Source organism: Paractinoplanes atraurantiacus (assembly GCF_900215205.1).
GTDB lineage: Bacteria > Actinomycetota > Actinomycetes > Mycobacteriales > Micromonosporaceae > Actinoplanes > Actinoplanes atraurantiacus.
This window is the reverse complement of sequence record NZ_OBDY01000007.1, coordinates 333,817-377,383: the sequence shown is the minus strand read 5'-3', so window position 1 is coordinate 377,383 and position 43,567 is coordinate 333,817. Positions and strand designations below refer to the sequence as shown.

Annotated in this window: 39 protein-coding genes and 1 pseudogene (1 of these 40 cut by a window edge); 25 read left to right on the top strand and 15 right to left on the bottom strand. The window is 70.8% G+C overall.

The features are described 5' to 3' along the window. Positions 1 to 124 precede the first annotated feature (124 nt). Both CRP55_RS19590 and CRP55_RS19585 read right to left on the bottom strand, forming a co-directional pair. Complete coding sequence (locus CRP55_RS19590; RefSeq protein WP_097321522.1) at positions 125 to 955, bottom strand: P1 family peptidase; 831 nt, start codon at positions 953 to 955, stop codon at positions 125 to 127. 6 nt (positions 956 to 961) lie between these two features. Then, entirely contained in the window at positions 962 to 2,554 is a 1,593-nt protein-coding gene (locus CRP55_RS19585) for a methyl-accepting chemotaxis protein (RefSeq protein WP_245923174.1), read from the bottom strand. A 128-nt stretch (positions 2,555 to 2,682) separates the two neighbouring features. Between CRP55_RS19585 and CRP55_RS19580 the strand changes: the two genes are divergently transcribed. From CRP55_RS19580 to CRP55_RS19565, 4 genes are read left to right on the top strand one after another with little or no spacing between them, the layout of a single operon-like run. Next, positions 2,683 to 4,776: an alpha-galactosidase gene (locus CRP55_RS19580; protein ID WP_218854627.1), complete on the top strand. Its 2,094-nt coding sequence runs from the start codon at positions 2,683 to 2,685 to the stop codon at positions 4,774 to 4,776. Between the two features lie 18 nt (positions 4,777 to 4,794). Then, positions 4,795 to 5,691, top strand: a complete 897-nt coding sequence (locus CRP55_RS19575; protein ID WP_097321521.1) for a carbohydrate ABC transporter permease — start codon at positions 4,795 to 4,797, stop codon at positions 5,689 to 5,691. Between the two features lie 11 nt (positions 5,692 to 5,702). Continuing rightward, complete coding sequence (locus tag CRP55_RS19570; RefSeq protein ID WP_245923172.1) at positions 5,703 to 6,638, top strand: carbohydrate ABC transporter permease; 936 nt, start codon at positions 5,703 to 5,705, stop codon at positions 6,636 to 6,638. Then, positions 6,635 to 8,011, top strand: coding sequence for an ABC transporter substrate-binding protein (locus CRP55_RS19565; RefSeq protein WP_097321519.1), 1,377 nt, complete (start codon positions 6,635 to 6,637; stop codon positions 8,009 to 8,011). The genes CRP55_RS19570 and CRP55_RS19565 overlap by 4 nt, the downstream gene beginning before the upstream one ends. Positions 8,012 to 8,017: 6 nt before the next feature. On the opposite strand, the gene CRP55_RS19560 is transcribed toward CRP55_RS19565, so the two are convergent. The 3 genes and pseudogenes from CRP55_RS19560 to CRP55_RS19550 all read right to left on the bottom strand — a co-directional run bounded on the left by CRP55_RS19560 (position 8,018) and on the right by CRP55_RS19550 (position 10,265). Further along, a complete protein-coding gene (locus tag CRP55_RS19560; protein WP_097321518.1) occupies positions 8,018 to 8,587 on the bottom strand; it encodes an NADPH-dependent FMN reductase in 570 nt (189 codons plus the stop codon). Between the two features lie 105 nt (positions 8,588 to 8,692). Next, positions 8,693 to 8,898, bottom strand: a pseudogene (locus CRP55_RS19555) (leucine zipper domain-containing protein); the annotation flags it as partial. Then, complete coding sequence (locus CRP55_RS19550; RefSeq protein WP_097321517.1) at positions 8,895 to 10,265, bottom strand: HNH endonuclease signature motif containing protein; 1,371 nt, start codon at positions 10,263 to 10,265, stop codon at positions 8,895 to 8,897. The pseudogene CRP55_RS19555 and the gene CRP55_RS19550, both read right to left, overlap by 4 nt. 146 nt (positions 10,266 to 10,411) lie before the next feature. Between CRP55_RS19550 and CRP55_RS19545 the strand changes: the two genes are divergently transcribed. Then, a complete protein-coding gene (locus tag CRP55_RS19545; protein ID WP_097321516.1) occupies positions 10,412 to 10,834 on the top strand; it encodes a GNAT family N-acetyltransferase in 423 nt (140 codons plus the stop codon). A 40-nt stretch (positions 10,835 to 10,874) separates the two neighbouring features. Here the strand turns inward: CRP55_RS19545 and ileS are convergent, their stop codons facing one another. Continuing rightward, positions 10,875 to 13,979, bottom strand: coding sequence for an isoleucine--tRNA ligase (gene ileS, locus CRP55_RS19540; RefSeq protein WP_097321515.1), 3,105 nt, complete (start codon positions 13,977 to 13,979; stop codon positions 10,875 to 10,877). Between the two features lie 265 nt (positions 13,980 to 14,244). Beyond that, positions 14,245 to 14,520, bottom strand: coding sequence for a hypothetical protein (locus CRP55_RS19535; protein WP_097321514.1), 276 nt, complete (start codon positions 14,518 to 14,520; stop codon positions 14,245 to 14,247). 142 nt (positions 14,521 to 14,662) lie between these two features. On the opposite strand from CRP55_RS19535, the gene CRP55_RS19530 reads away from it, so the two are divergent. Both CRP55_RS19530 and CRP55_RS19525 read left to right on the top strand, forming a co-directional pair. Then, positions 14,663 to 15,226, top strand: coding sequence for a GNAT family N-acetyltransferase (locus tag CRP55_RS19530; protein ID WP_097321513.1), 564 nt, complete (start codon positions 14,663 to 14,665; stop codon positions 15,224 to 15,226). A gap of 97 nt (positions 15,227 to 15,323) precedes the next feature. Next, on the top strand, positions 15,324 to 16,421 hold the full coding sequence (locus tag CRP55_RS19525) for an epoxide hydrolase family protein (protein ID WP_097321557.1): 1,098 nt from the start codon (positions 15,324 to 15,326) through the stop codon (positions 16,419 to 16,421). Here CRP55_RS19525 and CRP55_RS19520 read toward each other — a convergent pair. Next, positions 16,390 to 17,223, bottom strand: a complete 834-nt coding sequence (locus CRP55_RS19520; protein WP_097321556.1) for an alpha/beta fold hydrolase — start codon at positions 17,221 to 17,223, stop codon at positions 16,390 to 16,392. The two genes, CRP55_RS19525 and CRP55_RS19520, sit on opposite strands and share 32 nt — an antisense overlap. 117 nt (positions 17,224 to 17,340) lie before the next feature. Between CRP55_RS19520 and CRP55_RS19515 the strand changes: the two genes are divergently transcribed. Together CRP55_RS19515 and CRP55_RS19510 are read left to right on the top strand one after the other, a co-directional pair. Next, complete coding sequence (locus CRP55_RS19515; RefSeq protein ID WP_097321512.1) at positions 17,341 to 17,766, top strand: ArsR/SmtB family transcription factor; 426 nt, start codon at positions 17,341 to 17,343, stop codon at positions 17,764 to 17,766. After that, entirely contained in the window at positions 17,699 to 18,331 is a 633-nt protein-coding gene (locus CRP55_RS19510; protein ID WP_245923170.1) for an SRPBCC family protein, read from the top strand. The genes CRP55_RS19515 and CRP55_RS19510 overlap by 68 nt, the downstream gene beginning before the upstream one ends. Here CRP55_RS19510 and CRP55_RS19505 read toward each other — a convergent pair. Then, positions 18,310 to 20,253: an AfsR/SARP family transcriptional regulator gene (locus CRP55_RS19505; RefSeq protein ID WP_097321511.1), complete on the bottom strand. Its 1,944-nt coding sequence runs from the start codon at positions 20,251 to 20,253 to the stop codon at positions 18,310 to 18,312. The two genes, CRP55_RS19510 and CRP55_RS19505, sit on opposite strands and share 22 nt — an antisense overlap. Positions 20,254 to 20,299: 46 nt before the next feature. On the opposite strand from CRP55_RS19505, the gene CRP55_RS19500 reads away from it, so the two are divergent. From CRP55_RS19500 to CRP55_RS19490, 3 genes are all read left to right on the top strand, one after another. Then, positions 20,300 to 20,824 (top strand): RICIN domain-containing protein, encoded by a 525-nt coding sequence (locus CRP55_RS19500; protein ID WP_097321510.1) that lies wholly within the window; start codon positions 20,300 to 20,302, stop codon positions 20,822 to 20,824. A 484-nt stretch (positions 20,825 to 21,308) separates the two neighbouring features. Beyond that, positions 21,309 to 22,580, top strand: coding sequence for a hypothetical protein (locus CRP55_RS19495; protein WP_097321509.1), 1,272 nt, complete (start codon positions 21,309 to 21,311; stop codon positions 22,578 to 22,580). 7 nt (positions 22,581 to 22,587) lie between these two features. Beyond that, positions 22,588 to 23,571 (top strand): TIGR03617 family F420-dependent LLM class oxidoreductase, encoded by a 984-nt coding sequence (locus tag CRP55_RS19490; RefSeq protein ID WP_097321508.1) that lies wholly within the window; start codon positions 22,588 to 22,590, stop codon positions 23,569 to 23,571. Here the strand turns inward: CRP55_RS19490 and CRP55_RS19485 are convergent. After that, positions 23,529 to 24,419, bottom strand: a complete 891-nt coding sequence (locus CRP55_RS19485) for an alpha/beta hydrolase family protein (protein ID WP_097321507.1) — start codon at positions 24,417 to 24,419, stop codon at positions 23,529 to 23,531. The genes CRP55_RS19490 and CRP55_RS19485 overlap by 43 nt on opposite strands. A gap of 195 nt (positions 24,420 to 24,614) precedes the next feature. Between CRP55_RS19485 and CRP55_RS19480 the strand changes: the two genes are divergently transcribed. Then, positions 24,615 to 25,631, top strand: coding sequence for a sulfotransferase family protein (locus CRP55_RS19480; protein ID WP_097321506.1), 1,017 nt, complete (start codon positions 24,615 to 24,617; stop codon positions 25,629 to 25,631). A 140-nt stretch (positions 25,632 to 25,771) separates the two neighbouring features. Here CRP55_RS19480 and CRP55_RS19475 read toward each other — a convergent pair whose 3' ends face one another. After that, a complete protein-coding gene (locus CRP55_RS19475) occupies positions 25,772 to 26,149 on the bottom strand; it encodes a DUF427 domain-containing protein (protein WP_097321505.1) in 378 nt (125 codons plus the stop codon). Between the two features lie 189 nt (positions 26,150 to 26,338). On the opposite strand from CRP55_RS19475, the gene CRP55_RS19470 reads away from it, so the two are divergent. The 5 genes from CRP55_RS19470 (at position 26,339) to CRP55_RS19450 (ending at position 30,499) form a co-directional block, all read left to right on the top strand. Further along, positions 26,339 to 26,701 (top strand): hypothetical protein, encoded by a 363-nt coding sequence (locus CRP55_RS19470; RefSeq protein ID WP_097321504.1) that lies wholly within the window; start codon positions 26,339 to 26,341, stop codon positions 26,699 to 26,701. A gap of 63 nt (positions 26,702 to 26,764) precedes the next feature. After that, positions 26,765 to 27,229: an aminoacyl-tRNA deacylase gene (locus CRP55_RS19465; RefSeq protein WP_097321503.1), complete on the top strand. Its 465-nt coding sequence runs from the start codon at positions 26,765 to 26,767 to the stop codon at positions 27,227 to 27,229. Positions 27,230 to 27,259: 30 nt separating this feature from the next. Continuing rightward, positions 27,260 to 27,622: a UBP-type zinc finger domain-containing protein gene (locus CRP55_RS19460; RefSeq protein WP_245923169.1), complete on the top strand. Its 363-nt coding sequence runs from the start codon at positions 27,260 to 27,262 to the stop codon at positions 27,620 to 27,622. Positions 27,623 to 27,678: 56 nt separating this feature from the next. Then, entirely contained in the window at positions 27,679 to 29,877 is a 2,199-nt protein-coding gene (locus tag CRP55_RS19455; RefSeq protein WP_097321502.1) for a glycoside hydrolase family 9 protein, read from the top strand. A 52-nt stretch (positions 29,878 to 29,929) separates the two neighbouring features. After that, on the top strand, positions 29,930 to 30,499 hold the full coding sequence (locus tag CRP55_RS19450) for a DUF2087 domain-containing protein (RefSeq protein WP_097321553.1): 570 nt from the start codon (positions 29,930 to 29,932) through the stop codon (positions 30,497 to 30,499). Positions 30,500 to 30,929: 430 nt separating this feature from the next. Here the strand turns inward: CRP55_RS19450 and CRP55_RS19445 are convergent, their stop codons facing one another. Beyond that, on the bottom strand, positions 30,930 to 31,427 hold the full coding sequence (locus CRP55_RS19445; RefSeq protein WP_097321501.1) for a hemerythrin domain-containing protein: 498 nt from the start codon (positions 31,425 to 31,427) through the stop codon (positions 30,930 to 30,932). On the opposite strand from CRP55_RS19445, the gene CRP55_RS19440 reads away from it, so the two are divergent. From CRP55_RS19440 to CRP55_RS19430, 3 genes are all read left to right on the top strand, one after another. Further along, complete coding sequence (locus CRP55_RS19440; RefSeq protein ID WP_245923168.1) at positions 31,426 to 31,950, top strand: GNAT family N-acetyltransferase; 525 nt, start codon at positions 31,426 to 31,428, stop codon at positions 31,948 to 31,950. The two genes, CRP55_RS19445 and CRP55_RS19440, sit on opposite strands and share 2 nt — an antisense overlap. 305 nt (positions 31,951 to 32,255) lie before the next feature. Further along, a complete protein-coding gene (locus tag CRP55_RS19435) occupies positions 32,256 to 32,465 on the top strand; it encodes a hypothetical protein (protein ID WP_097321499.1) in 210 nt (69 codons plus the stop codon). A gap of 27 nt (positions 32,466 to 32,492) precedes the next feature. Further along, positions 32,493 to 33,770 (top strand): hypothetical protein, encoded by a 1,278-nt coding sequence (locus CRP55_RS19430; protein ID WP_097321498.1) that lies wholly within the window; start codon positions 32,493 to 32,495, stop codon positions 33,768 to 33,770. Between the two features lie 40 nt (positions 33,771 to 33,810). Here the strand turns inward: CRP55_RS19430 and CRP55_RS19425 are convergent, their stop codons facing one another. Beyond that, a complete protein-coding gene (locus CRP55_RS19425; protein WP_143234735.1) occupies positions 33,811 to 35,097 on the bottom strand; it encodes a NucA/NucB deoxyribonuclease domain-containing protein in 1,287 nt (428 codons plus the stop codon). Positions 35,098 to 35,576: 479 nt separating this feature from the next. Then, on the bottom strand, positions 35,577 to 35,882 hold the full coding sequence (locus tag CRP55_RS19420) for a putative quinol monooxygenase (RefSeq protein WP_097321496.1): 306 nt from the start codon (positions 35,880 to 35,882) through the stop codon (positions 35,577 to 35,579). A 71-nt stretch (positions 35,883 to 35,953) separates the two neighbouring features. Here CRP55_RS19420 and CRP55_RS19415 point away from each other — a divergent pair, with 71 nt between their 5' ends. Then, complete coding sequence (locus CRP55_RS19415) at positions 35,954 to 38,797, top strand: helix-turn-helix transcriptional regulator (protein ID WP_097321495.1); 2,844 nt, start codon at positions 35,954 to 35,956, stop codon at positions 38,795 to 38,797. Here CRP55_RS19415 and CRP55_RS19410 read toward each other — a convergent pair. Beyond that, complete coding sequence (locus CRP55_RS19410) at positions 38,760 to 40,580, bottom strand: glycoside hydrolase family 15 protein (RefSeq protein ID WP_097321494.1); 1,821 nt, start codon at positions 40,578 to 40,580, stop codon at positions 38,760 to 38,762. The genes CRP55_RS19415 and CRP55_RS19410 overlap by 38 nt on opposite strands. Before the next feature lie 77 nt (positions 40,581 to 40,657). Between CRP55_RS19410 and murJ the strand changes: the two genes are divergently transcribed. The 3 genes in view from murJ to CRP55_RS19395 are tightly spaced (at most 46 nt apart) and all read left to right on the top strand, a layout consistent with a single transcriptional unit that may run on beyond the window. Continuing rightward, positions 40,658 to 42,124, top strand: a complete 1,467-nt coding sequence (gene murJ / locus CRP55_RS19405; protein WP_097321493.1) for a murein biosynthesis integral membrane protein MurJ — start codon at positions 40,658 to 40,660, stop codon at positions 42,122 to 42,124. Positions 42,125 to 42,169: 45 nt separating this feature from the next. After that, positions 42,170 to 43,393, top strand: a complete 1,224-nt coding sequence (locus CRP55_RS19400; RefSeq protein ID WP_097321492.1) for an MFS transporter — start codon at positions 42,170 to 42,172, stop codon at positions 43,391 to 43,393. A gap of 46 nt (positions 43,394 to 43,439) precedes the next feature. Continuing rightward, positions 43,440 to 43,567, top strand: the 5' portion of a protein-coding gene (locus CRP55_RS19395) for a P-loop NTPase family protein (RefSeq protein ID WP_097321491.1). It continues 1,192 nt past the right edge of the window; the window shows 128 of its 1,320 coding nt (coding positions 1–128); the start codon lies at positions 43,440 to 43,442; its stop codon lies off the right edge, out of view.

Below are 43,567 nucleotides of genomic sequence, written 5' to 3'. Positions count from 1 at the left end.
GGGCGGCGCGAGGCAGGGCGGCGCGAGGCAGGGCGGCGCGAGGCAGTGCGGAGGCTGGGCGCGAGGCAGCGAGACGGGCGGGGCGGGGTCGGGCGTGGGGCAGGGGCGGGGTGGGGGTGTCGGGTCAGGTTGTGGGGAGTGCTCGGCGGATGGCTTCGGCGGTTACCTCGGTGGCTGTGGCACGTAGGAGGTCCAGGTCGGTGTCCTTCTTGCCGGTGGACAGGGCTACCACGGCGTCGCCGTCGTAGCGGGAGTGGGCGGGGTGCAGGGCGCGGGCGTAGCCCGTGTGGCCGCTCTGGGCCAGCAGGAAGCAGTCTGTCTTGGTCAGGCGGGCGTCGGTTGCTACCACGGCCAACGTCGTGTTCGTCATGCCCAAGCGGGGGACGGGAGGCGAGGAAGGGTCGGGGGCGGGGTTCAGGACGTCGCCGTTCGGGGCGATCACGTCGCCCCAGGCGTTGACCACCGCGATCACCAGCACGGAGGCCTCGCCGGTGGTGCCGTGGGCCATGCCCAGGCCGCCGGGGGAGAAGCCGCCCCGCCACTTGCCCACCGTGGCGCCCGTGCCGGCGCCGATGCGGCCCTCCACCAGGTCTGATGTCGCGGCCTTGAGCGCGGCGCGGCCGTCCGCCGCCGTTGGGGGCGTGCCGGACACGGAAGCGTCGAAGATGGACATTCCCACCACGATCGGGACTGCTCCGAACGGGGTGGGGAAGCCTACGCCCTCTTCCCACAAGGCCCGGGCCACGCCGTCGCCCGCGGCCAGGCCCAGCGCCGAGCCGCCGGACAGGACCACCGCGTCCACCCGGTCCACCAGGCGGGCCGGGTCGAGGAGGGCGAACTCGCGGGTGGCCGGCGCCCCGCCCCGGACCTCGCCCGAGGCGATCGTGCCCGGCGGTGGGACGATCACCGTGACCCCGGTGCCGTCGCCTGTCCAGTGGCCGATCTTCAGCTGCATCGGTCATTAATACCGGAAGGTCTGCACCAAGTTTGTCAGCTCGGCCGACATGCGGGCCAGTTCGTTCGTGGCCTGCTGCGACTGTTGCACACCCTCCGTGGTCAGGCGGGCCGCCTCGGCGACGCCCGTGATGTTCTGGGCGATCTCGTTCGTGCCGGTGGCGGCCTCGTTGACGCTGCGGTTCATCTCGGCTGTGGTCGCTGTCTGCTCCTCCACGGCCGAGGCGATCGTGGTCTGGAAGTCGCTGATGCGGGCGATCACGCGGGTGATCTCCTCGATGGCCGTCACGGCGCCGCCCGCGTCGGTCTGGATCGCCTCGACGCGGCGGGAGATGTCCTCGGTGGCGCGGGCCGTCTCCTGGGCCAGGTCCTTCACCTCGGAGGCGACGACCGCGAAACCCTTGCCCGCGTCTCCCGCCCGGGCCGCCTCGATGGTGGCGTTCAGGGCCAGCAGGTTGGTCTGCTCGGCGATCGAGGTGATCGTGCGGATCACGTCGCCGATCTCCGACGACGACTCGCCGAGCTGGTTCATGCGGCCCGACGTGGTCTCGGCCAGGCCCACCGCCTCGCCGGCGACCTGGGCGGCCTCGCTGGCGTTCTGGGAGATCTCGCGGATCGCGGCGCCCATCTGCTCGCTGCCGGCCGACACCGAGTCGACGCTGCGGGAGATCTCCTCGGCCGCGGCCGACACTGTCTGCGCCTGGACCGACGTCTGTTCGGCGGACGCGGCGATCTGCTGGGCGACGCCGTTCATCTCCTCGCTGGCGCCGGCCAGCTGGATCGCCGAGCTGTCGATGGTCGAGACGGTGCCGCGCAGCTTGAGCAGCGCCTCGTCGAGGGCGCGGCCCATCCGGCCCGGCTCGTCGGCCGACACCAGGCCCGTGGTGCGGGTCAGGTCGCCGGCGGCCAGGCTCTCGCAGACCGCGCGGACCCGGTTGAGCGAGCGCACGATGCCGCGGGCGATGACGACGCCCAGCCCGAGCGCGGCGCCGCCGCCGACGACGACGAGCAGGATGGTCTCGACCCGGTTCTGGTTGTAGCCGTCGCGGGCGTGGGACGCGGAGGCGGCCGCCTCGGCCTGCTCGGCGGCGCCCAGGTCGTCGATGGTCTCGGTGAGGTCGGCCAGCAGCGGGGTGATCTCGGTGTCGCGGACCGTCTGCCACGCGGTGTAGTCCTTGCGCGCGCCGTTGGCCAGCTGCTTGGTGGTGGCCAGCTCGAGGTACGTGGCCCAGAACGCCTCCAGCGCGGCGATCTCGGCGGCGGTCGCGGCGGGGCTGCCGTCCTTGTACGCGTCGAGGGCGGCCTCGAAGACCTCGACGTCGTCGGAGAACTTGGCCGTGTACTTGGCCGTCGTGGCGTCGTCGCGGGAGACCAGCTGGTTGGCCAGGTCGACGCGGGCCACGCCGAGCGCGGCCTCCAGGGCGGCCACCTCGGCCACGTTCTCGACGTTGACCTCGTGGATGTGCGCGGCCGAGTCGGCGGCGTCGCCGAGCGCGACCAGGGCCAGCAGGCCCACCACGGCGGCCATCACGACCCCGACGGCCGACACGATGATGATCTTCAGCTGGACGCTGAGGTTGACGAAGAACCCACGAGCCACCCGTTAACCGTACGATCCGGAGAAGTCCGATATCTGGTTTTTTGCGCTATGGCAAGGGTTGACACGCCCTTTATCTCCCAGCAATCTCGGTTTCATCGATTTAGCACTCGGAGACAGGCGGTACAGGGGTGCAGGACGTCGTCGCTCTCACCGAGGCCGGGGTGACCTTGATCGTCGATGCCTCCGGGCCGGGCCTGCCGGTGATCGCCTACTGGGGGCCGGAGCTGCCCGCGCTCGACGACACGCGGCTGGCCGCCCTCCTGCGCGCGTCACAGCCGGTCGTGGCCACCAACAACATCGAGCCGGTCCCGCGCGTCGCCGTCCTCCCCGAGCACCGCACCGGCTGGACCGGCCGCCCGGGCCTGAGCGGTTCGGCGTCGGGCCGCGGCTGGTCACCCTCGTTCCGGCCGTACGCGGTGACGACCGGCCCGTTCGTCCACGAGGCCACCGACGAGTGGGCCGGCCTCACGCTGCGTCTCGAGATCGAGTTACTGCCCTCGGGGCTGGCCCGGCAGCGCGCCACCGTCCGTAATGAGCACGACGACCCGTACACCCTCAATGACCTTGTCCTGTCCTATCCGCTGCCGGCCGAGGCGACCGAGCTGCTCGACTTCGCGGGCCGGCACAACCTGGAGCGGGTACCGCAGCGGTCGCCGCTGCGCACCGGGCTGCACCTGCGGGAGAACCGCAAGGGCCGCACCGGCGCCGACAGTGCCTATCTGCTGCACGCCGGCACCCCCGGCTTCGGCTTCGAGACCGGCCGCGTCTGGGCGGTACACACCGCCTGGAGCGGCAACCACACCCACTACGCGGAGCGGGTCTTCACCGGCGAGCAGCGGATCGGCGGCGGCGAGCTGCTGCTGCCGGGCGAGGTCCGGCTGGCGCGCGGCGAGGCGTACACCAGTCCCTGGGTCTACGGCGGTTTCGGCGTGGGCCTGGACGAGGTCGCCCGGCGGTTCCACCGGCACCTGCGGGCCCGCACCCGGCCGGTCGGCCCGCGGCGGCCGGTGACCATGAACGTGTGGGAGGCGGTCTACTTCGACCACGACCTCGGCCGCCTCACCGAGCTGGCGTCACTGGCCGCGACTGCCGGTGTCGAACGCTACGTGCTTGACGACGGCTGGTTCGGCTCGCGCCGTGACGACACCTCGGGTCTCGGCGACTGGGTCGTCTCGCCCGACGTGTGGCCCGAAGGGTTGCATCCGCTGATCTCCCGGGTCCGGGAGCTCGGCATGCAGTTCGGCCTCTGGTTCGAGCCCGAGATGGTCAACCCGGACTCCGACCTGGCCCGCGCCCACCCCGAATGGATCATGGCGGCACGCCCAGACCTGCCGGTCGAGTCGCGCACCCAGCAGGTGCTCAACCTCGGCATCCCGGAGGCCTATGCGCACATCAGAGACGCGATCCTGGCGATCCTCGCCGAATATCCGATCGACTACATCAAGTGGGACCACAACCGCGACCTGATCGACGCCGGCACCCGGCCCGGCGGGGAGCCTGGCGTGCACGCGCAGACCCGCGCCTTCTACCGGCTGCTCGACGAGATCCGGGCGGCCAACCCCACGCTGGAGATCGAGTCGTGCTCGTCCGGCGGGGCCCGGGTCGATCTGGAGGTCCTCGAGCGTACGGACCGGGTCTGGGTCTCCGACAACATCGACCCCCACGACCGCCAGCACATGCTCCGCTGGACGACCCAGCTCGTGCCGCCGGAGTTCCTCGGCTCGCACATCGCCTCCGGCCGCTCCCACACCACCGGGCGCCGGCACGACCTGTCCTTCCGGGCCGGGACGGCGATCTTCGGCCACCTCGGCATCGAATGGGACCTGAGGCAGGCGCCGGAAGATCAGCTCGCCGAGCTCCGGCGCTGGATCGAGCTGTTCAAGGACGAGCGCGACCTGCTCCTGGGCGGCGACCTCGTCCGCATGGACGGCTACGGCGACGACATCCTCGTGCACGGCGTCGTCGCGCCCGACCGATCCCGGGCGATCATCGCCATGGTGACGATGGCCAGCCCGTACCCCGATCCGCCGGCGCCGCTGCGGTTCCGCGGCCTCGACCCGCACCGGCTCTACCGGCTCCAGCCCCTGCACACGGCCGATCACCCACCACTGTGGTGGGACGGCGACCTCACTCTCAGCGGGGCGGTTCTCGAGCACGCGGGCGTGGCGAGCCCGCGCGTGCACCCCGACACCGTCGTGCTCTACCGAGCGGATGCCCTATGACCTAGGAGTCGACCCCCCATGGCTACCGTCACCCCCGTACGAAAGAGACGTGCCGACGACACAAAACTCGCCATCCTCTTCATCGCCCCCGCGCTCATCGGCTTCGTGGTTTTCCTGCTGTGGCCGACACTGCGCGGCATCTACCTGAGCTTCACCAAGTTCAACCTGCTGACCCCGCCGGAATGGACGGGGCTCGACAACTACGTACGCATGGTCCAGGACCCCGTCTTCTGGAACGCGCTCAAGGTGACCGTCTACTACGTCGTGATCAACATCGCGCTGCAGACCGCGCTGGCGCTGGGGATAGCCGTGATGATGCAGCGGCTCACCAAGCGCACGTGGTTGCGGGGCATAGTGCTCACCCCGTACCTGGTCTCGAATGTCGTCGCGGCTTTGATCTTTCTTTGGATCCTCGATTACCAGCTGGGCATCGGCAACCAGGTGCTCGCGCTGATCGGCCTCGACCGCATCGCCTTCCTGGCCGACAGCGCCTGGGTCATCCCGACCATCGCCGTCATCAACGTGTGGCGCCACGTCGGCTACACCGCCCTGCTGATCTTCGCGGGACTGCAGACCATTCCCGAGTCCATGTACGAGGCGGGGCGCATGGACGGCGCGTCCGAGCTCACCATGTTCCGGCGGATCACCCTGCCCCTGCTGCGCCCGATCCTGGCCCTGGTCCTGATCATCACGGTGGTCGGCTCGTTCCAGGTCTTCGACACGGTCGCCATCACCACCCGCGGCGGCCCGGTCGACTCCTCGCGGGTGCTGCAGTACTACATCTACGACATGGCGTTCGGCCGCTTCCAGTTCGGCTACGCCTCGGCCATGTCGGTCGGCCTGCTGGTCGTCCTCGTGGTCATCACTTTCCTTCAGTACCGGCTGACCCGGGCGTCCTCGTCCGACCTGGCCTGAGGAGGTTCTCCATGGCCACCACTACCACGGCCGCTCCAGCTCTTACGCGCGACAAAATGGACATTCCGCGCCGATCTGTCAACGTCGGCCGCTTTCTCGCCTGGGTCTTCATGATCCTGGTGATCCTGGCCTCGCTGTTTCCCTTCTACTGGATGCTGCGCACCGCTCTGTCGAGCAACAACGCCCTGTACGCGGGATCGGACAGCCTGCTGCCGGTCGACCCGTCGCTCGGCGGCTTCCAGCGGGTCTTCGGCCTGCAGACCGGGCAGGAGGCGCTCGACGCGGGCGGCGCCGGCCAGCCCATCGACTTCTGGCACTACCTGGCCAACTCGGTCATCGTCTCCACGCTCATCACGGCCGGGCAGGTCTTCTTCAGCGCCATGGCCGCGTACGCCTTCGCCCGCCTGCAATGGCGGCACCGCGAGAAGGTCTTCGGCTTCTTCCTGGCCGGACTGATGATCCCGGCCATCTTCACGCTGCTGCCCAACTTCGTACTGATCAAGGAACTGGGTCTGGTCGACACGCTGCTCGGCATCTCGCTGCCGACCATGCTGATGACCCCGTTCGCGGTCTTCTTCCTGCGCCAGTTCTTCCTCGGCATCTCCCGCGAGGTCGAGGAGGCGGCCCTGGTCGAGGGCGCCTCCAAGGTGCGGGTCTTCTTCCGCCTGATCCTGCCGATGTCGTCGGCGCCGATCGCGACGCTGGCCATCCTGACCTACATCACCTCGTGGAACGAGTACTTCTGGCCGCTGATGGTCAGCTACACCGACCGTTCGCGGGTGCTGACCGTGGCGCTGGGCGTCTTCAAGTCGCAGACCCCGCAGACCGGCCCGGACTGGTCCGGCCTGATGGCGGCCACCCTGGTCGCGGCCCTGCCCATGCTGGTGCTCTTCTTCGTCTTCGCCAAGCGGATCGTCAACTCGATCGGATTCAGTGGTATCAAATGAGACGCTTACTGGCGCTTGCCGCCTCCGTGACTCTCGTGGCCGGCTGCGGCTGGAGCGGCGAGGACACCGCCGCCACCAGCAGCGGCGGCGGAACCATCGACTACTGGCTGTGGGATTCGGGGCAGCAACCCGGCTATCAGAAGTGCGCCGACGCGTTCGCCGCGCAGAACCCAGGGCTCAAGGTCAGGATTTCCCAGTACGGATGGGACGTGTACTGGTCCAAACTGACCGCCGGCTTCATCGCGGACACCGCGCCCGACGTGTTCACCGACCACCTGGCCAAGTTCGCGCAGTTCGCCGACCTGGGCGTGCTCCGGCCGCTCGACTCCTTGGAGGCCACCAGCGACATCAACGACGGCGACTACCAGGAAGGGCTGGCCGAGCTCTGGAAGGGGCAGGACGGCAAGCGGTACGGGTCGCCGAAGGACTGGGACACGATCGCGATGTTCTACGACCCGGCGGCCGTCGCCGACGCGGGCATCGACCCGGCGTCGCTGCAGAATCTGACGTGGAACCCGCAGGACGGTGGCACCTTCGAGAAGACCATCGCGCACCTGACCGTCGACAAGAACGGCATCCGCGGCGACGAGGCCGGCTTCGACAAGAACAACGTCCAGCAGTACGGCTTCGGCTCCGACGGTGCCGGTGGCGCAGGCTGGGGCCAGACCCAGTGGTCGGCGTTCACCGGCAGCGCCGGCTGGCAGGCCACCGACAAGAACCCGTGGGGGACGCACTTCAACCTGGACCAGCCGGTCTTCCAGCAGACCCTGGACTGGTACTTCGGGCTGGCCCGCAAGGGCTACATGCCGTCGTTCGCCGAGATCGGCGGCAACAACCCGATCGGCCCCGACAAGGAGATCCAGTCCGGCCTGGCCGCCATGGCCCTGGACGGCTCGTGGAAGATCTCGACGTACACGAACCTGACCGACGCCGCGGGCACCAAGCTGAAGATCGGCATCGCGCCGACCCCGATCGGCCCGTCCGGCAAGCGGGCCTCGATGTTCAACGGCCTGGCCGACTCGATCACCACGCTGTCGAAGCAGCCTTCCCAGGCCGCCAAGTGGGTGAAATTCATGTCGGGCGCCGAGTGCCAGAACATCATCGGCGAGTCCGGCGTGGTCTTCCCGGCCCGCCCCTCCGGCACCGCGCTGGCGGTGAAATTCAACAAGGAGAAGCGTGGCCTGGACGTCACGCCGTTCACCGACCAGGTTCAGCAGAAGACGACGTTCCTGTTCCCGGTGACCACCAACGCGGCCGACATCACCGCGCTGATGATCCCCCGGATGGACGCCGTCTACATCGGCGACGCCCCGGTGTCGTCCCTGACATCCCTGAACGACCAGCTCAACAACCTCTTCGAGGTCGCTGGATAGTCGTCGTTACCTGCTGCGCAGCGGCTTGAGCGCCGCCGCGACCCGTCCCAGCTCGTCGAGGACGGCCGTGGCGGCGTTGCGCATGGTCTCGTTCGGCTGGATCTGCCCGTCGACGAGGAAGTTGCCCACGAACGGGATGTTCACCGACTCGGGAACCACGAAAAGCTTGAGGGGGTACGCCGGGACCTGCAGCCCGAGCGCGGAACGCGTGCCGGCCGAGACGCCGCCGTAGCTGACCACGCTGGCCGCCTTGTACGCCCACTCCTGGTGCAGGTAGTCGATGGCGTTCTTGAGCGGCGCCGAGATGCCGTAGTTGTACTCCGGCATGACGAAGACGAAGGCGTCGGCCGCGTCGACCTTCTCGCTCCACCGCTTGGTGTGGTCGTGCTGGTAGTTGCGCATCCGGGGGTGGTGCGGCTCGTCCAGCAGGGGCAGGCTCTCCTCGGCCAGGTCGGCCACGTTCACCTGGAACCCGCCGTGCGCCTTGGCCTCGTCCACGAACCAGTCGGCCACCTTGGGCCCGATCCGCCCCGGCCGCGTGCTGGCCACGATCACCAACAGATTCAGATCACTCACAGCGGTCCCGTTTCCCTCAGACACAGACTATTTGCGTCAGCAACAATACCGTGATCTTGAGGAATCGACACGGACAAGTAGCGCTGTTCACACCGCAGCATGCGCCCTGGCTGTTCGGGCTGGGATGCGGTTCGGGCTGTGGTGCGGTCGGCTGGACCGGTCGGACATGCCGGTGGCGCCTTCGGGCCGATAGCGCTCGGCCACCGTTTCGCGGTCGTCACGGCGACCTGGAACCGGTTAGCGGTACGGCGCAACGGCCAGCCGTCATCCACGACACAACCCGCCAGCCGCAATCGGCCGAGTTCGGTCAGCGGGGCATCGGCGTGGGGCTCTTGGGTGGTGCGGAACCTTCGAGAAGCTCCACCGCGGCCGGAGACGGGCCGGCAGCGGGGGCTTCCTGCGGACGATGGTGAAACTGGTTGCGGCGGGGTCGCCGGTCGGGGTCGATCGTCGGTGGCGGGATGAAGTCGGGGTGGCCGTCGGGACCGAGGCGGATCTGCCATCCCATGGTCGGATGGTGGACCAGGCGATGGTGACGGCGGCAGAGAAGGACCAGATTGTCGAGCGATGTCGGACCTCCGTCGTTCCAGCCGACGAGGTGGTGACAGTCGGTCCATCGCGGCGGCCGATCGCACGACGGGAACGCGCATCCACGGTCGCGGATGTGCAAGGCCCGGCGCAGCGATCCGCTGGCCAGCCGCCGGGTGCGGCCGAGGTCGAGGACCTGCCCCTCGCCGCCGAGGACGACGGGCAGGAGGCGGGCGTCGCAGGCCATTCGCCGGGCGGTGGTGGCCGAGAGCCGCTCACCGGTGTCGGTGGTGGCGGTGCCCAGAGTCCGGGTGAGTGGCTGATAGGGGATCGTGACCGCGACCTGGGGCGGCTCTCCGCCGTCCTCCGGCAGTTCGGTGGTGCGCAGCGCCAGCTTGCAGATGTCCACGAGGGCGTCGGCACGGCGCTGGGCGGGCGTCCGGTCGTCGCCGGTGATGGGTTTGCAGAGCGGGTGCAAGGCGGCTTGCAGGATGGCGGCACTCTCCGTGTCGAGTTGACCGGACAGCCGGACCACCCCGTCGACCGGTAGGGACAGGGTGAAGCCGCGGCGGCGGTGGGCGCGGGCCTCCTGGCGAGCCAGCCTGGCCTCCTCGGCCTGATCGGCCAGGTGCGGGGCGACGTGCGCGAGAATGCGGTCGCCGGCTTTGCGCAGTTGGAAAGCCGCCAACCGGGCCGCCATGCCGATCATCGTGTCCTGCGCTTTCTCGGCGAGCTCGGCCGCCTCGGCGAGGCCGACGTCGTCGAAGTCGGCGAGGGTCTCGGGGATGCTCTCGACGGTCGAGGCGATCACGCCGGCGTGGCGCAGGTCGATTCGGCCGTCGAGAACGGCCTGTTCCAGTGTGGGGTGGCGGGCCAGCAGGGCGCCCCGTTCGGCCGTCTCCTTCGCCGGCGCCGGGTCGATGTGGAGAAGCTCGCGGAGCCATCGGGCGGTGGTGGCATGGCCCTGCGCCCGTGGTAGGCCGCGGGTCGTGGCCTGGTGGGCCAACTGGGCCAGCAGGACCGCCAGGACCTGCCCGCAGCGATGGACTGTCACTAGCGAGTCGGTGATCTCACCGTCGGGCAGCGGCCACAACGGTGCCGTAGCGAGCTCCGCCGCGTCCTGATTCAGGTGCTGTAGGTCGGCCAACATGCGACCATATTCGTACACACGTACGACAGATTTCGGGGCCGCGGAGCCGCTTCGAAGATTCATATCCGCCATGTGAAAGCACCCCGAAAAGGTCCGGCGGCCTTCGTCTAGGCGAGTACGTTGCGAAGGTTTGGGACGCTGGCGCGGTGGAGGGTTCGTGGCAGATCTCGCACGATGCCGCAGGGGTGCCGGTGGCGGATCTGGTCGCGTTGTTCGGAGCGGCATGGTGGGCGGCGGATCGTACGGAGGACGACACACGCCGGATGCTCGCCCGGTCGGACGTCGTCGTGGCGGTGACCGAGCGGCGGAGCGGGCGGCTCGCCGGGTTCGCCCGGGCGCTGACCGATGAGACGTACCTGGCGGTGATCCTGGATGTCGTCGTGGCGGCCGATCTCCGTGGCGCGGGTCTGGGGGCGCTGATCATGGAGTCCGTGCTGGGGCATCCGTGCCTGGCCGGCGTCGCCAGCGTCGAACTGGTCTGTCAGCCCGAGATGATGGCGTTCTATCACCGTTGGGGTTTCACCGAGCAGGTGGGCCGGTCTCGGCTCATGCGCAGAAGCGCAGGATGATGAATGGCGGCGGGGACGTGGAAGTCCCCGCCGCCAGAGGCTACTGGGCGGCCTTGCGGAGCCAGAACGTCAGGCCGAGGGACTCGTCGGTGAACGTGCCGGGCCAGTCGGGCTTGTCGGCGGAGTACGAGACGGCCAGGACCTCGTCGGCGACCAGGGCGCTGTGCTCGGTCAAAGCCTGCGCGGTCTCCTCCGAATCGGTGGCGTAGCGCAGGTCGATGCGGTCCGAGACGTCCAGGCCGGAGGTCTTGCGGGCCTCCTGGATCTGGCGGATCGCGTCGCGGGCCAGGCCGGCCCGGCGCAGGGCGTCGGTCAGGTGCAGGTCGAGGGCGACCGTCGCGCCCGAGTCGGAGGCCACGGCCCAGCCCTCGCGCGGGGTCTCGGTGATGAAGACCTCGTCGGGGGTGAGGGTGACCTGCTCGCCGTCGACGTCGACCGTGGTCGTGCCGGCGGAGCGCAGGTCGTTCGACAGGGCCGCGGCGTCGGCGGCCGCCACCGCCTTGGCCACCTCCTGCACGCGCTTACCGAAACGCTTGCCGAGCGTACGGAAATTGGCCTTTGCCGTGGTGTCCACGAACGAGCCGGCGACCGCCTCGACCGTGCCCACGTTGAGCTCCGCCGCGATCTCCGCCAGGAGATCGGCGGGCAGCGAGGCGAAGCCGGGCGCCGAGGCCAGCGCCCGGGACAGCGGCTGGCGGACCTTCATGCCGGACTCGGCGCGGGCGGCCCGGCCCAGCTCGACCAGGCGGCGGGTGGTGGCCACGTGCTCGGAGAGCGACGGGTCGATCAGCGCCGTGTCGGCGACGGGGAAGGACGCCAGGTGCACCGAGTCCGGCGACGACGGGTCGACCGCGACGACCAGGTCCTGCCAGACGCGCTCGGTGATGAACGGGGTGAGCGGGGCCATCAGCAGCGTGACGGTGCGCAGCGCCTCATGCAGGGTGGCCAGCGCGGCCGGGTCGCCGCGCCAGAAACGGCGGCGGCTGCGGCGCACGTACCAGTTGGACAGGTCGTCGACGAAGGCGGCCAGCAGCTTGCCCGCCTCCTGGGTGTCGAAGGCCTCGAGGGCGGCGTCGACCCGGCGGACCAGCTCGTTCAGCTCGGAGAGCACCCAGCGGTCGAGCACCGGGCGGTCGGCGGGCGCCGGATCGGAAGAAGAGGGCGACCACTTGGCCGTACGGCCGTAAAGCGCCTGGAAGGCGACGGTGTTCCAGTACGTCAGCAGGGTCTTGCGCACGACCTCCTGCAACGTCGTGTTGCCGACGCGCCGGGCCGACCAGGGCGAGCCGACGGCGGCCATGAACCAGCGGACCGCGTCGGCGCCGTGCGTGTCCATCAGCGGGATCGGCTCGAGGATGTTGCCGAGGTGCTTGGACATCTTGCGGCCGTCCTCGGCCAGGATGTGACCCAGGCAGACCACGTTCTCGTACGGCGACTTGTCGAACACGAGCGTGCCGACCGCCATCAGCGTGTAGAACCAGCCGCGGGTCTGGTCGATGGCCTCGGAGATGAACTGCGCCGGGAAGCTCTTCTCGAAGACCTCCTGGTTTTTGAACGGGTAGCCGAACTGCGCGAACGGCATCGACCCGGAGTCGTACCAGGCGTCGATGACCTCCTCCACGCGGGTCGCTTCCGCACCGCACGACGGGCAGTCGAACGTCACGGCGTCGATGAACGGCCGGTGCGGGTCCAGACCCGACAGATCCGACTTGCTCAGCTCGGAGAGCTCGGCCAGGGAGCCGACACAGGTGAGGTGGCCCTGAGCGCAGCGCCAGATCGGCAGGGGAGTGCCCCAGTAGCGCTTGCGGGAGAGGGCCCAGTCGACGTTGTTGTTCAGCCAGTCGCCGTAACGGCCGTGCTTGACCGTGGCCGGCTGCCAGTTCGTCTTCTCGTTCTCGCGGATCATCTCGTCGCGCACCGCCGTCGTCCGGATGTACCAGGACGGCTGCGCGTAGTAGATCAGCGCGGTGTGGCAGCGCCAGCAGTGCGGGTACTGGTGCTCGTAGTCGTCCTTACGGAACAGCAGACCCTTGTCGCGGAGCTCTTTGACCAAAGGCTCATTGGCCGTACGGAAGAAAAGCCTACCGACCAGCGGAAGGCCCTCCTCGAAGGTCCCGTCCAGGCGCACCGGGTTGACCATCGGCAGCCCGTACGCCCGGCAGCTGGCCAGGTCGTCCGCGCCGAACGCCGGCGACTGGTGCACCAGCCCGGTGCCGCTGTCGGTCGTCACGTAGCCGGCCAGGATCACGTAGTGCGCGTCCGGCACCTCGACCAGGTCGAACGGCGGCGTGTAGGTCCAGCGCTCCATCTCGCGCCCGGTGAAGCTCTCGCCCGTCGGGGTCCAGCCCTCGGGGATGAGCTGCTCGGCCACGACCAGCTGCGCTTCGCCGTCGGTGACCACCACGTAGCTCACGTCGGGGTTGACCGCGACCGCGGTGTTGGACACCAGCGTCCACGGCGTGGTCGTCCACACGAGCAGGCTCGCCTTACCGGCCAACGGCCCGCCGGTCAGCGGGAAGAGCACGTACACGGCCGGGTCGACGTCGGTCTCGTAGCCCTGGGCCAGCTCGTGGTCCGACAGCGTCGTCTGGTCGCGCGGGCACCACGGCGCCACCCGGAAGTCCTCGACCAGCAGGCCCTTGTCGAAGATCTGCTTGAGCGACCACCACACCGACTCGATGTAGCCCGGGTCCATGGTCCGGTACGCGTCGTCCAGGTCGACCCAGTAGCCCATCCGCTCGGTGAGCTCGGCGAACGCGTCCGTGTGCCGGGTCACCGAGGCGCGGCAGCGCTCGTTGAACTCGGCCACCCCGAACTTCTCGATGTCGAGCTTGCCGTTGAAGCCCATCTCCTTCTCGACCGCGAGCTCCACCGGCAGGCCGTGGCAGTCCCAGCCGGCCTTGCGGGCCACGTGGTAGCCCTTCATGGTGCGGTAGCGCGGGAACACGTCCTTGAAGACGCGGGCCTCGATGTGGTGGGCTCCCGGCATGCCGTTGGCGGTCGGCGGACCCTCGTAGAAGACCCATTCGGGCCGCCCCGCGGACTGCGCGAGGCTGCGGTGGAAGACGTCCTTGTCCCGCCAGAAGGCGAGAACGTCGTGGTCGAGCGCGGGCAGGTCGACCTGGGCCGGCACCTGGCGGTACATCGTGTTCCTCCGTCGGATAAGTTCAGCTTCCAACGGAGGGACGAGGCCTTGACGGGCCCCGCGGTACCACCCTCCTTGACCGGGAATCCCCGGCCCACTCGAGGTGCTTGCGGCCGGCTCTACTGGGCCCCTGTACGAGGCTTTTCCTCCGGCGGCTCCGGGGTGATATTCGGGCCGTGCTCACCCCCGGGCTCACACCAACCCCGGGTCGCTCCTGGCTGCCTACGGCCGTACTCGTCCCCATCAACGCCCTGCGCGCGAAATCCTACCTCGCGATCGTCTCGATCCGCGGCGGCACCCACTCGGGCGCCGGCCGGGCCCGCTCCGCGAGCTCCTCGTCCGGCGCCCGCCCGGCCCGCAGCGCTTCGACGTACGTCTTGACCTCCGCCAGTCCCAGCAGGGGCGCCCGCTTCCGAAGGTGCCGCATGGCGGCCACGGCACCGTCGGCCGCCAGCACCTCGCGGACGGCGTCGAGCAGCGGGTCCGGCGGCTTGATCCCCTTTACATGTTCCTGGTAAATCTGCCCGAGGTTCTCCCACACGCCCGGCCGTGGTGATGGCCAGCTCGGGAATTCGGCTCTCGGTGCGCCGCATGACTGCGAGCTGTTCCGTCACCACCTCGATCGCGCGTTCCCGGGTGATCACGCATCGATCCTCCCGCATCCTCGGCTAGGGTGACGTCCCATGCTCCTGCGCCAAGCCACGGCGGCCGACGCCGGCCGGATCGCCGCTCTGCACGCTGACAGTTGGCGGCGGCACTACCGGGGGGCCTACTCCGACGCTTTTCTCGACGGCGACGTCGCCGCCAACCGGCTCGCCTACTGGTCGGGTCACTTCGCCCGGCCCTCGACGGATCCGACGATCGTGGCCGAGGCGGGCGGCGAGCTGATCGGTTTCGTGCACGTTCGGCTCGGCCACGACCCGCGGTGGGGGAGCCTGGTGGACAACCTGCACGTCGTCCAGGCTGCGAAACGTCAGGGTCTCGGCACCCGTCTGCTCACTGCGGCCGCCCGGGCCGCCACGACAGATGCCCTGTACCTCTGGGTCCTTCACCAGAACACGGCTGCGCAGTCCTTCTACGAAGCCCGCGGCGGGCGGCGCGTCGAGTCCGCATTCGCCTCCCCGCCGGCCGGCGATCCGGCCAACCTCGTCGGCACGCCCGGCAAATACCGCATGCACTGGGCCGACCGGTCCGTTCTGACCACATGGCCGGAAGCGGCTTACGGCCTCGAGTCGCAGCGAGAGTAGGCCCCTCGGTGGTGGCCGCGCCTTGCGGTCGGGCCCGTTGAGAATTCCGTACCTCCGAGGTCAGGTTTTGGCCTGATCACTTCCTAGCGTGACCGGCATGACTCTTCGCCCGTTCCGCATCGACATCGCGCAGTCGCAGCTCGACGACCTGAAGTCCCGCCTGGCCGGCACCCGATGGCCGGAGGAGCTGCCCGGGGTCGGCTGGAGCCGCGGAGTTCCGGTCGACTACCTGCGTAAGGTCGCCGACTACTGGCGCACCGGCTTCGACTGGCGGGTGCAGGAGGCGGCGCTCAACCGGTACCCGCAGCACCTGACCACGATCGACGGGCAGAACGTGCACTTCCTGCACGTGCCCTCGCCCGACCCGGACGCCTTGCCGTTGCTGCTGCTGCACGGCTGGCCCGGCAGCGTGGTGGACTTCCTCGACGTCATCGGGCCGCTGTCCGAGTCGTTCCATCTGGTGATCCCGTCGCTGCCGGGGTTCGGGTTCTCCACCCCGCTGGCCGGTCCGGGGATGAGCGCGGACCGGGTCGCCCGGATCCTGGCGTCGCTGATGGACCGGCTCGGATATGACCGGTACGGCGTGCACGGCTACGACTGGGGCGCCTGGATCGGCGCCAAGGTGGGCCGGCACGACCCTCTTCGGGTGGCCGGTGTGCACCTCACCGCGCTGGTCACCACCCCCGGGGAGACGGACGGTCTCAGCGAGGCCGATCAGCGACGCTGGCTGCGCATGCGGAACTACAACGACGCCTACCTGCAGTGCAACAGCAAACGCCCGCAGACCGTGGGGTACGCCCTGACCGACTCACCGGCCGGTCAGCTCGCCTGGATGCTGGAGATCTTCAAGGAGCACACCGACCCGGTGGAGGGGCTGCCGGAGGACAGCATCGACCTCGACCGCATCCTCACCGAGGTGTCGGTCTACTGGCTGACGGGCACCGCCGCCTCCGCCGCCCAGATCTACTACGAGGAGTTCTCCGCGGGCGGCGAGCCGGGCAGCGGCGGGCGTGGCACCGTGCCGACCGGCGTGCTGGTGTCCGGTCACGACGCCACGATCCGGCCGTGGGCCGAGCGGGATCACCACATCGTGCACTGGACCGAGCTGAGCCGGGGCGGGCACTTCCTCGCCATGGAAGCGCCCGGCCTGCTCGTCGACGACATCAGGACGTTCTTGAACAGTTCTCGGCGATAGCGTCGATGATCGTGGGCCAGAGCGGCTGAGGGAGATCGTGGCCCATGCCCTCGATGACGAGGAGCTCGGCGCCGGGGACGGCGGCGGCCGTGGCGCGGCCGCCGCTGACGTCGATCAGAGGGTCGGCGGCGCCGTGGATGACCAGCGTGGGGACGGTGACCTGGCGCAGGCCCGGGGTGCGATCGGGGGAGGCGACGATCGCGGCGTACTGGCGCTGGGTGCCGGCCGGGTTGAAGGCGCGGTCGAACTTGGCGGCGGCCCGCTTCCGGAGCCACTCGTCGCTCGCCGGGTAGGCGGGGGAGCCGATCACGCGGGAGGTCGCGGCGGCGCCGGCGATGATCTCGTCCCGGGTCGTCGCGGGCGGGCGGGCCAGCGCGGCGGCGGCCTCGGGAGTGGACCGGCCCACCGACCGGTCGCCGGTGGTGGACATGATGGAGCAGAGGCTGGCCACCAGGCCGGGGTGGTCGATCGTCAGCTGCTGGGCGATCATGCCGCCCATGGAGGCGCCGACGACGTGGGCCTTCTCGACGCCGAGGGCCTTGAGCAGGGCGGCGGTGTCGGCGGCCATGTCCTCGAGGAGGTAGGGGACGGCCGCGGCGCCGTCGAAGGACGTGGACAGGCCGGCGTCGCGGTTGTCGAACAGGATCACGTGGAAGCCGCGGGCGGCCAGGCCCTCGCAGAACTCGACGGGCCAGTCGATCAGCTGCGCGCCCAGGCCCATCACGAGCAGCAGGGCCTCCTCGGCCGGGTCGCCGACCGTCTCGTAGCGCAGGTCGATGCCGTTGGCACGCACGTCGGGCACGTCGCGCCCTCCTTCCGTCCCGGCCAGCATGCCGCAGGAGATCGTTTTCGGCCACCGCGAGAATCGCCGGTCCCTAAGACCTGGCTTATATAAGACCCGACTGATAACGTACGTCTCGTGCACGCGTTCGATGTCCTCGGTGACCCGGTCCGCCGGCGGATCCTGGAGCTGCTCGCCGAGGGTGAGCAGTCGTCCGGGGCGATCACCCAGGTGGTCCAGGCCGAGTTCGGCATCTCCCAGCCCGCGGTCTCGCAGCACCTGAAGGTGTTGCGGGACAACGGCTTCGCGACGGTGCGCCCCGAGGGGGCCCGCCGGCTGTACGCGGTGGACGACACCGCGCTGCGCGAGGCCGACGCGTGGCTGTCGCGGTTTCGAAGGTTCTGGGCTCCTCATCTGGCCGCCATGGCCACCGAGGTGGCGCGCGGCAAAAGACAGCGCCGGCTCTCCGGCGAGCAACCTCAGGAAAGGACCGAAGGTGGACGTCAAGGAACAGATCAGCCAGGTACGCCGCACGCTCGGAAGCCGCGTCCTGGAGGCGGGTGAGGCCCGCGTCATGACGATCAGCCAGGTGTACGACACGGACGTCGACGACCTGTGGGAGGTCGTCACGAGCGCCGAGCGGATCCCGCGCTGGTTCCTGCCGATCGCGGGCGAGCTCAAGGAGGGCGGCCGCTACGAGCTGACCGGCAACGCCAGCGGCACGATCTCCCGCTGCGACAAGCCGAACGGCTACGACGCGACGTGGGAGTTCGGCGGCCAGGTCAGCTGGATCGAGGTGCGGCTGAGCGCGGAGGGCGACGGCGCCCGCTTCACCCTCGAGCACGTGGCGCATGTGGAGGACCAGTTCTGGGACGTGTACGGGCCCGGCGCCACCGGCGTCGGCTGGGACCTCGGGCTGTTCGGGCTGGCCGGCTACATCAGCGACCCGGCGAACGCGCCCGACCCGTCGACCATGCAGGACTGGCACACCACCGTCGAGGGTCAGACGTTCATGCGGCTGAGCACCGACGCGTGGGCGGCGGCGTCGGTCGCTCAGGGCGACGACCCGGAGGCGGCGCAGGCGCGGGCCGACCGGACGTACGCGTTCTACACCGGCACGGAGGTGTAGTCCGCGACCGGTCCCGCCGTGATCAGGCCGCTGGCCGCGCCGGCGATCTCCCCGGCGGCGGGGGCCAGCGCGGCACGGACTCGTTCGAGCGCGGGCCGGTCGCCCAGGGTCCGGGCGGCGCTCCCGAGCAGGCACCAGAGAGCTTCGGCGAGCAGTCCGGGCGGCGGGTCGGGGGCGGCTCTCAAGGCTTCAAGAGCTTCGGTGGTACGCCCGTTCGCGATCAGCACGAGCGGGCGGGCCCACGGTTCGTACGGCCCGTAGTCGTCGGTGGGTGCGGGCTCGCCCCGCCAGACACGCAGGCACAGGACGGCGAGCGGCAGAAGTCCTTCCTCGAGGCCGGGCATGCCGGCGCCGTCGAGTCGTTCCGCCGCCCGCCGGTAGGCCGCCTCGGCCACGGGGAGGGGCGCGCCGCCGGCGGCCCGGCGCAGCGCGCGGTACCAGGTCGTGAAGACGGCGACCAGAGGCAGCTCGTGCCGCGCGGCCAGCCGGTCGGCGGCGCCGGCATGGGTGTCGGCCGAGGGGAAGTCGCCCAGCGCCGAGCGGGCCTGAAGCCGGATCAGGTGGCCGAGCACTTCGGCGGTGACAAGCCCGTGCGCCGCGGCGAGGGTGATCAGCTCGGCGCCGATGGCGTCCCGTTCGGGGGCCAGGCCCGTGCGGTGGCAGCTCTGCATGAAGACGCCGTTGAGCGCGAAGGCGAGCAGCCCCGGATCGTCCAGCCCTCGCGCGAGCCGCTCGGCCTCGAGGGCACAGTCGCGGACCCGCTCGTCACGGACACCCCGCGACTCGACGGCGATGGTGGCCAGCAGCCGGGCCCGGGCGGCGGCGTCCTCCGGCGGCAGCAGGGCGAGGGCCCGCTCGGCGGCGGCGACGATGCCGGCCGCCTGGACCGGGTCGTCCGAGCGGGTCCAGATGGCCGGCACGTCGTACGAGCCGATGACTTTCGCGGTCAGCGCCGGATCCCCGAGCTCCTCGGCCGCCGCGATGGCCGCGACCCGATGCCGCCGCGCCGCGACCAGCCCACCCCCACCGGTGACGGCGAGCCCCCGCAGAAGCCCGACCGTGGAGTCGAGGCGGGCCCGGGCCCCCGAGGCGACCAGCCGGTCGTAGTCGGCGGTGACCTCGGCCCAGACTTCCCCGGCGGCCGCCGGCTGTCGTCCGGCCGTCCCCAGCGGGATGGGGGATTGCCGGAGGATGTCGCTCTCGAGGCGGCGCAGGGCCGGGCCCGGGTCGATGCCGAGCCGGTCGACCAACTGCCCGCGGGCCTGGCGAAGAACGGCGAGGGCGTCCCCTTGCCGGTCAGCCTGGTAGAGCGCCAGGGCGAGAAGACGCCAGGCCTCCTCACGCCAGGAATGCTCGGTGACGTGGGCGTCCAGGTCGGCGATGGCCGCCGCCGCCCGCCCGGCGGCGAGGCGGGCCTCGGCGAGGCGCTCCACCGCCCGCAGCCGCAACTCGGCGAGGCGGGCCCGGTCGGCGCGCGCCCAGGGCGCCTCGGGAAAGTCGGCGTAGGCGGGCCCGCGCCACCATCGGAGGGCGGCGGTCAGCGCCTCCTCGCTCAGCGGCCCGTCGGCGACCCGCTCGAAGCGCCACGCGTCCACGCTGCCGGCCTCGGCCCGCAGCGCGTACCCCGGCCCCTCGGTGACCAGCAGCGAGGCCGGCGCCCGGCGGGGCCGGTCCGGCTCCAGGGCCCGGCGCAGAGCCGCGACGAAGGTCCGGACGGCCGCGACCGCACCCTCCGGCGCCGCAACCGGCCACAGATCGTCGACGAGGTGACCGACCGGCACGACCCGCCCGCGGGCCACAATGAGCCGAGCCAGCACGGCGCGATGGGCCGGCCCTTTGAGCGCGATCGGCGTACCCGAGGTCTTCTCCGGCGACACTGACCAAGCAGTGACCGGCCCCAGGACACCGAACTCGACGCGCACACCCACCTCCCAGAAGAACCAGACAAATACCTATAAAGTGGGCAATATGCGTTTCACTGTCGCTGCCCTTGCCCTGAGCACCGCCTTGTCAGTCTGCCTTTCGGTCCCGGCATCCGCGGCGCAGGCCGCCCCAGTCGCTCCCGGGCCGGTCGACCTGATCGGGCTCGAATTCCAGGTGATCAACGCGGCCAGCCGGCAATGCCTGACCACCGCCCTGGTGGCGAAGCCGTGCGGCCGCGGCGAGGCCTTCCGCTGGCGCCTGCGCCCGACCACGGACACCGGCGGCGCCCTCCAGGTCCTCAACGTAGCCACCGGCAAATGCCTGTCGATCATCGGCGCCGGCACGAGGGACAACGCACGAGCCGACCTCTACACCTGCGACGGCCACGACTCGCGGCTGTGGCGCCTGCGCGACTCGACCGGCGAGACCGCCCGCATCCAGAACGTCCACAGCGGCAAATGCCTGACCCTCGCCCGCGATACAGCCGTCCAAAGGCGCTGCCCGGTTTCCCACCGCTGGACGGTCAAGGTTCTGAGCCTCCCTTTGCCCCTCTTCGGCAGCGGCGCCTAGCACAAGATCGCCCCTCGCCCGCCCTTGTCCACACTCGGCGCTTGTCCACAGGTGATCCCCGCAACCGCCCGCTCCTCCGCGACAATGGCATCGGGCGGCTCCCCCTAGGGTGGGCGGGCTCTGCGGGCGGGCTCTGTGGGCGGGCTCTGTGGGCGGGCGACCGGCCCGGGTTCTGAGCAGGCCGCCAACGACAGCCGCCCGCGCCTCTCCGCGGCGGCCGGGCGAGAGCGGCTGCTCAGACCTACGGTAGGCGGCACCTCACCGCCGGCCGATGAGGACCGCGCCGCCGCCGGCGGCAACGGCCGTGACTTCACCCAGGACGGCGTGAAGCGGATCATGAGGCGGAGGAAGGAGAAGCCGGCACCCCGCTGCCGTGGGGCTGGGGAGAACAGCATCGCCCTCAGGGGTGAGCGATGGCGGCATGGCGGTGATGTCATGTGGCCGGTATAGATGTCCGTGCCCGCCATCTGCTTTGATCCCAGGCATGAGCCAGACCCGCAGCCGAGCCGCCTTCACCGCGTGCATCGCTGCCGGTGTGCTCCTTCTGACGCTGGGTGTCGTCACGTCGCGGCCCGATCCGGAGCAGGCCGCGATCGCGGCCGGTGCGGTGCCGCCGCGGCCGCCGGAGCCTTACGAGCGGGCCGTGGGTTCGCTGCGTGAGCAGTCGGCGGCGCTGCTGAGCGGCGACGAGCGGGCCTGGCTGGCCGCTGTCGCCCCGCCGCTGCACAAGCGCTACCGGGCCATGTTCCGGTCGTTGCGGGCCCTCGAGGTGACGCGGTTCGACTACGAGCCGGGGGTCGGCCGTCCGGTCGGCGGTGACCGGTCGGCCGTGGAGTTCCGGGTGGAGATCGCGTACTGCCTCGGCACCGACATGTGCCCGGGCCGTCCGGGCCCGCATTGGCAGCAGCCCCCGCGCGTCGAGCAGAGACTCATTCTCAAACCCTTGGGTCAGCGGTACGTCATCAGCACCGTCACCCCCGCGTCGGAGCCGCACCCGCGTCATCCGGCGCCGTGGGAGAACGGCGATCTGGCCGTGCTGCGTGGTTCGCGGGTGACTTTGCTGGCCGCGCCGGCCGAGCGTGCCCACCTGGCCCGGCTGTTGCCGGTGGCCGAGGCCGCCGCCCGCGCCGACGACCGGTTCGCGGCGCTGATGGGCACCCCGCAGGCGCGTTACCGGATCTATCTGGCCGGCGATCCGCAGTGGCGGTCCTGGTACGGCGGCGAGGAGAACGACTGGGCGGTCGGGCTGGCCGTGCCGTTGAACATGTACGCGACCGACGTGGTCCTGCGGATGAGCAAGCTCGAGGGCGACCCGCAGTTCCTGCGGGTCGCCCTGCAGCACGAGCTGGGTCATGTCGTCACGCTGTCCGGCGCCTACCGGGCCGACGCGGCCGCCGACACCTGGCTGTCCGAGGGCATCGCCGAATACATCGGCTGGTCGCCGCGGACGGCCGCCCGGAGCCTGCGCCGCGACAGTGTGCGGTGGCAGCTGCGGGCCGCCGCGCCGCGGTCGATGGTGCCGGTCAAGCCGGGGCCGGACGCGCCGGACCGGGCCGGTGACGCCTTCTACGGGCTGAGCCACTTCGCGGTCGACTGCATGGCCCAGCGCTACGGCGAGCGCAAGCTGTTCACTTTCGTACGGCTGGTGCTGACTCAGGACAACGAGTACGACCAGGCTGCCCGGGACGCGTACGGCGTGCCGTTCGCGGTGGTCGACAAGGCCTGTGTGAGCTGGATCCGGTCCCAGGTGCTATGAACAGATCATGCTGGTTGACTTCGCCGCCGACGTCGCGGCCACGCCCCTTCAGGTGGAGGCGGCCGCGGTCGCGGCGGAGCGGGACGGGTACGACGGGTTCGGCGCGGCCGAGACGCGCCACGACGTCTTCCCGGCGCTGACCCTGGCCGCGCGGGCGACCGAGCGGATCACCCTGCAGTCGGCGATCGCGGTGGCCTTCGCCCGCAACCCGATGAGTGTGGCCGTGCTCGCCAACGACCTGCAGCTCATCTCGTCCGGCCGGTTCCAGCTGGGGCTGGGCTCGCAGGTGCAGCCGCACATCGAGCGCCGCTTCGCGATGCCGTGGGGCCGGCCGGCCGCGCGCATGGAGGAGTTCGTGCGGGCGGTCCGCGCGATCTGGCACTCCTGGGCGACCGGCGATCGTCTGGCCTTCCGGGGCGAGTTCTACCGGCACACCTTGATGACCGACTTCTTCGACCCGGGCGAGAACCCGTACGGAAACCCTCCGATCTTGATCGCCGCCGTGGGGGAGCGGATGACGCGGGTCGCCGGCCGTGTGGGCGACGGGTTGCTCGTGCATCCGCTGACCAGTGCGGCCTATCTGCGGGAGCGCACCCGCCCGGCGCTGCGGGAGGCGCGCGGCGGCGATCTGGACGGCTTCTCGCTCGGTCTGTCGGCGATGGTGGTGCTCGGCGCCGACGAGGCGGCCCGTTCGCGAGCCGAGCAGGCGGTGAAGGGGCAGATCGCGTTCTACGCGTCCACGCCGGCCTACCGCCCGGTGCTGGAGCAGCACGGCTGGGGCGAGCTGGCCGATCAGCTCAACGGCCTGTCCCGGCGGCAGGCCTGGGCCGAGATGACCGCCCTGATCACCGATGACGTCCTGGACACGTTCGCGGTCGGGGGCGACGTCGGTAAGAACCTGCGGGAGCGGTTCGGCGGGCTGGTCGACCGGATCTCGCTCTACACGCCCTACGAGGTCGACCCGGCGCTGGTCCGGGCCGCCTGGAGCTGATCCTCGACGGTGCCGAGCGCGCCGGCCGACAGCGCGGGCACGCCGCCGTACAGCGACCAGCGCAGGAAACGCGCCCCGGCCGCGCTGAGCAGCGGGAACTCGGCCGTGCTGGTCTGGTGGCCGCCGGCGGTGAACGACAGCATGGCCCGTGACCAGGGCACCGCTTCGAAGACGGTGTGCCCGGCGGACCAGCTGACCGTGTCGTCCTTGCGGCCGTGCACGAACAGCATCGCGGCCGGCGGCCCGCCGAACGGGGTGGCCAGGAAGTCGGTGCCGGCCAGCACGATGCCGGCCTTGAGGCGCTCGTCGCGGTAGGCGCTGAACATGCCGGCGGTGGTGATGCCGCCCGCCGAGTGGCCGGCCGCGGCCATCCGGGAGGCGTCGATCCGCCCGTGCAGGGGCCCGGCCACCTTGTCCTGCCGGGCGATCTCGGTCAGCACGTGCGAGGCGTCCAGGGGCTGGTTGGCCACGTCGTACGCGTTGAACGAGGCCGTGCCGAGCGAGGTGTGCGGATAGAGCGGCGCCGCCACCACGACCCCGGTCAGGGCCCAGCTGATCAGCAGCGCCGCGTAGTCGTCGGGCTGCGACAGCATGCCGTGGCTGAACACGAGCACCGGATAGGGGCCGGTGCCGACCGAATACCAGACCCGGGTCGGCAGCGACCGGCCGTCGCGGGTGAAGGTGTAGTCGGCCCGCCCGACCGAGTTCACGCCGGCCGGCGGCGTGCCACCCGGCGGCTCGTACGCGGTGACCGCGCGCGGCGCCAGCGTGGACGTCTTGACCGAGGACAGGATCTGCGAGGCCGACTTCGTGCCCCGGCCGGCCGCGCCGGCTGCCGTGGCCCTCACGGCGACAGCCCCGGCCGCGAGGGACGCACCGAGCAGTATTGATCTTCTGCGCACTCGGGCCACGGTGCTTCGCGTTCCTGTGTCCCCGCCATGACGCCGCTGTGCGGCCGCTACCTGATTCACGAGCCGTGCCCAGGTCGACGGGTGATCGTTGCCGTAGGCGACGCTTTCTTCCAGACTGGGGTGATTTGTCCGATGCTCAGCGACCGTCCGATCTTCGTGGTGGGCTGCCCGCGATCCGGTACGACGATGCTCCAGCTCATGCTGCACGCGCACCCGCGGATCGCCCTGCCGCCGGAGAGCCGCTTCCTGCTCCCGGCCTATCAGCGCCGCCACGAGTTCGGCGACCTGCGCGAGGAGCACCGGCGGCGCGAGCTGGGCGCCTGGATCGTCACCACCGACAACTTCGGCGACCTCGGGCTCGAGGACGCCCGGGTGATCGACGCGATCGCCGGCGCCCCGCCCACGCTGGGCTCGGCCCTCGGCACGGTCTTCCGGCTCTACGCCGAGCGGTTCGGCAAACCGCGCTGGGGCGACAAGCGCCCCGCCTACCTGCGCCACCTGCCGCAGCTGCTGCGATTGTTCCCGGACGCGCAGATCATCGACATCGTGCGCGACGGCCGTGACTGCGTGGCCTCGCTCAAGGAGGCGCCCTGGGCCGCCGACTCGCTCGACCTGCTGATCGACATCTGGGCCCGCTCGGCCGACGCCTCGCTGCGCGCCGTCCGCGCCTACCGGCCCGACGTCTACCTGCGGACCCGCTACGAGGACCTGGTCGCCGACCCGGCGGCCGAGCTGCGCCGGATCTGCGACTTCCTCGGCGAGGATTACGACCCGGCGATGGCCCGGCCCGACCAGCTGGCGGCGGTGGCCGTGCCCTCGTACAAGACCTGGCACACCCGCACCCATCAAAGCGTGACCACCCAGCGGGTCCGCAGCTGGCGGCAGCGGCTGAGCGCCGAGGAGATCGTGCGGTGCGAGGCCGTCCTCGGCTCGCGGCTGGAGCGGTTCGGCTACGAGCCGTCGACCCGCACCGTCCCCACGCCCGGCGTGGTGGCGACCCGGGCCCTGCTCAGCGCCCGGGCCCGGCTGAGCCCGCTGCGGCAGCTGGCCGGCGACGCCCGGGGCGCCGTGCGGGCCGGCCACCGCGAGCCGGTCGTGGCCGCTCGGCTGACCAGCGGTCAGCTGGGCAGCCGACCCCTTTCGAGGTAACAGCGGCCCGGCTTGATCGCCAAGCCGGGCCGTACCGGATCTCCTTGATCCGTGTCGCTCATCCGCTTGCTCGCGCTCGTGCTCCTGCTCTCCGCCCTGCTGGGGGTGGGCCGGAGCGCGGCCGTGACGCTGGCTCCCGGTCAGTCCTCGATCGAGATCGAGTCGACCCGGTCGGGGTAGAACGCGACATGGTCCTTGATCTGGGCCACCGCCGGGCGCGGGTCGCGGTAGACCCAGATGGCGTCCACCGACTTCTCGCCCCCGGCCGGGATCGAGTAGTAGCTCGCGTCGCCCTTGTACGGGCAGTAGCTTCCGGTCGCGCTGTCGGCGAGCAGCGACTGGTCGACGTCCGCGAGCGGGATGTAGGCCACCGGCGGGTACGTCGACTCCTGCAGCGTGAGCGCGTTGTGGGTGTCGGCGACGACCTTGCCGGCGACGGTGACCACGATGTGCGCCGGGTTCGGCGTGATCGTGATCGGGTGGTCCGGTCCGGGTTCCAGGACGGGCTTGCCGGTCATGCGGAGCTCCTTCGCTCATGATCCATTCCCTGAGCACATTGTTTCTCGCTCCGCAGCCGATCGTCCAAAGTCCGGCCGGTCATCCAAGGCTTGTTCGCCCGAACGCCCCAAAGGCGGCCGTTGCCAGGTATGCGGCTTACGAGCGTGATGGCCTGTAGGCGAACACATCGGCTCGAGGAAGGGTGAGACATGAAAGCGGCAACGCGGATCCTGACACTCGTCGGACTGAGCCTGGTCACGGGCGTGACGATCGGTGCGGGTCCCGCACAGGCGGCCACGGCCGTCTCGTCCTCGCAGGGCGCGACCCAGACGACAGTGCGCCCGTGGCACGACGATGACGATGAAGATGTGGCCGGCTACTACGACAGCCGCCGCGAATGCGAGCGCGCCGGATGGCGTGGCGAGCGGCGTGGCTGGTGGGAGGACTCGGAGTGCGACTACGTCTGGCGTGGCCCGCACCGCGGTGACTGGAAGCTGACGGTCGACCGGGACGACGACGACCACCACGGTGGTCACCACCGGCCGTGGCGCGACGACAACCGTCGCAACTGAACGGGCGTATGACAGGCCACACTCGCTTCGGGTGTGGCCTGTTCGCTGTCTACGGTTGATCACATGACCAACCCCGCCGAATCCGCCGCCGCCGCGCTGGGCGTGCCCGCCAAGCTCCTGCGCCACGGTCCCGTCGCCAGCGTCGCCGAGGCCGCCCGGGCTCAGGGCGTGGAGATTCAGGACCTGGTCAAGACCTTGGTCGTACGCCGGGGCGACGGCGACTACGTGCTCGTGCTGGTGCCGGGCGACCGGTCGATCTCCTGGCCCAAGCTGCGCGCGCTGCTCGGCGTCAACCGCCTCTCGATGCCCAACGCCGAGGTCGCGCTGGCCGCCACCGGGTATGAGCGCGGCACCATCACCCCGTTCGGCGCCGCCGGCTCGTGGCCGGTCATCGCCGACGAGCGCACCCGTGGCCGCACGATCAACCTGGGCGCCGGCGAGCGCGGCGTGGGCCTGCAGGTCGCGGCGGACGAGGCGGTGGCCGCCCTGGGCGGGCAGTTCGCGGATGTGACGGACGATGCAGCCTAGTGCATGTGTTGCTCGGGTAGGTTGCTCCTCGTGACCAGCGAAGTGACGAACGAAGACCCGATCCAGCCCCACGTCCCGCCGTCCGGCACCGGCTGTGTCGAGTGCCTCGACGCCGCCGGTTGGTGGTTCCACCTGCGCCGCTGCGCCCAGTGCGGGCACATCGGCTGCTGCGACAGCTCGCCCTCGCAGCACGCGACCGCCCACTGGCGCGAGACCGGCCACCCGATCATCCAGTCGTTCGAGCCCGGCGAGGACTGGTTCTGGGACTACAGTACCGAGGAGGCCGGCAACGGCCCGCGCCTGGCCCCGGCCGACAGCCACCCGGCCGACCAGCCGGCCCCCGGCCCGGCCGGCGCCGTCCCCGACGACTGGAAGCGCCACCTGCACCGCTGACGGTTGTGTTGCGGGAGCGTTGACACAGCGTTACGACATCGATCAAGATGTTTGTCATGTCTCTGTGGGAGCGCTCCCGGATCATCGCCGTAGTAGCGGTGTCCGCATTATTCGTACCCGCGGTGCCCGCCTTCGCCGCGGAAGTGGAACAGGTCGTCAACGGCGGCTTCGACGGCACGGCCGACCCGTTCTGGTCGTCGTCCGGGCCCTTCACGCTGACCGGCGGCCGGGCCTGCGTCGACGTGCCCGGCGGCACAGTCAACAAGTGGGACGTCGCGGTCGGCCAGAACGACATCGACCTGGTCGCCGGTGAGACGTACCGGTTCTCCTTCGACGCGGGCGGCGACGCCGGCAAGGTGGTGCGCGCGATCGTCGGGCTCGGTGCCGACCCGTACACGACGTACTTCGAGCAGTCGCCCGCCCTCGGCGAGTTCCAGCACTACTCGTGGACCTTCACCGCCCCCGCCGACACCGCGATCGGCCAGGTGGCGTTCCAGCTCGGCGGCAGCCCCGATCCGTGGAACTTCTGCGTCGACAACGTGTCGCTGGTCGGCGGGGTGCCCCCCGAGGTGTACGTGCCGGACACCGGCCCGCGCGTGCGGGTCAACCAGGTGGCGTACCTCCCGGACGGTCCGAAAGCCGCCACCGTCGTGACCAGCGCGACCACCCCGGTGCCGTGGCAGCTCGCGAACGCCGCCGGCAAGGTCGTCGCCCGCGGCACCACCACGCCGCGCGGGGTCGACGTCTCGTCCGGGCAGAACGTGCAGACGATCGACTTCAGCCGCTACACCAAGCGCGGCACCGGATACACCCTGACGGCCGACGGTGAGACCAGCCGGCCCTTCGACATCGACGCGAAGGCGTACGACAAGCTCCGGACCGATGCTCTGAAGTTCTATTACACGCAGCGCAGCGGCATCGAGATCCGCGACGACCTGCGACCGGGTTACGGCCGTCCGGCCGGGCACGTCGACGTGGCGCCCAACCAGGGCGACGGCGCCGTGCCGTGCCAGCCCGGCGTCTGCGACTACACGCTGAACGTGCGCGGCGGCTGGTACGACGCCGGCGACCACGGCAAGTACGTCGTCAACGGTGGCATCTCGGTGTGGGAGGTGCTCAGCGCGTACGAGACCTTCTCCGCCCTTCGCAAGGTCGACCTGAACATCCCGGAAAGCGGCAACCGCACCCCCGACGTCCTCGACGAGGCCCGCTGGGAGCTCGACTTCCTGATGTCCATGCAGGTCCCGGCGGGCAAGCCGTACGCCGGCATGGCCCATCACAAGATCCACGACCAGGCCTGGACCGGACTGCCGCTGCTGCCGCACCTCGACCCGCAGCGCCGCGAGCTGCACCCGGTCTCGACCGCGGCGACCCTCAACCTGGCCGCCTCGGCCGCGCAGGCGGCCCGCGTCTACAAGAAGTACGACCGGGCCTTCGCGGCTCGCGCATTGGCCGCGGCCCGCACCGCGTACGCGGCGGCCAAGGCCAACCCGGTGAAGCTGGCGCCCGAGTCCGACGGGGTCGGCGGCGGCGCCTACAACGACACGAAGGTCACCGACGACTTCTACTGGGCGGCGGCCGAACTGTTCATCACCACGGGGGAGAAGCAGTACCAGGCGGACGTGCTCTCGTCGCCCGAGCACACCGCCGACGTGTTCGGCGCCGGCGCCTTCGACTGGGCCTCGACCGCCGCGGCGGGCCGGCTCGACCTGGCGCTGGTGCCGAACCGTCTCCCCGGCCTGGCCGCCGTCAAGGCGTCGGTGGTCCGGGGGGCGGAGAAATACCTGGCCATTCAAAGGCAGCAGCCGTACGGCGTTCCGTACGCCCCCGCCAACAACGCGTGGGACTGGGGCTCCAACAGCATCATCCTCAACAACATGGTGGTGCTGGCGGCGGGCTACGAGATCACCGGCCGGTCCGTCTACCGGAACGCGGTGCTGACCGGCCTGGACTACATGTTCGGCCGCAACGCCCTCAACCAGTCCTACGTGACCGGCTACGGCGAGGTCAGCTCCCACAACCAGCACAGCCGCTGGTACGCCCGCCAGCTCGACCCGGCCCTGCCCAACCCGCCGGTGGGCACCCTGGCCGGCGGTCCGAACAGCTCCATCCAGGACCCGTACGCCCAGAGCAAGCTGACGGGATGCGTGGCCCAGTTCTGCTACATCGACGACATCCAGAGCTGGTCCACGAACGAGCTCACCATCAACTGGAACGCCCCGCTGGCCTGGATCTCGGCCTTCGTCGCGTCCTGACACACGGTTAATGGGGTCGCGCGGCACGCCGCGCGGCCCCTACCGTGACGGGATGTCCGCCGACGCCGCCCGCGCGGCCGAAATGCTCGCCCAGCTCGCCGTCCCGCAGCGCCTGGCGGCCTACGCCGAGCTGATCCGCCGGGGCCCCGAGGGCGCCACGATCGCCGAGCTGGCCTTCACCATCGACGTCCCGGTCCAGAAAGCCGGCGAGACCCTGGCCCGCCTGGTCGGCGCCGGCTTGGCCACCGGCACCGGAAACGGCGTCTACCGAGCCGACGCGAGCGCGTTGCGCGAGGCCGCCTCAGCGGTGGACGCCCTGCAACCGATAGCCCCGCTGCTGCGCCACTACCCCCAGCTGAGAGGCAATTTCGCCCACGGCCGCCTGACGACCCTGCCACCCACACTGGGCGAACGCTACGAGCTGATAGGCGAGCTGTTCGCCCGCTTCCTGGCCTTGGACGGCCTCTACGACGAGGACCACATCAACACCCGCCTCGCCCAGGTGACCGACGATGTAGCGGGCGTCCGCCGCATGCTGGTCGAGACGGGTTGGCTGGAACGAGACCGAGCAGGCACGACGTACGGCCCCGGCCGCCCGCTACCGGCTCAGCCGACCCCGTGACCGCCGAACGGGCCCACATCCCGGCCCGTCAGCCGATCTGGCAGTCACGACGGCGGCGACACCATTGCGCGCTGTAGGGGCTTGACGCGACGTCCTTTGGGGGCGATATGGGGTGTCTCGGCGCGCTACTGGTACCGCCCGGCTTCTTGATGATGTTGTCGGCAGTGCTCTTCCCCAGCAACCAAGATCCTCATCCCATCGCGTCGCTCGGTTGCCTCGTCCTGATCGCCGGACTGATGCTCATCGTGCTGGGACGCGTCCTCGGCGCACGTCGCAGGCGGGTGGCGGAGGAGACGAACCGGCGCCGTATGGGTGCGGGCTGGCGACCCTGCCCTATCTGCCGCGGCTCCGGGCAGGTCGTGGTGCGCTATGTCCCACCCTCACCCAACGGCGGCGGGGGCTACAACGTCATGGGAAGGTGCGGCACCTGCTATGGGCACGGATGGTTCAGCCCGTCCCTGCCCGGCACGCCGCCTCCTTTGTGATCGGATCGCAGGGCGGCGCGGACCTTGTCGACGGTGTCCCAGTCGGTGCCGCTCAGGGTGGTCAGGGCGGCGGGGAAGACGCCGTCCTGTTCCTTGAGGATGTGGTCTCGCAGGAGGTCCAGGGTCTCGATCAGGCGGGTGGGCCATGCCGGGTCGGTGGGTGTGCCGTGTGCGGCCTCGGCCAGGACGGATTCCACGAGGCGGTGTTCGGACTCCAAGGCGCTGATCTGGTCGGGGAAGTCGTCGGCCAGCAAGGGAAAGAGGCCATGCTCTTCCACCTCGGTGTGTGGGGCCAGCACGCCGGCGATGTCGCGGGCCAGGGCGGCCATGCGGTCGGTGTCCTCGGCGGTGCGGACGGCGCTGATCAGACCGACGACGGTGTCGTGCTCGCGGGTCAGGTCCTCGATGGCGCTTACCGACTGGCAGCCGCAGTATTCGCACATGGCACGCTCTTCCCGATGGGAGACAGTGATGGAGGACTTCCGGCTCACCGAGCGGCTCCGCCTCGAACCGGTCGCGGAACGGCACGCCGGCGACCTGCTGGCCCTCTACCGGGATCCGGCCGTGGCCGAGTGGTACGGCGAATGGACGCGCGAGCAGATCGAGGCCGAGGTGGCACGGATGGCCGCGCACTGGCGCGACGACGGCGTACACAAGTGGATGGCGTACGAGCGAACGTCCGGCGACCTCGTGGGCCGCGGTGGTCTGTCCCGCCAGCGCGTGGACGGCGTCGACCGGCTCGAGGTGGGCTGGGTTCTGCACCGCCGTTTCTGGGGTCAGGGCTACGCGACGGAGATCGGCCGGGCGGCGCTGTCCTTCGCCTTCGATGAACTGGGCGCCCGGGAGGTCGTGTCGTTCACGGAGGTTCACAATCTGCGCTCCCGGGCCGTGATGGAACGGCTCGGCTTCCACTACAGCAAGGAGATCAGCGTGGGCGGGGAGCCGTTCGCCCTCTACGTCCTGTAGCGCGCCGGGCCGCGGCTTCGAGCGCGGCCACGGCGGACAGCGCGGCCGCGGTCGCCAGCGGCAGCGAGACCACATAGCCCGCGGCGATCCAGTGGCGTTTCATCAGTGCCTCCTCGTCTCACGGTGACACCTTCAGCGAACTCCTTCGCGCCGGGGGCGGGCAGAGGCGTTCGGCCCTACAAAGAGGCCGCGCAGCCGCGTTGTCTGTAGGGGTGCCCACTACTGAGATTTCTCCGGTCAGGTGCGGCCGCCGGGAGATCGGCGCCTATGTCACCGGCCCGCAAGGCGCGAGGTTCGTACCCGCCTTGGACGTCACGGCTCTGGCGGCCGCAACCGCCGTGGCCGTGGCCGGCGTCGCGATCGCCGTTGCCGCACGCCGCCGCCCCGCCATCGGCTCGGTCACCATGGGCCCGGGCGGCTGGGTGAGCCTGAAACGAGCCGCCCAGCCCCCGTTGCGGGAGAAGCGGCCGTGGTGGGCTCACCTGCTGCGAGCTCACCGCCTCGTCGCCTCCTGAGCCGCGGGGGGTTGCTACCGTGCGCTCATGACGCCGGAGGAACGCGGAAAGCGTGTCAGCGGGCTGGTCTTCGCCGCGGTCACCGGGGCACTGGCCGGGGCCGCTTTGTCGGGTCGCCGACCTGGTCGTGGGGCGGCGTTCGGGGCGGCCGCGCTGATCGCCACCGAGGCCGTGTCGCGGGCCCGTCAGAAGCCCGGCGAGATTCCGGCGTGGTGGTCGCGTGTGGTCATGAGCGGCGCCCTGGCCGCGCAGGCCGGATGGCTGGGCGGCCGGCTCACCGGCGCCGGCCCGGTGGCGGTGGGCGCCGCGGCGGGCGCGGTCGCCGGCGCGCTGGGGATGCGGCCGCAGAAGGTGGCGCTCGGCCCTGCCGCCGGAGCAGCCGCCGGCGCCGCCTGGCGTCTGGCCGCCGGCCGTGAGGCCCCGCCGGCCGCCGTGGCGGCCACCGCGGTGGTCGGCTACCGCGCTCTGGCCGCCCTGCTCTTCCGCGACCCCCAGGTGGGTCTGCTCGCCGAGCGGGTGCGGCCCGAGGAGCTGCCTTTCGTCGTCCCGCTGGAGGCGCGTTCCGGCTACGTGGGCACCGGCTACGTCCGGGAGCTGGCCGAAGCGCTGGGCGGCACCTACCAGCCCGACGCCGCCGACGTGGGCATCGTCGCCTCACTGGACGACCTGGCCGGCCCTCAGTTCGACCCGGCCGGCGTCGACCCGCTGGTGCGCGAGTTCTACGAGCACACCACCCGTTTCCGCCTCGACATCGTCCCCGAGTGGCGTCTCTGGGTGCGCCCCGGCTACCTGCTCTACCGCACCTTCGTCGCCCGCCCGCTGGGCCAGGCCAACGTCCCGATGAACCAGCGCGAGACCCTGCGCGGCGTCCGCAGCCGCATCGACACCATCACCCCCGAAGATTCAGACCTCATTGGCGTACGGGGTTGGATCCGCTCCTTCGCCGACACCGACGAGCCCATCTACGTGGGCATCTACACCACGTACAGGCATGACGACCGTGGTTACGTGAGCGTCGGTTTCCCCGTACCCCAAGGCAATTTCACCGCGACCCTCCTGCCCGAGCCCCGCCCCGGCGGCGGCCTGGTGCTCACCAGCCGCAGCCCGCTGCCCCACCCAGGCCACTACTTGACCTTCATCGATCCCGAGACCCGCGACCTGACCACGTTGACCGTCCACGGCTTCGCCGAACAGCTGGACGTCTACGTCAAGAACGGCGAACTACGAGCCGACCACGCGTTTTCCCTCTACGGCTTCCCGTTCCTGGTCCTGCACTACACGATCCACCGCAAGTCACGTTCGTGAAGCCCGGGCGCGGGCGATATCTCCCGCGCCCGGGCCGGATTCAGCTCACGATGCGTACATAGAAATCGTCGCCGTCGATGATGCGGTCATAGCCCATGAATATGCCGAGTCGCGTTCCGGCTTCTTCATTGTCGTCGGCGTCGAGGGCTCTGGCCGAGAACATTCCGTAGGGCACATTTTCGTACTCGTGCCGAGCCGCGCCCTGATAGGTCGAGGAGAAGGGATATTCGTCGCAGTCCTGGTTGCGATCGGGATAACCGGGCCATTCGGCCCGGCACACAGGAATGGCGAATCTATCGCGGTTCGCGTCTCGCCGTACGGTGTCGTGGTAGAGCCGCGTCAGCGGGTCCTGCGCGGACGCTCCGGGAATGTGCTTGTCGGGGACGGTCGGCTTGGTCGAGGCCGGGTCCAGCTGGGCCTGCTCGATGTGGGCTGCCGTCTCGTCGACCTCGGTGTCGGACTTGCTGTAGCTCATCCACGGAACGGTGCGGTCGAAGATCGACCCCTCGCCGGTCGTGAGGTACCACGCGGAGTCGAAGCGCACACTAGTCTCGGGCTTGCTCGACTCGGTGGTGGGGCGGCCGCGGAACGTAAAGGCGCCGGTGCCGAGGAAGACGCCGAAGGCTAGCTGTTCACCGTGCTCCGGCCGCGGCTCGTCGGCATCGGACCAGAAGTTCAGGTCGACCTCGGGATCGGCGATCCACTCGATCGGGCTGCGCTCCATGCTCTCGGTCCGCGGCGTGCACGAGCTGCTGCTCGGGGCGCCGGCGCAGTCGATCCGGTAGGCGAACCTGCCCCGCCAGGCCGAGTCGGACACGGTGATCTCGTCGAGCACCACGCGGAAGTCCGCGGCCCGCGACCCGTTGTAGGCCTCACCGAGCAGCGTGACCCGCGTCTGGAAGATGCCGAGCGGGACGCAGACCACCCCGATGCACCGGCGCTCGATGGCCAGGAAGGTGCCGATGTGACAGTACGAGAAGTGGTTCTTGATCCAGCCCTGAGGTTGCGTCGCCAGGTCGGCGTGCTCCCGGCACTCGGCGGGCGAGATCGGATCGTCGGACAGCACCCGCCCCGGCGCGGGCGCGGTGGCGAAGACTCCGCTCGGCCGTCCGTAGGTCGACCCGCTCTTGCGAGCCAACTCGGCCGCCTCGGCTCGCGTCGTCACCCGCGGCGAGCCGGCCTGGTTCGGCGTGAAGCCCATCTTGGACAGGTCACCGTCGGCCGGCACCCGCCCCGTGAAGTGACCTCGAGAATCAAACCATTGAGGCCCACTGATGTACGCCGTGTCGACAGTGACCGTGCCGGCCGGCGCCGCACTCGCGGTCACCGGAACACCCAACGCCGAAACAACCAGGATCAGGACACAGAAAACCCTTGTTCTACCTCTCATTTCAATCCCCCGTGTGGATAGGTCTGAGTAATCACGTGCAGCACGCTCAGCTCAGTGTCGACGCGACGCTATCAAGGCCGCGATATTGATCGCAATGCCACATTCCGATGCTGACATGAGCGCAGCCAATGGAAATGTTCTATCCCGTTTCCGCGTGATCAATTAATGAGAGAGGTGAATGCCGCCCGGAGGACTCGGCGGGCCCAATCGGCGACGACGTCACGATCGGTGTGTGGCGGCTCGCCCGGATCCAGGCGCAGCTCCTCGACCTCGGACAGGCCGAGTACTTCGCCGACGACGAGGCCGATGGGTCTTGAAGCCCTCAACACGATCTGGCCGTGGCGCTCGAAGGCGTCAGTGAGGGGTGGCTGCGTACACCTGGTACTACCCGGCCGCGGCTGGGCGCTCCGTCATCTTCACGGTTGACCAGTGAGGCCGCCCCGGACCTCGGTCTCCTGAGTGAAGAACTCGCCCGTGAGCAACGGCATGGCCTGGGCGATGGCGGCCCGTGCCTCGGGCAGCTTCAGGGAGTCGTCGTGATGCTGTTTCGACTCCCAGACCTCGCTCACCCAGATCGTGACGTCGTCGGTGGTGGCGGCGGCGACCACGTAAAGGTGGCAACCCGCCGTCCTCAGGCCGTCGGCACCGCCGGTGAGGATGTCGATGACCTCGTCGCGGTGGCCGGGCCTAGCCTTCATGGAGGCGATGTATCCGTACGGCATTGCGTCATCCTCACACGTTGCGCGATCAAGGAAACGGCGGCGGGTACGCTCCCCGGCGGGAGGATGATCACGTGGCTGGCGGCAGGCTGCACGGGCGCAGGCGTGAACGGGAGACGTTCGATCGGCTGCTGCGCGACATCGAGGCCGGGAACAGCCGTGCCCTGGTGCTGCGGGGTGAGGCCGGTGTCGGCAAGACGGCCCTGCTCGACTACCTCGCGGAGCAGGCCGGGCCGGGTGTGCGGACCACCCGGGCGGCGGGGGTCGAGCTCGAGTCGGAGATCGCCTATTCGGCGTTGCAGCAGCTGTGTGCGCCTCTGCTGGGGTCGCTCGACCGGCTCCCGGAGCATCAGCGGGAGGCCATCGCGACCGCGTTCGGGCTGAGCGCGGGCAGCCCGCCGGAGCCGCTGCTGGTGGGGCTGGCGGTGCTCGGGTTGCTGGCCGAGAGCGCGGGCGAGCAGCCGCTGGTGGCGATCGTCGACGACGTGCAGTGGCTCGACCGCATGTCCGAGGTGATCCTGACTTTCGTCGCCCGTCGGCTCGGGGCGGAGTCGGTGGCGCTGATCTTCTCGGTGCGGTCGCCGGGCGACGAGCGGATCCTGGCCGGGCTGCCCGAGCTGCCGGTGGGTGGGTTGCCCGACGCCGAGGCGCGCCGGCTGCTCGACTCCGTTCTTCCCGGGCCGGTCGATTCGCGCGTACGGGACCGGATCGTCCTCGAGACGCGCGGGAACCCGCTCGCTCTGCTGGAACTGCCCAAGGGTTTGACGCCGGCCGAGCTGGCCTTCGGGTTCGGCGGGCTGAACACGGCCCCGCTCGCCGGCCGGGTCGAGGAGACGTTCCGGCGGCGGATCGCCGCCCTGCCCGCCGAGACGCGCAAGGTGCTGCTGGCCGCCGCCGTCGAGCCGGTCGGTGACGTGCCGCTGCTGTGGCGGGCCCTGCAACGGCTCGGCATCGGGCTGGAGGCGGCCGCGCCGGCCGAGTCCGCCCAGCTCATCGACCTCAACCGGCGGGTCCGGTTCCCGCATCCGCTGGTCCGCTCGGCCGCCTGGCGGGCCGGGCACGCCGACGACCTGCGCGACGTGCACCGGGCGCTGGCCGAGGCCACCGACCCGGGGGAGGACCCGGACCGGCGTGCCTGGCACCGGGCGCACGCGGTCTCCGGCCCCGACGAGGAGGTCGCCGCCGAGCTGGAGAGCTCGGCCGGCCGCGCGCTGGCCCGGGGCGGCCGCTCCGCCGCGGCGGCGTTCCTCGAACGGGCGGCCGAGCTCACCGTCGACCCGGGCCGCCGGGCCGGCCTGCTCATCTCCGCCGCGCAGGCGCACGCCGACGCCGGCTCGTTCGGTCAGGTGCCCGAGCTGCTGGCGGTGGCCGAGATGACCCACCTCGACGCCCTGCAACACGCCCGCGTGGAACGCCTCCGCGCCCACCTGGCCCTCATCCTCAACCCGGGCCGCGCCGCCGGCCCACCGTTGCTCGCGGCCGCCCGCCGCCTGCGCGACCTCGACCCGGCCGCCGCCCGCGAGACCTACCTGGCCGCCGTCGGCGCCGCCCTGCACGCCGGCCGCCTCGACGACACCTTCCTCCGCGAGGTCGCCCGAGCCGCGGCCACCGAAGCGCCCACCGCCGGCGCGCCCCGATCCGCGCTCACAGCCCAACCCGGCGACGCGCCGGCCATCGAAGCGCCCGCCGCCCAACCCGCGGACGCCGCCGAACCAGCTGCCGGTGCGGCGCCGGGTCACGGAGCTGCGGCGGGCGGTGAGGACGCCGCTGGGCTGCTGCTCGAGGGGATCACGGCCTGGATCCTGGACGGGTACGCGGCGGCCGCGCCGGCCCTGAATCGGGCGCTGGACCGGCTGATGGAGAAGCCTGAGCCGGGGCTTCTCTGGCTGGCGGCGCCGGTCGCGCACGAGATGTTCCGGCACGACGCCTGGGATCCGATCACCGAGCAGGCGCTGCACGCCGCGCGGGAGACCGGGTCGCTCTCCCTGCTGCCCACCGCGCTGGCCTTCCGGTCGGGGATCCTGCTCTACATGGGCCGGCTGGCCGACGCCGCCAGCCTCACCGACGAGGCCGGGGCGCTGCGGCAGGCCCTGGGCAGCGCGCTTCAACCCTCGGCCTCGGTCACCCTCGCTGCCTATCGGGGCATTCAGCCGTACGCCGGGGAGCTCGCCGACGAGGTGATCCGCGATGCCGCCGCGCGGTCGGAAGGGCGGTCGCTCGGCGTGGCCGGCTTCGGCCGGGCCGCGCTGGCCAATGGGCTCGGCGACTTCGAGACCGCGTACCGGGCGGCCAAGGAAGCCGCTGAATACCCGGATCTCGCCGTCTACGCCTGGACTCTGAGCGAGCTCGTCGAGGCGGCCGCCCGCGCCGGGCACGCGGAGGAGGCGGCCGGCGCGGCCGAGCGGCTGGCCGAGCGCACCGCGATCGCCGGCACCGACTGGGCCCTCGGCGTGCAGGCCGTCGCCGACGCGCTCACCGGGCCGCCGGGCGAGGTGGAGGGCCGGTTCCGGCGGGCGCTCGAGCATTTCGCCGCCGCCGGAGGGGGCATGCAGGCCGCCCGCACCCATCTGCTGCTGGGGGAGTGGCTGCGCCGGGAGAACCGGCGCACCGAGGCGCGCGGTGAGCTGCGGGAGGCGTACGAGGCCTTCACGTCCATGGGTGCCGAGGCGTTCGCCGGCCGGGCCGCCCGTGAGTTGGCGGCCGCCGGTGAGACCGTACGGCGGAAAGCCTCCGAGACCGAGCGCAAGCTGACCGCCCAGGAAGAGCAGATCGTGCGCCTGGCCATGGCCGGGCGCACCAACGCCGAGATCGGCGGCGCGCTCTTCCTCAGTCCCCGTACCGTCGAATGGCATTTGCGCAAGGTCTTCACCAAGCTCGGCATCACTTCCCGTCGGGAGCTGGCTTCAGCCCTTCCGTGACGCGGGCCTCGGTCGGGGCCAGGGCCGCCGTCAGCGTGCGGGCCGTGTCGATCAGCGGGACGTGGCTGAACGCCTGCGGGAAGTTGCCGACGAGGCGGCCGGCGTCCGTGTCGTACTCCTCGGAAAGCAGGCCCACGTCGTTGCGCAACGCCAGCAGGCGGCCGAAGGTCTCCCGCGCCTCCTCCTGGCGGCCCATCAGCGCGTAGTTGTCGGCCAGCCAGAACGTACAGGCCAGGAACGCGCCCTCGCCCGGCGGCAGGCCGTCGACGTCCGTGTCGTGATGCTGGGTGTAGCGCTGCACGAAGCCGTCGACCAGCAGGTTCTCCTCGATCGCGGCGACCGTGCCCACGACCCGCTCGTCGTCGGCGGGCAGGAAGCCGACCAGCGGCACCATGAGCAACGCGGCGTCGAGCTCGTCGGAGCCGTAGTACTGCGTGAACGTGCGCCGTTTTTTGTCGTATCCCTTCGCCAGAATCTCCGCATGAATCTCGTCGCGCAGCTTCACCCATCGCTTCAGGGGGCCGGGCAGGCCGAAATCCTTCACCGCCCGGACCGCGCGGTCGGCCGCCACCCAGGCCATCAACTTCGAGTGCACGAACTGCTTGGGCCCGCCCCGGACCTCCCAGATGCCCTCGTCGGGGTCGCGCCAGTGTTCCTCGACAAACTGCATCAGCTTGCACTGCAGCTCCCACGCCGGGTCGGTCACCTTCAGGCCGGCCCGCCGATCCTGGTGCAGGGCGTCCATCACCTCGCCGTAGACGTCGAGCTGGAACTGCTCGGCGGCGGCGTTGCCGATCCGTACGGGATTGCCGTCGTAACCGGTGAGCCACGTGGCCACGTACTCGTCGATGCGGCGCTCGCCGGCCACCCCGTACATGATCTGAAGCTCGGCGGGGTTGCCCGCAATGGCCCGCAGCAGCCATTTGCGCCAGGCCGCCGCCTCGCTCTGAAACCCCGAGTAGAGCAGCGACTGCAGCGTGATGGTGGCGTCGCGCAGCCAGCAGAAACGGTAGTCCCAGTTGCGGACGCCGCCGAGTTTCTCGGGCAGGGAGGTGGTGGCCGCGGCGACGATGCCGCCCGTCGGGGCGTATGTCAAAGCCTTCAAAGTCAGCAGCGAGCGTACGACGGCGTCGCGCCACTCGCCCTCGTAGGTGCACGCGGAGATCCAGCCCCGCCAATACCCTTCGGTGACGCCCAGCTCCTTGACCGGGTCGACCGGCTCGGGCGGCGGCAGGTGCGACGGCCGCCAGGTCAGCACGAACGGCACGGTCTCGCCCGGCCCGACCGTGAACTCGGCCCGGGTGGCCATGTTCTCGCCGCGCGTCTCCACCGGCGTGCGCAGCCAGGCCGCGTCCGGGCCGGCCACCGCGACCAGATCGCCCTGCTCCTGGTACACCCACGGCACCACCTGCCCGTAATCGAAACGCAGCCGCAGCACCATCGTCATGTCCACGCGCCCGCGCACGCCGGTGACGATCCGGACGACCGACGGCGCCTCGGTGTCGCGCGGCGGCATGAAATCGGTCAGGCGCACCACGCCGTCCGCGGTCTCGAACTCCGTCTCCAGCACCAGCGTCTCGTCGACGTAACGCCGCCGGACGGTGAAATCGCCCTGGGGCGCGATGCTCCAGTGCCCGTTCTCCTCGTCGCCCAGCAGCGCCGCGAAGATCGCCCCGGAGTCGAAGCGTGGCACGCACAGCCAGTCGATGGTGCCGTTGCGCCCCACGAGCGCGGCCGTCTGCGTGTCCGCGATGATCGCGTAGTCCTCGATCGGCAGTGCCATAGTCGGTGTGCATACCCGCGTGCGCCCGGCGCCTACCATGACCGGCGATGACTTCTCCCGGACAGGCCGGCCGCAGCATGGCGGTGGCGACCCTCGTGTCCCGCGCCGCCGGCTTCGCCCGCGTTCTGGTGGTGGCGTCGGCCCTGGGCCTCGGCAGCCGCCTGCTCGACGCGTACAACGTCGCCAACACGCTGCCCAACGCCGTCTTCGAGATCGTCGTCGGCGGCGCGATGGCCAGTGTGGTCGTGCCCCTGCTGGCCCGCTCTTCCCACGCCGGCGACGCTCAGCGATTGCTGTCGCTGACGGTGTACGGCTTGAGCGCCATCACGATCGCAGCGATGGTCACGGCGCCGTGGATCGTGTCTCTCTACACGCCGGGATTCTCCGCCGATCAGCGCTCGACCGCCGTCCTCTTCGCCCGCTTCTTCCTCCCGCAGATCCCCTTCTACGGGGTGAGCGCGGTCGCCGGGGCCATTCTGAACACCCGCGGCCGTTTCGCCGCCCCGGCCTGGGCTCCTTTGATCAACAGCGTCGTCGTGATCGCGGTCGGGCTGCTGTACCTGGCGGTTCCCAGCTTCACGCTCCTGGCCGCCGGCACCACCGCCGGCGTCTTCGCCCAGATGGCGCTGGTGGTGTGGGCGCTGCGCCGCAGCGGCTTTCCGCTGCGCCTGCGCTTCGACCTGCGCGGCCTCGGCCTGCGCCGGATAGCCCGCCTCGGCGGCTGGGCGCTGCTGTCGGTGGCCGCCGCGCAGGTCCTGCTGGCCGTCGCCACCCGCGCGGCCTCGCTGAGCGGCCCCGGCGGCGTCAGCGTCTATCAGAACGCCTCGGCGATCTTCCAGGTGCCGTACGCGGTGATCGCCCTCTCGGTGATGACCGCGATCCTGCCGCGCCTGTCCCGCAACGCCGCCCGCCACGATCTGCGCCGGGTCACCGACGACCTGTCCCGGGCGATCCGCCTGGCCGTGGTCATCCTGGCCCCGGTCGCCGCCGCCATGCTGGTGCTGGGCCCGCAGATCGCCACCCTGCTGTTCGCCCACGGCAACAGCTCACCGTCCGCGGTGACCCGGCTCGGCCTCGTGGTCGCCGCCTTCGGCGTCGCGCTGGTGCCGTTCACGGCGTACGCCATCCTCCAGCGCGGCTTCTACGCCCTGCAGGACACCCGCACCCCCGCCCTGATCACCACCGGCGTGACGGCCGTCGGCGTCCCCGGCTGCCTGGTCGCGGGCTGGACTCTGCCTTCCGCTCAGGTCGTGGTCGCGGTTCCTCTGGCGTACGCGGTCGCCTACACCACCGGCCTCATCGCGTCGGCCATCGTCCTGCGCCGCCGCCTGGGCCGCCTCGACGGCCACCGCCTGCTCCGCACCCACGCCAAGGTGGCCGTGGCCACCGGCGCCGCCGGAGTCGTGACCGCCCTGCTCAGCGATTCGCTCCCGGTCGCCCTGATCAGCGCCGCGGTCCTGTTCCTGGCCATCGCCGAACTCCTGCACCTGACGGAGATCCGCCAGCTGTATAGGATGACCGGCATGTCGTTCCTCCGTGCGTAGGCCGCCGCTTCTCCCCGCGGCCCTACTCCCACTCGAGGAACAACCATGCCTTCATATCTTGCTGTCCTGCGCACGCCGCAGGCCGCGCGCGCTTTCAGCGCCGCCCTGATCGGCCGCCTGTCCTACGGCGTCGTCTTCCTGTCGCTCGTCCTGTCCGTCACCCAGGCCACCGGCTCGTACACGGTCGCCGGCACCTTCACCGCCCTGTTCGGCTTGACCAGCTCCTTCCTGTCCCCGCTGCGCGCCCGCTTGATCGACCGCTGCGGGCTCCGCCGCGCGCTGGTGCCCCTGGCTTCGGCGTACGCCCTGCTCCTGACCTTGATCGCCGCCGTCACCTGGCGCCCGGGGCCGCCGAACCTCGTGCTGTGGTCGCTGGCCGTCACCGCCGGCGCTCTCACCCCGCCGCTCGGCCCCATCATGCGGGCACTGTGGACAGACCTCATGCCCACGGAGGAGCTGCGACAACGAGCCTTCTCGCTGGACACGGTCTGCGAGGAGCTGCTGTACGTCACCGGCCCGCTGCTGGCCGGCCTCTTCGCGGCCGTGGCGAACCCCGCGCTGGGCGTCGCGGTGAGCGCCGCCCTGGTCCTGACCGGAAGCATCCTGCTGGCCGGCGCGCCGACGTCCCCGCCGGCCCCGCCGCCGATCTCCCAGCCGGCCCCGCCGCCGGCGCGAGGACCGGTGCCGGTGGTTCTCGCCCCGGTGCTGGTGTCGGCGGCGGCCGGCCTGAGCCTCGGCGCGCTGAGCCTGCTGGTGGTCGCCTTCGCCGACCGCACCCACCACATCGCGGCCGTCGCCTGGCTGGAGGCCGCCCTGGCCGTCGGCAGCGTCACCGGCGGCCTGGTCCACGGCGCGATCAGGTGGCGCTCGCCCGGCGAAAGACGCCTCCCACTGCTGGCCTTCGCCTTGGGCCTCTCCCTGGCCGCCGCCGGACTGGCCGGCAACCTGTGGGCGCTCGCCGCCCTGGTCGCAGTCACCGGCCTGTTCCTCTCACCCGCCTTGACCACCGCCTACCTGATCGCCGACAGCGCGGCCCCACCCGGCGCCCGCGTCCAGGCCGGCACGTGGGTGAACGCCGCCTACAACCTGGCCAACTCGCTGGGCGCCGCCTCGATCGGCCTGCTGATAGGCCGTTTCCCGCTGTCCGTGTGTTTCGCCTTCACCGCCGCGCCCGCGATCCTCGTCGCCGTACTCACCATCGGGTCGTTCCGCCGGGCGGCTGAAATCGACCGGTTCGCCGCGCGTGCGTACGAGGGAACTCGCCTTTAGGAACTATGGTTCTGGATGCCGTCATGTCACAGCCGGAGGAGGGCCGATGGCCGACAAGACCGAGCTGTCGGACGTCTTCGGTATCCGCCCGACGGTGAACTCGCGATCGTACGTCGACCGCGGGGGTCTCGACGAGAAACTGAGCTATGTGCTCAGCGCCGGCCGCCACGTCGT

Coding starts and splice junctions, on each gene's coding strand:
- CRP55_RS19590 (WP_097321522.1), bottom strand. CDS start 955: ATGCAGCTGAAGATCGGCCACTGGACAGGCGACGGCACCGGGGTCACG.
- CRP55_RS19575 (WP_097321521.1), top strand. CDS start 4,795: ATGGCTACCGTCACCCCCGTACGAAAGAGACGTGCCGACGACACAAAA.
- CRP55_RS19570 (WP_245923172.1), top strand. CDS start 5,703: ATGGCCACCACTACCACGGCCGCTCCAGCTCTTACGCGCGACAAAATG.
- CRP55_RS19565 (WP_097321519.1), top strand. CDS start 6,635: ATGAGACGCTTACTGGCGCTTGCCGCCTCCGTGACTCTCGTGGCCGGC.
- CRP55_RS19550 (WP_097321517.1), bottom strand. CDS start 10,265: ATGTTGGCCGACCTACAGCACCTGAATCAGGACGCGGCGGAGCTCGCT.
- ileS (WP_097321515.1), bottom strand. CDS start 13,979: ATGTACCGCCAGGTGCCGGCCCAGGTCGACCTGCCCGCGCTCGACCAC.
- CRP55_RS19530 (WP_097321513.1), top strand. CDS start 14,663: ATGCTCCTGCGCCAAGCCACGGCGGCCGACGCCGGCCGGATCGCCGCT.
- CRP55_RS19525 (WP_097321557.1), top strand. CDS start 15,324: ATGACTCTTCGCCCGTTCCGCATCGACATCGCGCAGTCGCAGCTCGAC.
- CRP55_RS19500 (WP_097321510.1), top strand. CDS start 20,300: ATGCGTTTCACTGTCGCTGCCCTTGCCCTGAGCACCGCCTTGTCAGTC.
- CRP55_RS19495 (WP_097321509.1), top strand. CDS start 21,309: ATGAGCCAGACCCGCAGCCGAGCCGCCTTCACCGCGTGCATCGCTGCC.
- CRP55_RS19490 (WP_097321508.1), top strand. CDS start 22,588: ATGCTGGTTGACTTCGCCGCCGACGTCGCGGCCACGCCCCTTCAGGTG.
- CRP55_RS19480 (WP_097321506.1), top strand. CDS start 24,615: ATGCTCAGCGACCGTCCGATCTTCGTGGTGGGCTGCCCGCGATCCGGT.
- CRP55_RS19475 (WP_097321505.1), bottom strand. CDS start 26,149: ATGACCGGCAAGCCCGTCCTGGAACCCGGACCGGACCACCCGATCACG.
- CRP55_RS19470 (WP_097321504.1), top strand. CDS start 26,339: ATGAAAGCGGCAACGCGGATCCTGACACTCGTCGGACTGAGCCTGGTC.
- CRP55_RS19465 (WP_097321503.1), top strand. CDS start 26,765: ATGACCAACCCCGCCGAATCCGCCGCCGCCGCGCTGGGCGTGCCCGCC.
- CRP55_RS19455 (WP_097321502.1), top strand. CDS start 27,679: ATGTCTCTGTGGGAGCGCTCCCGGATCATCGCCGTAGTAGCGGTGTCC.
- CRP55_RS19450 (WP_097321553.1), top strand. CDS start 29,930: ATGTCCGCCGACGCCGCCCGCGCGGCCGAAATGCTCGCCCAGCTCGCC.
- CRP55_RS19440 (WP_245923168.1), top strand. CDS start 31,426: ATGGCACGCTCTTCCCGATGGGAGACAGTGATGGAGGACTTCCGGCTC.
- CRP55_RS19445 (WP_097321501.1), bottom strand. CDS start 31,427: ATGTGCGAATACTGCGGCTGCCAGTCGGTAAGCGCCATCGAGGACCTG.
- CRP55_RS19430 (WP_097321498.1), top strand. CDS start 32,493: ATGACGCCGGAGGAACGCGGAAAGCGTGTCAGCGGGCTGGTCTTCGCC.
- CRP55_RS19420 (WP_097321496.1), bottom strand. CDS start 35,882: ATGCCGTACGGATACATCGCCTCCATGAAGGCTAGGCCCGGCCACCGC.
- CRP55_RS19410 (WP_097321494.1), bottom strand. CDS start 40,580: ATGGCACTGCCGATCGAGGACTACGCGATCATCGCGGACACGCAGACG.
- murJ (WP_097321493.1), top strand. CDS start 40,658: ATGGCGGTGGCGACCCTCGTGTCCCGCGCCGCCGGCTTCGCCCGCGTT.
- CRP55_RS19400 (WP_097321492.1), top strand. CDS start 42,170: ATGCCTTCATATCTTGCTGTCCTGCGCACGCCGCAGGCCGCGCGCGCT.